Origin of the sequence: Paenibacillus sp. FSL R5-0908 (genome assembly GCF_038006245.1) — a bacterium.
Classification (GTDB): Bacteria; Bacillota; Bacilli; order Paenibacillales; family Paenibacillaceae; genus Paenibacillus_AQ; species Paenibacillus_AQ odorifer.
Genome location: NZ_JBBOUV010000001.1, coordinates 576713 through 633883, shown reverse-complemented (window position 1 = coordinate 633883; position 57171 = coordinate 576713). Strand labels below are relative to the sequence as shown.

At 47.1% G+C, this 57171-nt stretch carries 58 protein-coding genes and 7 pseudogenes; 13 read left to right on the top strand and 52 right to left on the bottom strand.

What is annotated here, in order from left to right; translation table 11 throughout:
- Positions 1-26 precede the first annotated feature (26 nt).
- From MKZ09_RS02935 to MKZ09_RS02855, 17 genes are all read right to left on the bottom strand, one after another.
- A complete protein-coding gene (locus tag MKZ09_RS02935) occupies positions 27-599 on the bottom strand; it encodes a hypothetical protein (protein ID WP_076162343.1) in 573 nt (190 codons plus the stop codon).
- A gap of 108 nt (positions 600-707) precedes the next feature.
- Complete coding sequence (locus MKZ09_RS02930) at positions 708-1070, bottom strand: hypothetical protein (RefSeq protein ID WP_076162345.1); 363 nt, start codon at positions 1068-1070, stop codon at positions 708-710.
- A 78-nt stretch (positions 1071-1148) separates the two neighbouring features.
- Entirely contained in the window at positions 1149-3857 is a 2709-nt protein-coding gene (locus MKZ09_RS02925; protein WP_076162347.1) for a hypothetical protein, read from the bottom strand.
- 24 nt (positions 3858-3881) lie between these two features.
- Positions 3882-4472, bottom strand: coding sequence for a hypothetical protein (locus tag MKZ09_RS02920; RefSeq protein WP_076162349.1), 591 nt, complete (start codon positions 4470-4472; stop codon positions 3882-3884).
- 15 nt (positions 4473-4487) lie between these two features.
- Positions 4488-5588: a WxL protein peptidoglycan domain-containing protein gene (locus MKZ09_RS02915; RefSeq protein WP_076208665.1), complete on the bottom strand. Its 1101-nt coding sequence runs from the start codon at positions 5586-5588 to the stop codon at positions 4488-4490.
- Positions 5589-5612: 24 nt separating this feature from the next.
- The gene (locus MKZ09_RS02910) at positions 5613-6236 is read right to left on the bottom strand and encodes a hypothetical protein (RefSeq protein ID WP_076162353.1); all 624 of its coding nucleotides are present in this window, start codon (positions 6234-6236) and stop codon (positions 5613-5615) included.
- An 11-nt stretch (positions 6237-6247) separates the two neighbouring features.
- The gene (gene cpaB, locus MKZ09_RS02905; RefSeq protein ID WP_076162355.1) at positions 6248-6931 is read right to left on the bottom strand and encodes a Flp pilus assembly protein CpaB; all 684 of its coding nucleotides are present in this window, start codon (positions 6929-6931) and stop codon (positions 6248-6250) included.
- Between the two features lie 21 nt (positions 6932-6952).
- Positions 6953-7372, bottom strand: coding sequence for a hypothetical protein (locus MKZ09_RS02900; protein ID WP_076162357.1), 420 nt, complete (start codon positions 7370-7372; stop codon positions 6953-6955).
- 1 nt (position 7373) lies between these two features.
- On the bottom strand, positions 7374-7748 hold the full coding sequence (locus MKZ09_RS02895) for a DUF4320 family protein (RefSeq protein WP_076162359.1): 375 nt from the start codon (positions 7746-7748) through the stop codon (positions 7374-7376).
- A gap of 61 nt (positions 7749-7809) precedes the next feature.
- On the bottom strand, positions 7810-8049 hold the full coding sequence (locus tag MKZ09_RS02890; protein ID WP_076162361.1) for a hypothetical protein: 240 nt from the start codon (positions 8047-8049) through the stop codon (positions 7810-7812).
- 26 nt (positions 8050-8075) lie between these two features.
- Entirely contained in the window at positions 8076-8954 is an 879-nt protein-coding gene (locus MKZ09_RS02885; protein ID WP_076162363.1) for a hypothetical protein, read from the bottom strand.
- Positions 8955-8966: 12 nt separating this feature from the next.
- Positions 8967-9842 (bottom strand): hypothetical protein, encoded by an 876-nt coding sequence (locus MKZ09_RS02880; protein ID WP_076162365.1) that lies wholly within the window; start codon positions 9840-9842, stop codon positions 8967-8969.
- Positions 9839-11911 (bottom strand): CpaF family protein, encoded by a 2073-nt coding sequence (locus MKZ09_RS02875; RefSeq protein WP_076162367.1) that lies wholly within the window; start codon positions 11909-11911, stop codon positions 9839-9841. The genes MKZ09_RS02880 and MKZ09_RS02875 overlap by 4 nt, the downstream gene beginning before the upstream one ends.
- Positions 11908-12162: a hypothetical protein gene (locus tag MKZ09_RS02870; RefSeq protein WP_081389395.1), complete on the bottom strand. Its 255-nt coding sequence runs from the start codon at positions 12160-12162 to the stop codon at positions 11908-11910. The genes MKZ09_RS02875 and MKZ09_RS02870 overlap by 4 nt, the downstream gene beginning before the upstream one ends.
- A gap of 14 nt (positions 12163-12176) precedes the next feature.
- Positions 12177-12386, bottom strand: a complete 210-nt coding sequence (locus tag MKZ09_RS02865) for a hypothetical protein (protein ID WP_076162371.1) — start codon at positions 12384-12386, stop codon at positions 12177-12179.
- Between the two features lie 2 nt (positions 12387-12388).
- Positions 12389-12796, bottom strand: a complete 408-nt coding sequence (locus MKZ09_RS02860; RefSeq protein ID WP_076162373.1) for a hypothetical protein — start codon at positions 12794-12796, stop codon at positions 12389-12391.
- Positions 12797-13433: 637 nt separating this feature from the next.
- The gene (locus MKZ09_RS02855) at positions 13434-14111 is read right to left on the bottom strand and encodes a hypothetical protein (protein WP_076162375.1); all 678 of its coding nucleotides are present in this window, start codon (positions 14109-14111) and stop codon (positions 13434-13436) included.
- Positions 14112-14284: 173 nt separating this feature from the next.
- Here MKZ09_RS02855 and tnpA point away from each other — a divergent pair, with 173 nt between their 5' ends.
- The 3 genes and pseudogenes from tnpA (at position 14285) to tnpC (ending at position 16578) form a co-directional block, all read left to right on the top strand.
- Positions 14285-14596 (top strand): IS66 family insertion sequence element accessory protein TnpA, encoded by a 312-nt coding sequence (gene tnpA / locus MKZ09_RS02850; RefSeq protein ID WP_076162377.1) that lies wholly within the window; start codon positions 14285-14287, stop codon positions 14594-14596.
- Complete coding sequence (tnpB, locus tag MKZ09_RS02845) at positions 14590-14937, top strand: IS66 family insertion sequence element accessory protein TnpB (RefSeq protein ID WP_076162379.1); 348 nt, start codon at positions 14590-14592, stop codon at positions 14935-14937. Before tnpA ends, tnpB (MKZ09_RS02845) begins: the two co-directional genes overlap by 7 nt.
- Positions 14938-15000: 63 nt before the next feature.
- Positions 15001-16578 (top strand): annotated as a pseudogene (gene tnpC / locus MKZ09_RS02840) (IS66 family transposase).
- Between the two features lie 452 nt (positions 16579-17030).
- On the opposite strand, the gene MKZ09_RS02835 reads toward tnpC, so the two are convergent.
- The 5 genes from MKZ09_RS02835 to MKZ09_RS02815 all read right to left on the bottom strand — a co-directional run bounded on the left by MKZ09_RS02835 (position 17031) and on the right by MKZ09_RS02815 (position 21407).
- A complete protein-coding gene (locus tag MKZ09_RS02835; RefSeq protein ID WP_076162481.1) occupies positions 17031-17918 on the bottom strand; it encodes an SDR family oxidoreductase in 888 nt (295 codons plus the stop codon).
- A gap of 218 nt (positions 17919-18136) precedes the next feature.
- Complete coding sequence (locus MKZ09_RS02830; protein WP_076162479.1) at positions 18137-18742, bottom strand: NADPH-dependent F420 reductase; 606 nt, start codon at positions 18740-18742, stop codon at positions 18137-18139.
- A 303-nt stretch (positions 18743-19045) separates the two neighbouring features.
- Positions 19046-19387, bottom strand: coding sequence for an antibiotic biosynthesis monooxygenase (locus tag MKZ09_RS02825; RefSeq protein WP_076162477.1), 342 nt, complete (start codon positions 19385-19387; stop codon positions 19046-19048).
- A 106-nt stretch (positions 19388-19493) separates the two neighbouring features.
- A complete protein-coding gene (locus MKZ09_RS02820; protein WP_076162475.1) occupies positions 19494-20846 on the bottom strand; it encodes an IS4 family transposase in 1353 nt (450 codons plus the stop codon).
- 213 nt (positions 20847-21059) lie between these two features.
- Positions 21060-21407, bottom strand: coding sequence for a winged helix-turn-helix transcriptional regulator (locus tag MKZ09_RS02815; protein WP_076161939.1), 348 nt, complete (start codon positions 21405-21407; stop codon positions 21060-21062).
- A gap of 337 nt (positions 21408-21744) precedes the next feature.
- Between MKZ09_RS02815 and tnpB (MKZ09_RS34340) the strand changes: the two genes are divergently transcribed.
- Together tnpB (MKZ09_RS34340) and MKZ09_RS02810 are read left to right on the top strand one after the other, a co-directional pair.
- The gene (tnpB, locus tag MKZ09_RS34340; RefSeq protein WP_081389359.1) at positions 21745-21921 is read left to right on the top strand and encodes an IS66 family insertion sequence element accessory protein TnpB; all 177 of its coding nucleotides are present in this window, start codon (positions 21745-21747) and stop codon (positions 21919-21921) included.
- Positions 21890-22268 (top strand): annotated as a pseudogene (locus MKZ09_RS02810) (transposase domain-containing protein); the annotation flags it as partial. The gene tnpB (MKZ09_RS34340) and the pseudogene MKZ09_RS02810, both read left to right, overlap by 32 nt.
- 208 nt (positions 22269-22476) lie before the next feature.
- On the opposite strand, the gene csaA reads toward MKZ09_RS02810, so the two are convergent.
- The 7 genes from csaA to MKZ09_RS02775 all read right to left on the bottom strand — a co-directional run bounded on the left by csaA (position 22477) and on the right by MKZ09_RS02775 (position 27376).
- Complete coding sequence (csaA, locus tag MKZ09_RS02805) at positions 22477-22809, bottom strand: chaperone CsaA (protein WP_076161921.1); 333 nt, start codon at positions 22807-22809, stop codon at positions 22477-22479.
- Between the two features lie 95 nt (positions 22810-22904).
- Complete coding sequence (locus MKZ09_RS02800; protein WP_076161919.1) at positions 22905-23228, bottom strand: putative quinol monooxygenase; 324 nt, start codon at positions 23226-23228, stop codon at positions 22905-22907.
- Positions 23229-23244: 16 nt separating this feature from the next.
- A complete protein-coding gene (locus tag MKZ09_RS02795; RefSeq protein WP_076161917.1) occupies positions 23245-24306 on the bottom strand; it encodes an FAD-dependent monooxygenase in 1062 nt (353 codons plus the stop codon).
- Between the two features lie 14 nt (positions 24307-24320).
- A complete protein-coding gene (locus tag MKZ09_RS02790) occupies positions 24321-25172 on the bottom strand; it encodes an SDR family NAD(P)-dependent oxidoreductase (RefSeq protein WP_076161915.1) in 852 nt (283 codons plus the stop codon).
- A 428-nt stretch (positions 25173-25600) separates the two neighbouring features.
- On the bottom strand, positions 25601-26176 hold the full coding sequence (locus MKZ09_RS02785) for a TetR/AcrR family transcriptional regulator (protein WP_076161913.1): 576 nt from the start codon (positions 26174-26176) through the stop codon (positions 25601-25603).
- Positions 26177-26466: 290 nt separating this feature from the next.
- Complete coding sequence (locus MKZ09_RS02780; protein ID WP_081389352.1) at positions 26467-26619, bottom strand: topoisomerase DNA-binding C4 zinc finger domain-containing protein; 153 nt, start codon at positions 26617-26619, stop codon at positions 26467-26469.
- On the bottom strand, positions 26594-27376 hold the full coding sequence (locus tag MKZ09_RS02775; protein ID WP_076161911.1) for an SDR family NAD(P)-dependent oxidoreductase: 783 nt from the start codon (positions 27374-27376) through the stop codon (positions 26594-26596). Before MKZ09_RS02775 ends, MKZ09_RS02780 begins: the two co-directional genes overlap by 26 nt.
- A gap of 228 nt (positions 27377-27604) precedes the next feature.
- On the opposite strand from MKZ09_RS02775, the gene MKZ09_RS02770 reads away from it, so the two are divergent.
- Positions 27605-28216: a TetR/AcrR family transcriptional regulator gene (locus MKZ09_RS02770; RefSeq protein WP_076161909.1), complete on the top strand. Its 612-nt coding sequence runs from the start codon at positions 27605-27607 to the stop codon at positions 28214-28216.
- Positions 28217-28417: 201 nt separating this feature from the next.
- On the opposite strand, the gene MKZ09_RS02765 is transcribed toward MKZ09_RS02770, so the two are convergent.
- The 4 genes from MKZ09_RS02765 to MKZ09_RS02750 all read right to left on the bottom strand — a co-directional run bounded on the left by MKZ09_RS02765 (position 28418) and on the right by MKZ09_RS02750 (position 32007).
- Complete coding sequence (locus tag MKZ09_RS02765; protein WP_076161935.1) at positions 28418-29092, bottom strand: SDR family NAD(P)-dependent oxidoreductase; 675 nt, start codon at positions 29090-29092, stop codon at positions 28418-28420.
- Between the two features lie 26 nt (positions 29093-29118).
- Positions 29119-29781 (bottom strand): NADPH-dependent F420 reductase, encoded by a 663-nt coding sequence (locus MKZ09_RS02760; protein WP_218639668.1) that lies wholly within the window; start codon positions 29779-29781, stop codon positions 29119-29121.
- A complete protein-coding gene (locus tag MKZ09_RS02755) occupies positions 29768-30745 on the bottom strand; it encodes an SDR family NAD(P)-dependent oxidoreductase (protein WP_076161907.1) in 978 nt (325 codons plus the stop codon). The genes MKZ09_RS02760 and MKZ09_RS02755 overlap by 14 nt, the downstream gene beginning before the upstream one ends.
- A gap of 815 nt (positions 30746-31560) precedes the next feature.
- Positions 31561-32007: a MarR family winged helix-turn-helix transcriptional regulator gene (locus MKZ09_RS02750; protein WP_256708027.1), complete on the bottom strand. Its 447-nt coding sequence runs from the start codon at positions 32005-32007 to the stop codon at positions 31561-31563.
- A gap of 269 nt (positions 32008-32276) precedes the next feature.
- Between MKZ09_RS02750 and MKZ09_RS02745 the strand changes: the two genes are divergently transcribed.
- The gene (locus MKZ09_RS02745) at positions 32277-33182 is read left to right on the top strand and encodes an alpha/beta fold hydrolase (RefSeq protein ID WP_143766279.1); all 906 of its coding nucleotides are present in this window, start codon (positions 32277-32279) and stop codon (positions 33180-33182) included.
- Between the two features lie 377 nt (positions 33183-33559).
- On the opposite strand, the gene MKZ09_RS02740 is transcribed toward MKZ09_RS02745, so the two are convergent.
- Positions 33560-33943 (bottom strand): hypothetical protein, encoded by a 384-nt coding sequence (locus MKZ09_RS02740; RefSeq protein ID WP_076161905.1) that lies wholly within the window; start codon positions 33941-33943, stop codon positions 33560-33562.
- A 17-nt stretch (positions 33944-33960) separates the two neighbouring features.
- Between MKZ09_RS02740 and MKZ09_RS34335 the strand changes: the two are divergent.
- Positions 33961-34170 (top strand): annotated as a pseudogene (locus MKZ09_RS34335) (type I restriction enzyme subunit R domain-containing protein); the annotation flags it as partial.
- Positions 34171-35229: 1059 nt separating this feature from the next.
- Here the strand turns inward: MKZ09_RS34335 and MKZ09_RS34330 are convergent.
- The 8 genes and pseudogenes from MKZ09_RS34330 to MKZ09_RS02700 form a co-directional block, all read right to left on the bottom strand.
- Entirely contained in the window at positions 35230-35721 is a 492-nt protein-coding gene (locus MKZ09_RS34330; RefSeq protein ID WP_076161901.1) for a M13-type metalloendopeptidase, read from the bottom strand.
- A 7-nt stretch (positions 35722-35728) separates the two neighbouring features.
- Positions 35729-36535, bottom strand: a complete 807-nt coding sequence (locus tag MKZ09_RS02730; RefSeq protein ID WP_081389354.1) for a CPBP family intramembrane glutamic endopeptidase — start codon at positions 36533-36535, stop codon at positions 35729-35731.
- Positions 36536-36934: 399 nt separating this feature from the next.
- Positions 36935-37477 (bottom strand): annotated as a pseudogene (locus tag MKZ09_RS02725) (transposase); the annotation flags it as partial.
- A 60-nt stretch (positions 37478-37537) separates the two neighbouring features.
- A pseudogene (locus tag MKZ09_RS02720) lies at positions 37538-37705 on the bottom strand (YbjQ family protein); the annotation flags it as partial.
- A gap of 78 nt (positions 37706-37783) precedes the next feature.
- A pseudogene (locus MKZ09_RS02715) lies at positions 37784-38186 on the bottom strand (VOC family protein).
- Between the two features lie 292 nt (positions 38187-38478).
- Positions 38479-39732, bottom strand: a complete 1254-nt coding sequence (locus MKZ09_RS02710) for a TraB/GumN family protein (protein WP_076161895.1) — start codon at positions 39730-39732, stop codon at positions 38479-38481.
- 78 nt (positions 39733-39810) lie between these two features.
- On the bottom strand, positions 39811-40581 hold the full coding sequence (locus tag MKZ09_RS02705; RefSeq protein ID WP_076161893.1) for a MerR family transcriptional regulator: 771 nt from the start codon (positions 40579-40581) through the stop codon (positions 39811-39813).
- A gap of 382 nt (positions 40582-40963) precedes the next feature.
- A pseudogene (locus MKZ09_RS02700) lies at positions 40964-41397 on the bottom strand (type I glyceraldehyde-3-phosphate dehydrogenase); the annotation flags it as partial.
- Between the two features lie 322 nt (positions 41398-41719).
- Here MKZ09_RS02700 and MKZ09_RS02695 point away from each other — a divergent pair.
- From MKZ09_RS02695 to MKZ09_RS02675, 5 genes are all read left to right on the top strand, one after another.
- Positions 41720-42316, top strand: a complete 597-nt coding sequence (locus tag MKZ09_RS02695) for a hypothetical protein (protein WP_076161891.1) — start codon at positions 41720-41722, stop codon at positions 42314-42316.
- A 113-nt stretch (positions 42317-42429) separates the two neighbouring features.
- A complete protein-coding gene (locus MKZ09_RS02690; protein ID WP_076161889.1) occupies positions 42430-42807 on the top strand; it encodes a hypothetical protein in 378 nt (125 codons plus the stop codon).
- On the top strand, positions 42800-43258 hold the full coding sequence (locus MKZ09_RS02685; RefSeq protein WP_076161887.1) for a JAB domain-containing protein: 459 nt from the start codon (positions 42800-42802) through the stop codon (positions 43256-43258). The genes MKZ09_RS02690 and MKZ09_RS02685 overlap by 8 nt, the downstream gene beginning before the upstream one ends.
- A 130-nt stretch (positions 43259-43388) precedes the next feature.
- A complete protein-coding gene (locus MKZ09_RS02680; protein ID WP_076161885.1) occupies positions 43389-43610 on the top strand; it encodes a hypothetical protein in 222 nt (73 codons plus the stop codon).
- 19 nt (positions 43611-43629) lie between these two features.
- The gene (locus MKZ09_RS02675; RefSeq protein ID WP_081389355.1) at positions 43630-45348 is read left to right on the top strand and encodes a recombinase family protein; all 1719 of its coding nucleotides are present in this window, start codon (positions 43630-43632) and stop codon (positions 45346-45348) included.
- Between the two features lie 110 nt (positions 45349-45458).
- Here the strand turns inward: MKZ09_RS02675 and MKZ09_RS02670 are convergent, their stop codons facing one another.
- From MKZ09_RS02670 to ltrA, 10 genes are all read right to left on the bottom strand, one after another.
- A complete protein-coding gene (locus tag MKZ09_RS02670) occupies positions 45459-46685 on the bottom strand; it encodes an SIR2 family NAD-dependent protein deacylase (protein ID WP_179089652.1) in 1227 nt (408 codons plus the stop codon).
- Positions 46648-47964: a hypothetical protein gene (locus MKZ09_RS02665; protein WP_076161883.1), complete on the bottom strand. Its 1317-nt coding sequence runs from the start codon at positions 47962-47964 to the stop codon at positions 46648-46650. The genes MKZ09_RS02670 and MKZ09_RS02665 overlap by 38 nt, the downstream gene beginning before the upstream one ends.
- A 544-nt stretch (positions 47965-48508) precedes the next feature.
- Positions 48509-49930 (bottom strand): hypothetical protein, encoded by a 1422-nt coding sequence (locus MKZ09_RS02660; protein ID WP_076161881.1) that lies wholly within the window; start codon positions 49928-49930, stop codon positions 48509-48511.
- 97 nt (positions 49931-50027) lie between these two features.
- The gene (locus MKZ09_RS02655) at positions 50028-51197 is read right to left on the bottom strand and encodes an MFS transporter (protein ID WP_076161880.1); all 1170 of its coding nucleotides are present in this window, start codon (positions 51195-51197) and stop codon (positions 50028-50030) included.
- Between the two features lie 158 nt (positions 51198-51355).
- Complete coding sequence (locus MKZ09_RS02650; RefSeq protein ID WP_076161878.1) at positions 51356-51634, bottom strand: ArsR/SmtB family transcription factor; 279 nt, start codon at positions 51632-51634, stop codon at positions 51356-51358.
- 276 nt (positions 51635-51910) lie between these two features.
- The gene (locus MKZ09_RS02645; protein WP_179089653.1) at positions 51911-52081 is read right to left on the bottom strand and encodes a hypothetical protein; all 171 of its coding nucleotides are present in this window, start codon (positions 52079-52081) and stop codon (positions 51911-51913) included.
- A 169-nt stretch (positions 52082-52250) separates the two neighbouring features.
- On the bottom strand, positions 52251-54410 hold the full coding sequence (locus tag MKZ09_RS02640; protein WP_076161876.1) for an FtsK/SpoIIIE domain-containing protein: 2160 nt from the start codon (positions 54408-54410) through the stop codon (positions 52251-52253).
- A 7-nt stretch (positions 54411-54417) separates the two neighbouring features.
- Positions 54418-54669, bottom strand: coding sequence for a hypothetical protein (locus MKZ09_RS02635; RefSeq protein WP_076161874.1), 252 nt, complete (start codon positions 54667-54669; stop codon positions 54418-54420).
- Position 54670: 1 nt separating this feature from the next.
- Positions 54671-54934, bottom strand: a complete 264-nt coding sequence (locus MKZ09_RS02630; RefSeq protein WP_076161872.1) for a hypothetical protein — start codon at positions 54932-54934, stop codon at positions 54671-54673.
- A gap of 41 nt (positions 54935-54975) precedes the next feature.
- A complete protein-coding gene (gene ltrA / locus MKZ09_RS02625; protein ID WP_179089686.1) occupies positions 54976-56784 on the bottom strand; it encodes a group II intron reverse transcriptase/maturase in 1809 nt (602 codons plus the stop codon).
- Positions 56785-57171 lie beyond the last annotated feature (387 nt).

The following is a 57171-nucleotide window of genomic DNA, read 5'->3' as shown; positions in this document are numbered from 1 at the left end:
AACAAACAAAAAAGCGAAACGTTCCTTTACCCCTCCACCCTATTACTTACGTATTCCAATGTCTCTTCCAATACCTTATTCCGATTCAGGGAGGTATCAATATAAGGTATGCCATACTTAAGGCAATCATCATGTAAAGCATAATTCATTTTAGCCCAATGACCTGCATGCTGTTCTAAGTCTGAATGGGATAAACCATAAGACCAATCGGTCGCTTTATCATTTGTGCGGCAGAGGTCGATAATCCCCTGCTGATCAAGAGAACCATGACCTAAGCAGACAACGACATGTTCATCACAATGGATATAATCTCTAACGTACTTAGGGTGTAATTGTCCGCTCTCCAGGATACATTTATTTGTCTTTGATCCGGATAGGAAGAGTTCCAGAAGAAACCTCTGGAAATAATCACTATGCTCAAATTTTTTCTGTTCCTTTATATTATTCCTGAAGTATCCTTCCCTTCCTTCACCTCGAATCATAGCCCACTTTAAATCATCACTATGACTCAAATTGTATTCAGGCAGCTTGGCTTTCAACATGCCCGCTAATGTTGTTTTACCTGCTCGACCCACTCCTAAAATAAGAACACTCTTCATTAACGCTCCTCCTTCATTTAACATAAATAGCCCTATCAACCGGCAAAGTCACCTGTCAATAGGACTATTAAATATGATTTGATTAATCAGTAGAAATGATCAACATCTTCATTTTACATTAATCCAAAATTGCAATTCTGTATCGCTGATCGCTCGAACTTCAGGATATGTTACTTTGTGGCCCTTAGCCTCCAATTCTTTTTTGACATCATCCATTACACTGGCAGGTGCTTCACCACCCATATTTGTCTTACAAATAACACAATCTGTTTTTTTCTCCGTTTTAATCCCATCATATTGTTTGCCCTTATGACTATGAACGATCATCATGAAAGGGTCGCCGTACATATCCTTCAGGTTTAGATTTTCAATCAAAGTTTTTTTCAATAATTCCCTAGCCTCTTTATAGAATGCCAATTCTTTGAGATACTCTTTCTGATCCTTAGATTGTCCCGAAAATAAATTAAACATAATATCATCCTCCAAATTTTAAATTAGAGATCAATAAAAATAGACCTCCATTAATGGAAGCCTATATTGATCTTCACACTAGATTCCTGAAGCCAGTGTAAACGTGAACTGCGACCGGTAGGTTCCGACACGCAGCCCGGTTTGAGCTCCGGCTTGGTAGGCACTTCCGCTGCCTGCTGACACTACCTCCACCTTATCCGGTACCCGAAGCATGTAGCTCATCGGCAGCTGGTATTGTCCCATGCCCTGAAACGCTTCCGCTTTGGCTAGAATGACGGGTTCAGCAGTAAAAACATACGATCCATTCAGACTGAGCTTCATATCTTGACCTACCAGCGTGGTCGTATCTGTAACATCTACACTCAGAACCGTTGTAGGCATCTTCACGACTAGGCTGTTGGTTCCGAGGCTGTTATCGACCACAGGATCACTGACAAAATCCGTAATCTTGAGCGAGTAGTTCCAGCCCACGCCGGTGCCGCGAGAATCTTCAATCACAGAATTCGTGACACTATTCAGCACCTGATACTGATTGGTTGTACCAATCGTCACCGTATCAAGCAGTAACCCGTTGAATTGTGAACTGAAGCCGCCGCCCAGGACCGTAAAGGAAATATCCTCTGAACCAATCGGACTGCCCCAGCCAGGATCTATGGTTGGTTGCGGGGTGAGCGTAGGGGCCACTGTCGGCACGGGTGTCGCCGTAGGGGTGACCGTTGGTGTTGGTGCAACCGTTGGGGCTATTGTCGGCGCAGGAGTGAATGTAGGGGCCACTGTTGGGATGGGAGTCGGCCCATTAATAGAGGCCTGACCTGTCGCCAATTCATCCCCTGCCAGGTTTAGGATTCTGGTATCCACCACATGACTGCCTTGGGGCAGCGTGACCAGTCCTGTATACTCCGTCCACGACCCGTTATCATTGCGGACTTGGACTTTCACACTGGTATGGGTAGTTCCACTTTCAACCGTATACGTTCCGTTGCCTTTGTCTATTACCTTCGGATATCCGGCTGCAATAACGATAGGATCATTGGTCACATCCAGAGACATGATTGGGCTATAGGTAGCGCCTGCTCCTGATCGTGCTTTAAAACTAATTGCGCCTGACTGAATTAATACTACGGGAGCTGTGTAATTCTTCCATGTGGTTCCACCATCAACCGAGTACTCACGAGTTTGAATATCGGTTGAAGTCCCGTAATCAACAGTAACGACATGACGAGCAAATTTGTCTACCGCTACGGTATTTGTTGGCATATCCAGTACAATTGGAGCAACATAGTCTGGTGGATATACCGTTGGAAATCCGCCACTAACAGGATAACTATCAGCGCCATTAAGCATTTCTAAAACTCCGTCCTCTGTAATACCATACACATAGGCTGCACCGTTTCGATTCGTAACCGAATAAAATTTAAGAAACTTTTTCGGCAACGTGAAGAAGTTAGACGCCTTGTTCCACCCTGTTACCGTATGATCGGCTGCTAATGCATAGGTGTAGTTATCTGCTGAGGCTGCCAAATCGGTTATGTTCACGATCTGGTTGAGTGGTCCGGTTATTCTCACAGGAGTAGCTAATGAACCTCCAGCAATACCAGACCTATCTAAATAATTCAACCCCACTGCATATACCTTCCCATTCTTAAGGTACCAATAAGTACCACTATAATCGGAAGTTACCTTTGTAACCCCGGTATCAATAACTTTCATGGGTGAAAAAGCGGAGGTATAGAATTCTGATAGAGATGTCCCCCAATAGCTCAGATCACCGTTTTGAATGGACACATATCCTTGCAGTAAATAATAATTTGAACCTTGACTTGTGGTGGACATGTATCTGTGTACATTCGATAGGTTGATGTTACTGGGTAATGGAATTAAGGTATTGTTAGTCAACTCATTCGATGTGTCCATAGGGGATCGATAGGTGAACCAGTTTGAAAGCGTATAGGATGATCCATTTATTGTGAAAATGCGAGAAGATACATTAGCATTAATATTGGAGTATCCAGATCCTCCTGGACGCGTGGATATCACAGCATGATTCTGTCCATTCAAAAACTTCATATCAAAGTGGTTTGCTGAACTAAACGCTGGGAAGATGGAGGTTACATCGACAGCCTTAGAGGTCGGGGTCGTGAACGATGTTTTTCCAAAGGCTTCACCGACAAGGTACACCGCGTTATCTTTCACGATTAGAATCGATCTGTCGGAAAGATAGAACAACTTCTTCACGCCTGACAACTCTGCTCCGCTCGGATCAAGCACTTCAGTAGGAATGGTTTTATCAGCCGCACCACCAATGGCTAACTGGCCCCCGGTACCCTTCCCCCAGGACCATACGGTTCCATCCGTTTTCAGAGCAAAATAACTGTAGTTAGTCGCCATGGACCACGAATAGCCATTTTCGAGGACCTGAAAATCCGAAACTTGTTCTAATAGCTTTACAGCGCTTTTGCCTTTCAACTGAGAGTACATCGTGGTTCCTTGCAAATACACTTTACCTGCTTCAGTATCATAGTTTTCAAAATACATTCGGACTTTATCGGCTGTGATCGACTGCACTGGATAAATGTAGTTCTGCAGTACCTTAGTCCCATTAGAAAGGTTGAACACCGTACCATAGGTGGTATCGTTATGGTCGTAGGTAATGCTTTCTATGGTAGTAAAGGCAGCCCCCTCTGCATTGTTTCCATTCCCCGATAGCAGTATAGGAAATAGAAGCACCAATGATAGAGCTAAATAGATAGAACGTAATCCTTTATGCTTCGCTTTACTCTGATTCATAAAACAGATCCTCCTCCTTGTTCGTTATAATCCGGCTGTTGCCGTGTAGGTAAAGGTAGACGTATAGGTTCCCTGCAGTAAGCCCACATGCTGCCCGTTGCTACCCGTAATCAGTTTGGGAACGTTCAGGGTATAGGCAATTCCGAACTGATGTGTACCGGCACCTTCCGATGGGATCACCCCCACAATCCGGCTGTCTCCTGAAGATAGTACCTGATGATTGGCCAGTTCTCCTTTGGCTGCAGCAAAATCGATAGGTGTACCTGCAATTGCAGTCTTGTACTGCGTGGTAAACGATACGGACGAGGCCGGAATAACAAAGTCAACATTCTGGCCACTCACCATCTTGGTCAGTTTGAAATCCGTGGCCCGAAGGACCACACTCCATCCCGCTGCCGTACCGCGTGCATCCAGGACATACAGATTACTGTCCGCTGCTGACGTTTGGTTCTGCTTCAGATCAAGCGTAATATCCTTAAATGCCGGTTTCGTCTGGGTGATTTGAAGTCCCGCACCGGTGACTACCACTTCGGATTCATCTATATCTGCAGCAAAGGCAGACATCGGCATGCTTAAAACCATCAGCATGAACAGACCTACTAATACTTTCTTCATATTGCTCCTCCTCAATCATTTATCTTGGCTAACAGGCGCTGAAACAGACAGGTTTGCTTCTTCCTTCTGTTCCTTTTTCCGCTTCCATAGCAGAAGCAGCAGCCAGAACAACAACACAACAAACAACAGAATCACCACAATCGTGATTACCACGACCCACAGATGCAGCTCTAGCCAATCCCAGAACGTCTGTGTGACTTCAATCTTGCCTGCCTCCGTCAATGCGGCCTGGGAAGTCTTGGACTGCTCAGGTGTGACTTTGAAGATAAATGTTCGGCTGATCGTCTTGCCCGAGAAGGAGGCGGTATAGTTCACCTCATAGACATCCGGCAGCAGCAGCCGGTCATTGACGATATAGACCATATCCGCAGTACTCCCCGCGTAAATCGAGTCCGCTGCGTATTCCTGCTCATACCTGATCTCCCCCTGCCCATCACGGACCGTGATCTTGCCGGTGGGCTTCTCCAGGATCGTTCCGCGATCACTTAGCTTCATCGTCAGCCGGGAATGTCCCGTGCTGACATAATCATGCTTGAACTCATCAATACTCATCTCATGCTTGGCCTGATCGGCCTTGTATTCCAGAACGATCTGTACCCCGCTGCGGTTGACCACATCGATGGCCACCGAAGCCTGCTGCCCCTCTGAACCTGCAGCCGGTTCTTCTGCCTTGATCAGTTCTTCGGCAGCGATCACTCCCACGTACTGACCGGGGCGAAGATCCACCGGTACGTGCAAGACGTAATTGAAGCTACGCACTTCTTGCGGTTTCAGCGTGATGGCCTTCACGCCTTGCGGCTCCAGCCAGGACCCGACCAGAGTCAGGCGCTGCTCCTTTTCCGAGAAGCTTCGGCCCCCATTTTGTGCCGGAAGGGCATCAGCCGGATACAGCTTGAGCTGCACCGGCGTATCCTTGGCATTGCGGACCACAAAGGTATACTCACGCGTGTCCCCCGGCTTCACCTGGTCCTTATAATAGCCCCGGCCTTCTTCCACGGCTTTGACCGGAGACAGCACAAAGGAACTGTCGGCATGAACAGCCGCAGACAGCCACAGACAGCCGATGAATCCGAGCAACCATACACTCATGATTTTACGAACGTTTACTTTTTTCATGGACAACCTCAATTCTTCATTCTCTTATAGCCCGTTAACCAGGGTAAAGGTCAGACTCGCTTGATACTCACCGGCAAGCAGTCCCACCTGATCACCGGGAGAGACCTGATCAGTATTCTTTACTTCGGCCACCTCAATCAAGGCAGGAAGATCTACCTGTAGCAGCAACTCAGCGCTGAAGCTCCCCCGCCCGGAGCCTTCAGCAGCCTCCATCACCACCTGGGGCGATCCGGAAGCAAATACACCTGAGCCGGTGGTAACCCCTGCAGCTTCTTGCTCCGCAATCAGACCAGCTACCTGATAGGATGCATAGCCTGCTGGAATTCTCGCCTGGAGATTTCCACCCTGTACATCATGCCGGACCGTAAACTCATCCAGTGAAACTGCATATTGCCAACCAGAGTCGCCTTGCTGCTCCACCGTAAGGTTCAGCGACTGGTTAAACTGAAGATGTCCGGAAGCACTCAGCGTAAGCTGCGCCGGTTGACCGGCGAGACGTAGGTTGCCTAGAGGATTGCCATAAACGGCATAGGTGGCTGACATGACCGTGCTTCCTTCTCCGGTTTCAGGCTGGGCTTTTGCGGCATCAGTTACAGGGGAGTTCACAAGCAGCAGCATCATCCCCATCCACAGGCTGATTCTCTTCATACAATCCCTCCTCACCGAAGAAGTGTGCCTGCTGGCAGCAGGTAGACCTTCCCTGTTTCTTGCGCCTCCATCAGCAGTGCGGCCTGCTGCGGTGTCACCTCAAGTACAATTACGGCGGGAATCAGGCTTCCACCGTCTGCAGGATCAGGAACCTTCCCTTCCGCATTTAGCCGTTTCACAACCTTCAGACGGGACAACTCCGGCAGAATCATTTTTTTCGACTGCCCCGTTGCCGTATCGGAGACGAATGCATAGGCATCCACGAGGATACCAGGCTTGACCTCATCTCCGGAGGACATGACCAGATCCGTCTTCACCCCAATCTGCCGCATGCCTTCCTGTAAGGAGACTGCAGCCCCCATGCCAGAGGCCGCTGCCGTTGTCACCAGCGACTTGCGAATCGGAGCGCCAGCCATGAATCCATACTTGGAGGCATAGGCATCGCTGAAATCCAGCTCATCTGCGGTTTCTAGCGCATCCTCCGGTACTTCACTGACCACGACTTCGCGGAATTTCAATTGGTCTTTAGTAATTGGCATATACGGATCAATATTGGCTACAGCAACAATGATCTTCTTCGTCTGCACCTGCTGGGCAATGTTCCGGCTACTCATCTGAAACGCAACCAGCGCAAGGATCAGTCCGAGCAGGACGATCAATGCGCTGCGGGTATACTTATTCCATAGCTTTTTCAAAGGCTTATACTGCCTCCCTCTTTATTTATAGATACTTTCATAGGGAATATTGCGATGAACAGTTACTGGATACGACACCCCTGGAAGCGCAAAAGAAACATGCGTGCGAAACACCACATCGATCCAGGGAACATCCCCGGAATCATACGTCAGATGCAGTTCAAAGCTGCTGCTCTTCATCACCGGGTTCTCCATCGCAGCATTCAGGCCTAGACTCTGGATAAAGGCTTCTCGGGTTGCGGAGCGTAGCGTACTCTGTTCCAGCAGCACAAGCCCCTGCTGGGCATCCGTCACAATGCCGGAACGGATAATTCCTGCGTCAATCGCATTCTCTATCGTTCTCCCTGTCGAGTCATATACACTGTCCACCACCAGCAGATCCATCACCAGCACCACAAGAATCAGACCAAATAAAATGGCCCCTAAGACTTTGATCCACATCCTACTCCCCCGTCCTGTAGAATACATGTGCCAGTCCGGGGAGATGGACGGTGATCGGTACGGTATAGTTCACACCCACTGCCTTCAGGGCAAATACGTCATACTCCCGAGTGACGGTGATTTCCAGGCGATCCCCGCGCTGTACCGGCTTCGGGGTGGCGACAAGCGAGACCTTAGCCGGATTCATCCCCATACTTTGAAGTAACCCATCCAGCCGAGTCCGGGTCGCCTGGTCTGCCCCATTCTCCACCTTCATCACCTGCAGCACTTCATTGGCTGCTGTACGCAAGTTGGAACGAATCATTACATACTGCACAATGGTCACGACAATCAGTGCAATCATGAGGACGATCATCATCAGAAAGAAGAAGGACATGATACCATCTCCTCTCTCGCTCCGGATAAACTGTTTCCATCTGCGGCGCATGGCGCGTTCCTTAGTCAAGCGAGTTCATCTTGCCGAAGATTTTATCCACGACAAAGGTGTTAATCTGTGCCTTGAACAGCAGATACACTGCGATGAACAGCAGCAGCGTGATCAGAATACCAATCACCCATTGCATCGCATCTCCGCGTTCTTCTGTTCGGAACCGGTTCAGCCTTACCGCCAGAACTCCTGGAGCGTTCACCACTACCTGCTTTGTACCTTCAACCATTCTCTTCATCAGCTTCTTCATTCGTCAATCATCCTCTCAGTTCATGTTTATAGGGAATTAAACGCGCCGAACATTTTGATCAGCATCATAAAAAAGAACACCACCACATGGATAATGACCATTCCGTAGAACAGGTTCATCTTTCCCGGATTGCCCCTGGTGCGTTCCCGCAGGGCAAGCTTGCTTAAATTCCGCAAATCGTTTTTAACACCATTCAGATCGTCCTCAGCTTCATGAAATCCTTTCTCCGCCACGACATTGACCACCGACACAAAATCATACACCACAGGCACATGGACCTCTTTGGCAAACATTTGCAAGGCATCCTTCTGCGACATCGTCCCCATATTGGCAACAAGGCGCTTGAGCAGCGCAGATAACGTAGGACCACAGCGGGCACTCACTTCCTGAAAAATCACGTTTAACGGCTTGCCTACTTCCAGCGCAGTGATCATTTTGCTAATTAAAAACGGCAAATCCGCAATCAGCTGATTTTGCCGTTTTTGATATGCCTGGGAAATCTGCCGCATTTGGAGCCAAAAGAATAGAAACGATAGAATCGGTCCGGCAATGGCAAAAAAGACTTGCTGCACCATACCCGCCAGCACAAGGGCAAACCCGCCTGGCAAGAGGGCTTGAATGATCGCCCTGGCGAGATAGATCTCATAACTTACCGGGTACCCCAGCATGCCGTACATTTCGCGCTGCTTACTACTTTGCCTCTTTCCTTGTCTGGCAGAGAGCCTGTCGGCTAGGGATCGGACCATGGCATTCTGCTGCAGCCGCAATCGCTGCGCATCGGACTGGTTGACTAGAGCCGCCAGATTCATGAGCTGCTGCTGCCGCCGGAAGCCGGGAATGACGATCCGCAGAACAGGAATGACAATACATAGTGCGGCGAGCCCAAACAGTATGGATGTAATCATGTTTCACCTCCCTTACAAATCATCCAGATTCAGGCGCAGCAGCGAATCCTTCTTCCACAGTCCAATCATGACACTGACAATCATGCTTGCCAGCAGCAGCTTGCCGAATCCGGTCTGCAAGGTGGTTGCTGCCTTGAACTCCAGTACCAGCTGACTTTCGAGATAACCGAACAGGAACGGGAAGAGCAAGCTGATCCCGAACACCACGAACGGCTCCATCCGTTTTTTCTCATTCTCAATATCGATCTCCTGCAGCAGATGCATGTCTGAAGCGATGTCCGCGATGCTCTCCCGAATCCCTTCGACCGAACGGGCGTGGAATCCATCTTTGTTCCCGGCGAGTACTTTTTCGCAGAAATCATCGAACTTTTTGAATTGAACCGCTTGTTTCATCTGCTCCAGCACCGTGGGGACATCGATCCCGATCCGCAGCGAAGCGTACATCTGTTCAAAGTACGGAACCGTCACACCGCTCATGACCGGCAAGGACATCTCCAGTGACTTCTGGAGGGACTTACAATCCCGGAACTTGGAGGACAGCAGCCGCAGATTCCCCGGCAAGTTCAAGAGCACCTCTTTCCTGCGTCTGAACTTCACCGCCGAAATGATCATCTTCGGTACAATCACGCCCATTGCGACTCCCACGCCGACAAACCAGATGTTCGCGGTCCAGTAGGCCACCCCTGCACCTATGACAAGGGCGAGACCCAGGAGTTGCACATAGTTACGCCATTCCAGGTGAATGCCTGCCGCCTTCGCTTCCGCTTGGGTCTGCTCAAATCCAAAGGCAATCCGCAGCTGTCTGGAACGACTCCTTGCCGCAGGCAGCAACGAGAACAGGCCAAAGGAGACCAGAAGACCCGCTGAGAGCAGCAGAATGATCATCATATGGCCTTCAACTCCTTCGCTTCGCACCAGCGCCGGAGGTCTTCCTGCGCGGGGTCTTTCAAATAAATCTTCTCCATCAGCGACTCGGACTGGATCTTGCCGACCCGCACATGCCGTTTCCGGCTGTAATCGTATTTGAAGATCGGATTGAGCACCGGTTCCTCGGTTCCCCGGTAGCCAATCAGCTCCGACAGCTCGGTTACAACCCGCGCTCCATTCGGCAATTTCTTCTGAAAGACAATAAGGTCAATCGATCCGGAGATCTGACTGGCCGCAGCCATCGTATTCCCGTTAAGCTGGAGGAACCGGGTTGCCGCCTCTTTCGCGCTGTTGGCGTGAATGGTCGTCCAGACGGTATGTCCGGTGTTCATGCCGATCAGACTTTGCTGCGCTGCCGGTTCATCCCGGATCTCCCCGATGCACATCACCTCTGGCTTGAGCCGCAGACAGGCTTTGATCAGCTTGGCGATACCGTAGCTCTTCTTCTCATCCTCGACCTCCTTCACTAGCAGGGAAGGCAGATTCGGATAATCCAGATACTGCCGCTTGCTGGCCAGCATCATTTCCTCGGAATCCTCAATCGAGATGATGCGGGTGATCGGCTCCATACACATCGGCAGGCGAATGAGCTGTGTGGTCTTGCCGCTGTTGGTTCCCCCGCCAATGACGAGATTGGCACCCTTCGGAACAATGAAATGCAGAAATTCGGCCATCTCCGGCGAGATGTTTCCATACTGGATACACTGCTCATCGGTGTACACATCCGGCGGGAACTTGCGGATACTGATCAGCGGTGCATTAGCGCTAACCCCCTGGTACTCTTTCGTATCCGCAACTACACAAATCCGGAACCCCCGATAATTCGCATCCACAATTGGATCGGTGCTGGAGATCGGTTTACCGATCGGCATGAGCATTTTGTTGATCACTTCGTACAAGTGAGACACGCTCTGAAACTTGATATCTGGCCGGTGTATGTCTTGCCCGCCCTGCTCAATGATCACTTGCTCCGGACCGTTGATCTCAATCGAACTGACCGTGGGATCATCCAGAATACCCTGCAGCACCCCAAGCTCAGTGATTTCCTTCTGCACCCATTCCACCACTTCATTCAAGGGGATCGATAGGGCATAGTCATTCTGTTCCCGGATCAAATCCGAGATGTAGTAACGGATCTTCTGCCGTGAGGGTTCATGGGTCAGGGACTGTACATATTCGTCCAGGTGATCCTCCTGCAGCCGGTAACGGACAAAGTTCAGCAGCCCCTCCAGCTTCTTGGCATCCCCCTCCGACCATTCACTGTTGACTGGCTGAATGGAAATCTGAACATCCAGATATTCCAGTGGTTCAATAATTCCTACCGTTTCGTTGTCACGTCCAGCAGCTTGTGCTTCCCTTATGGGGATCTTGTTCGGATCAAGTGTCTTCCAACGCTTGATCAGCTCAGCGAATTTGGTATACACAGGCGCTTCATCAATTTTGACATTGGTATCCGCCGAGAACAGAAAAAGTCGCTCCCGCTCCACACTGAACACTTCGATCAGTCGGCGGTAATGCGTATAATTGCCGACAAAATCAATGGCATCTGCGCTGTAGAGTATGGCTGCATCTGAAGTCCGGAGTGCGAAGTGAGTTGTTGGCTGGATCAGCGAACCCTGTGTGAGCAGAATGAGCACATCATAGGAAGCTTCCAGCTGTTGCCGCAGCATTACTGCTGCCGAGATCAGCGTTTGATTGGAAGATAATTTACGAATTACAGGTGCTTCCGGCTGCGAGCGCGGATTGACCAGCATGTAGTCCACGCCACTCCGCTGGACCATGTACTCCTGGATTGGCTTCAAAGCTTGACGGTCCAGATCGAGCAGGAACTGATCCATGGTGCGCTCTTTGTGGAGTTCGGCGATTTGCTGATCGAAGGTGTAGGCAATGCGCGGCAAACCGACACAAGGCAACTCCGCGACCACCACGCGCTGATCTTTGGGATAGGTGCGGATCAGTTTCATCACGCCCTGAACCGCATCCCCGCCGCCCAGATTGGCGAAGGCGATCACCTGCGCTTTGCCGGTCATGATCTCCCCTCCGTCTCACCCCGGTGACAATTGCCCCGGTACACCCAGCCTTGACTTGTTTTTTCTAAGGTGGCGTAGGTGGCTTTGCCTCCAACATGGCTATTCGGCTCCCCAATCTGGATGATCTTCGCCGTCCAGCAGGCCGGAGGCAGTACATTCAGAAAGTGATCGGCCATCTCTTCATCTACCACATCACCGATCTGGAGGTAGTCCTCCAAATCTCCTTCCCAGTTTGCATAAGTCTTTATCATTTCATGTTCACTCCTTATTGTGCCTGGTACGTATCTACGATGTTCCATTTGCCATTCGAGAACACTTCCACTGTGACCTGATTGTTGTAGGCCATACCATCCGCAACGGTCAATCGGGACAACCAGACCCGTTCATTGCCGGTATCCTTTTTCAGATTATCCGTGTGTGATTGTTGCAGCGTAGGTAAAGCCTTCAGCTCAGCCAGGCTGTGCTTTTTATCCAATGTTATTCCCTCCCTATCGTCTTCTTGAGTGCTCGCCAAGCCGTAAGCAAAGTGCTCACTGCCTGTTCCGGACCGTGCCAAAACAAGTTTTCTCTCAGGCTGCTTATTTGGGTGTTAAAGGCTTCCCAGTCGCTCCCCACGATCAGGGGCTGTGACTCCTGCGGATGAGGCTCCTCCTGCGTAACCACAGATGAAGAGATGGCTTTCTGAATCGCCTCTTCCAGCGTCCCTTCCTGGAGCCTGAGCTTGACCTCCCGCAACACACCTACATCCTGCCAATCCAGCTGCCTGCGCTTGCCATCCCGATTGAAGGTGTACCCTTGCTCCTCTAATAAGATGACCCAACGCCGCAATGTGCTGACCGGCGTATTCAACATTTCTCCTGCTTCTTTGAATCCAACTTCCTGCATCCCACTCTCCTCCCTCAACGCAAAGGCCGCCCCTGCGATTGCTAGGGCGGCCTCTTTTTGATTTCTTGCATGATATAAGATTAACTCAATTATTCAAGTAGAACGTTTGATAAAAGTACGTAAAAAGTATCGGATTTAGGATTGACGCAGGCAAGTCAACATATTCGTAGGATTTGATCAGATTACTCATGCGCTTCTATGCCAGTTTCTTAAGTGCTAATCGTCTTAAATATTCAATTCGCTGTGCATGTTCATAGACATTCTTCTCCAACGATTAATCAGCTGCTGCCATCAATCGGCAGCGCGAGTCGAGAACAGTTCCTTCAGTTTGAATCCTTGACTTTTTGGGTAACCATCCGCGTCCAGGATTCTTGGCAGGAGGGCTACCTTAGGCATCACTTTAGCCCCCCTCGAGATACCACATTATTCTGTAGCACAAATTAACTCGCAATAGCCTATTAATGGAGTCTTCAAACTGCACGTAATCAACCCCAATCCATGGTCGGCAAGCTGCTATCACAGGTTCCTGCGAGCTTTCCCCCCAAAAAAACTTCCCCCAACTAGTGATACGGTTCAGCTTAACGGATCTGTCGGCGAAAAATACGCTGTGACTGTATAGGAATATATTTTATAAGCATTATTCTTTGGTTGGTACTTTTGTGCCAGCCCTTTTCCCGTACATCAATTGAAAATACCATGTATTTAGCTCTTCCTCAATAATACGGCTTGTACTATTATAAACATAGCTCATTTTTGTTACGCTGCCATCTTCATTATGAAATTCGCTATCATTTCTCATTACAAGGATTTTGTCGAGTTCCTTAATATAATATTGCATCACAGGAAGATTTGTTGTTTTCCCGGTTAAATACCATTGGAAATGCACTACCTTGTGTGCTATTTCATTTTTAATTGTAAATATTTCCAAGTAAACATTGTCATAAATACGATTCTTCAGTTTCTTGGAGTTCCAAATGAAGTCTATATTTGCATAGGAAGTATTTAAAGCACTATAATCATAATCTGCCATCTTTATGATTGTTCTCATAATTTGCTCTTCGTTTTCATCGTGTTCATACAACCCAAGATTCCGAACTGCTTTGCAAGCATGAGTATAAAACTCCTCTAATGTTCTTCGCCGTTCTACGTTGTAGCCAACTACCGAGATTATTAATGCAAGCACTCCACTCGATAGTATCCCCACGGCTATATTGGACCAAAAACTTACTCCTTTATATTCCAAAAATAAGGCTAGTGAAAGCGCAAGAGCGCAGATTATCACCATGTAAATAATTGTTAGTTTATGAATCTTCACATTCCCCGTCCTCCTAGTCTTGATTACCCTATGTTTGAGATAATACCGATAAGAGCTTCACTTGTCTGTAACTGATGATTTAGTCATGCTGTAAGCGTCAAACCTAGCCCACCTGTAAACCCAACGCCAGCCATGAGATCATAGGCATATCTTAAATCAAGGAGATCTGCCAGATGACCAATGCCGAACAACGCCAGTATGAGTGGACAGAACGCATCAGGGACTATCGGGCCAGTGGCCTTACCATGTCTGCCTGGTGCGAAGCACAGGGTTTGACCATACATCAATTGAAATATTGGCTCCGCAAAATCGATTCCAGCCAACCTCACTCTTTCGCCCCTTCCTTTATTCCGGTGACCGTTTCTCCGCTATCCTCGCCTTCCTCCTTGACTCTTCGTATCGGTCGGACCTCTCTTGAAGTGCAGGCAGGTTTTTCTCCTGAACTGCTTCGTCAAGTGGTTCAAGCCCTGGAGCACTTATGTTGACGCTACCCGAAAAGGTTTATTTAGCGGGCGGCAGCACGGATCTACGCAAATCCATCGACTGCGTGGCCGCCCTGGTTCAGAAGCGATTTCAGCTCGATCCGTTCGCGCCCTGTCTGTTTGTGTTTTGCAATCGCCAGCGTGACAAACTCAAAATGCTATATTGGGAACATAATGGCTTCTGGCTGCTGTACCGCCGCCTGGAACGCGGAACCTTTCAGTGGCCGAGGTCTGGCGACCCGTCGGTTGTCGTTTCTTTTCGCGAACTTCGCTGGCTCCTGGATGGACTTTCCCTTCAACAGCGGCAGGCTCACAAACAGGTCACCGCTCAGACCGTCGTTTAAAGGATTTTTCATTTTTGTAGGCCTGGTAGCAGGAAAATAAACAGTTTTGTCGAAATTTAGGGTATGGAAAATCGAGCGAATTCCCCATCCACAACGGAAGAGTATACAACCAAAATCGCCAAGCAGGATGCACAGATTGCCGAACTGACCGCTAAACTCCAGTGGTACGAGGAACAGTTCCGTCTGGCTCAGCAGAAGCGCTTCGGCACCTCCAGCGAAAAGACCCATCCGGATCAGCTCGAGATGAACCTGTTCAATGAAGCCGAAGTGCTCGCGACTCCGGCTTCCGAAGAGCCTCAGACCGAGACGATTACCTACAGCCGGAAGAAATGGACGGATAGCCACGAGGCCAAACTGGAGTAACTCCCCGTCGATACCCTTCACTACGAGCTGCCCGAAGAAGAGCAGGTGTGTAGCGTGCTGCGGCGGGGAGCTTCATGCCATGAGCACAGAAACACGAAACGAAATCACCGTGATTCCGGCACAAGTCAGAGTCTTGCGTCACATTCGGCAGGTCTATGCCTGCCGCCGGTGTGAACGTGAAGAGATTCAGACGCCCATCGTTACGGCCCTCATGCCGAAATCGGTCTATCCCGGCAGTCTGGCTTCGCCTTCGATTCTGGCACATGTCATGAGCCAAAAATATGTGGAGAGCCAGCCGCTGTATCGTCAGGAGCAGCAGTTTGCCCGGATGAATCTGACGCTCCCGCGCCAAACGTTAGCGAACTGGATGATGTACGGGGCGGATCAGTGGCTGACGCCGCTGTTTGAGCGAATGAAGGAGCACTTGCTAGGGCAGGAGATTCTACATGTGGACGAAACGACGCTGCAGGTGCTGCGAGAGCCTGGAAAGTCCGCCGAGTCGCAGTCGTACCTGTGGTTGTACCGGACCGGACGCAGTGGACCGCCCATCGTGTTGTACGAATACCGTCCGACGCGTGGCGGGGAGCATCCCCGAAATTCCTGGCTGGATTCAGCGGGTACCTGCACGTGGATGGGTATGCAGGCTACCACAAGGTGGCCCAAGTGACCTTGGTCGGGTGCTGGGCTCATGCGCGCCGTAAGTTTGACGAAGCCCTGAAGGCGTTGCCCGCCTCGGAAGCCCGAGTGGGAACGGCGGCCCAGCAGGGGCTCACGTTCTGCAATCAGTTGTTTGCGATTGAACGAGAACTAAAGGAAGAGACACCGGAAGAACGAGAGAACGTCCGAATGGAGCGTAGCCGCCCGATTCTGGAGGCTTTTTCGGCATGGCTGCGTCAACAAAAATCTCGCGTCCTGCCCAAGAGTGCACTGGGCCAAGCGATTACCTATTGCCTGAATCAGTGGGAGAAGTTGACGGCCTTCCTGAAGGACGGGCGGTTGGAGATCGACAATAACCGCAGCGAACGGACGATGAAGCCGTTTGTAATTGGACGCAAAAACTGGCTGTTTGCGAACACCCCACGGAGAGCCAAGGCCAGTGCCGTGATTTACAGCGTGATAGAAACGGCAAAAGAGAACGGGCTGAATCCGTTCCAATACTTGAAGTACTTGTTTGAGCAGCTCCCGCAGCTTCCCGATCTGATAGATCCGAAAGTGCTGGACCCGTTCTTACCTTGGTCCTCCGTATTGCCGCCGATCTGTCGGGAATTGAAATCCTAACCTCATCCTATAAATTGAGCCCTCATCTTGGTGTCAAGGTGTGGGCTGTTTGACGCTTACCCTTGTGTGGATGTGTGTTGTGGTGACTTCACTCCACACGAATCCGGCCATGGGCCTTTTGTTATACTTCATACTATATTCTGTCATAGCAAACAACCGCTAACCCACATATTTATGAATTAGCGGCTAAAAATTTCATCTGTTCACAAAAGCTTCAACAGATTTTCAAGTATCTTTTATTCAATAGTTTAGACCACCGCGTTTAGGGATTTATGGAAGGTTCGGAGTACGTTGCGACGATTCCTGGTGAGGCGCTCCTTATAACTCTGACCAATACATCGCCTTTGGCGAGCTTGTAGTCAAAAGTCGTGATGCCTTTGCGGCCCAAAGTATATCTTCCTTGCAAATAACTCTAAACTTTTCATAGAGTTACGTTAGTAACACTCCAGATTTCAATCTTCAATCTTAGAAAACGGCGATTTGATTTTAAAGAATTCTTTATACGTCATTGGTTTTCGGCCAATCAGACGTTCAAGATCCCCAGACGTCTCCGAGAATTCTCCAGTGTTGACTCCTCGCACCCAACCTAACACGAAATCAGTCATAAGAACAGGCAAGCCATTCGCTACCATAGTGTCAATATATTCTTTTTCGCTAATTGCCTCATAAGGAATATTTATCTCATTAATCTCCGAGAGGGCCTCAGCGATGTCTGCAAAAGAGCCTCCCTCGCTACCACTTAAAGTATATGACTTATTTTCGTGCCCGTTTTGAGTGAGAACGGCTACGTTTGCTGCAGCCAAATCGTCCAGAGATGCAGCTGCTACTTTACCGGAACCCTCTGGTACTCGCACGCCGACTTCAAGCGCATCTCCGAAATACGAATGCATGACTTCAAGATACGGTGGATTCCGCAGAATGGTATAGTCTAATCCGGATGCTTTAAGCGTTTGTTCAGCAAATAAGTCTGACATCGATACTTCGGGCACAATAAGATTTGAATTTGCTCTTCGTATGATCGACGTGAAAATCACGTGTTTCACACCAGCCTGCTTCGCAGCTGCGATCACATTGAAATGTTGCATATTGCGGTCGGTAAATGCTTGCGCGGAAATAAGCATAACTTTTTCAACACCATTAAAAGCCCGCAGAAGTGAGTTATAATCAAAATAGTCGCCCTGGTGAGCTTCTATACCTTCTTTAACAAACTTTTTCATTTTTTCAGATTCCGGATCACGGACCAATACAGCGACCTGATTTGACGGAACTTTTTTAAGAAGAAGCTCTAGTGTCCTACTGCCAAGATTACCTGTTGCTCCAGTAATAAGTATTTTACCCATATTAACAACCTCTTTGTACTTTTATTATTGCTTTAATTTTAAACTAGAAACCAATCATAACTATCCGAATCGTTCACCAGTTTTTTGACCACATGATTGACTGAGAGCCCTTACGTTAGAGACGCATGAATATCGGAATCAGTCAAAATTACAAAACATCTCAATCAATAAGATCTGGTTCACACAGCTACTGGCACTTGCAGCGTAGAATAGCGTTATCAAACACTGTATCGCTCCAACAGATTTAAATTCAATCCAGCAAGAGGACCTCCTATTTGCTGCAGCAGACCGCCCTGGCTTAAGGAGCCAAGATCAATACAGGCAAAACCAATGTTCTCCCAAATTTCTTGCAAGACTTGTTTGGTTTGGATGTCGTCACCGGACATGAATAGGACAGTCTTTGGCTTCTCTTTCGTGTAATTCTTAATCCATTCCATCGGAACACTGTTAAAAGCTTTGATTACCCGAGCACCCGGAGCATGTTGGGCTACGATTTCACTCGAATTCTTTCCTGATAATTCACCAACTAAAGGTTCCATATTTTCAAAGCGGTTGGTAGCATCAATAAGAACACGGCCTGCCCAGTCAGGAACCATGGACAAAGCAGTAGGCATTTGCGGCCACATTACGCTCAAAATTACAAAGTCTTGCTCAGCTGCTTCTAAAGGTGTTCCAGATTTTGCTCCAGTACCGAGCGCGCTTACCAGGTCTGTGAGCGTTTCGGGACCACGGCTATTACTGAGCATAACTTCATGACCGTGAAGCAAGAGATGCTTCGCCAGCGTTTGAGCAACTATTCCAGCACCAATAAAGCCAAATTTCATTAGGCACCTCCACTGAAAATATTTGTTTAACATTCACATCTTGTTCTGCAATGAGGTTAATTAGGTATGAAATAGTGCAATTGAAACAATTTTAGTTACATTATTATCAAAAAAAGGTTACTAACTTACTTCGCCCTTTTTATTATAGCATCCACAATATCTTTTATAGTAAAGCTAGCGCGAACCTCTTCCATTGATTAAGTTTTGCATAAAATCTGGTGACGGTTGTTTCATAATGAAACATTTACAGCTTACATGTCACAATTAAATTTGGAAGCTACAGCAGGGTTGCAAGTGTAATCCTTACCGTCTTACATTCGTCAGTGCACTCCCCCATTCACCTACTGGTTCGAGCCAGCTTACGATTCTATCATCAATAAGATTGGTAAGTTCACCTTCATACTCAGTACGATAAGGTTTAGTAAGTTCGTGTTGAACCCAACTTTCTCTTGTTCCCTGCCAGATCTCATAGATGACAAGGTCATCAGAATGATCAAGATCATCGGAGACGATCGCATTGACAAAGGTAGGTTCACTCTTGAAGTTGCTAATCATTGCAAACAGATTATCACGGAAAGCTTCTTTCTTACCCGACTTAATTTTAAAACGTATATTGAGAATGATTTGACTGTTGTTTGTTGACATCTTTAGAACACTCCTCTTATTATTTTTTTTATTTTCTTCATGGTTACAAGTCTCATTATGTACGATGTATCACTTTTAAAATAGTACGTACTTTTTAGTTATATACTCAACTTTCGCAGCTCAAATCTCCAAACAAACCCTTGATATAGCTGGGTAAACCGGAGATCCATTCCTGTAGTTGACAAAGAACAGCTGTTTTGTTCTTCTTGGTTTTCGCCTGGGACATTTCGAGAAATAAACTCATGAGCTGTTGAAGCGCAGTCTGGTAGTCCAGATCGCGGACCTCGTCGGCAAAGAGAAAGAAGAGTCCTCCGAGTGTGCGTTCGTCACTCGATTGACGCCGTTCGTATTCCATTGCTAAATATCTGCTGAATACAATTGTCGTATGGCTAATTAGCCCGTCAAAGGAACGGCCCTGAAATTCAGTTCCCAGTTTCAAATAGCTTTTGGTGACTTTGAAAAAGGTCTCTATGCTCCAGCGCATGCCATAGATTCGTACGATTTCAGCAGCATCCAGCGTCACATCGGTGCTTAAAATGGCCAGCCACTCCCGTTTTTTATTCCGGTTGCGGACAAACACAAGCTTCACAGGTAGACCGCAGGCGGTGTGCACGATGACCGAGCCTTTAATGTCTTTGGCATTCGATGTGGGAAGGCTTTGAAACACCTCGCGGAGTGTCATTCGCTTACCTTGAACCAGGTAGCGTTGCTTCATTCCTTTCACCATACCAATGACAGGAAGCCCTTTGGCGGTGAGCTCACGGAGCAGTGGAGCTTGCGTAAACCAGCTATCCATAAGCACGTAGTCGGCGGTGAATCCTGCTCGTAAGGCTCGTTCCAACAAGGCTACGACAGCATCAGGCTTCCGGGAAAAGGCCTCCATCCGGCGTTTGTAGCCGTTACTTCGTTTAGAGAGATTCGAAGCCATTTCACACAACCGATTAGTGATTTTAGCAGAAGAGAGCATGACAAAATCAAGTGGAGCAAAACTAAAGCCGTCCGACCAACCTAGGGTTAACATGGTGTAGCCTTTGATGAATTTACCTGTAGAATGGTCAAAAACTCGTGCCAACAACTCTGCTTTTTTGCTCCGGTTCCGGCTCAAAACGGAATCGTCGATAATGAACACACGTACTCGGTGCGACGAAATGAGCGATTCGAAATGGCGTACAATGCGAAGACTGAGGGCCTGCAAAAAGCGCCGCCAAGCAAAAGAAGCTTGATTCAAAAAACGGTAGATCACGTCTTTGCCGGGAAGGTTTGCTGCACGGTCACTTTCCAGAAGGCGAAACCAATTCTTCCCTTCGAAGACCAAAGAGAAAACGATTTGGAAAATGGCTAGACTTGAAAGACCAAAAGATTTAGAAATACCCGCTTGTCGCAAGGTTTTTCCGATCTGAAGACGGGTGAAAAGTTTGGAAAAACGTGACTGTTCACACAGGGAATGTTGTTGTAACATAGAGTTACGCACCTTTCTTGTTGGCATGGTTGGTCGCACTTCCATGATACCAAACAAGTGAGGTGTTTTTTGTCAATACGAGTAAAATTACTGAATTCTTCTTACGCGCTCAAGGGGTTAACCCATTTTTCTAGGTGCGAAAGTTGAGTTATATAGTAACCAAGAAGTGATAATTGTGATGAAGTAAAGAATAAATTGATTTTAAAATTAACTCTATTCTACGTTTAATCTCAGATATTCATCCTTGTTCAATGTCTTCTTTGCATAATCCTGACCCCAATCACAAAGTGCGCGCAAAGTGGGTTCAAGTGACATACCCATTTCTGATATTGCATATTCCACTTTTGGTGGTACCTGATTGTACATTTTTCTTACAATCAAATTATTACTCTCCAACTCCCGCAACGACTGAACTAACATTTTCTGAGAAATTGATGGGATGAGCCTTTTCAATTCACCGGTCCGTTTAGGACCTTTTATTAAGTAATACAGAATAAGAGGTCTCCACTTTCCGCCAATGACATCTAAGGTAATTTCCAGATCGCAATAAACAGTTTTCATTTTGAGAAACACCATCCCTTATTTATTTCCATCCGTTAAGCTTTGACATTTTTAAGATTCATGAAGAAAAAAGCTATCTATTACTTCATAATGCCAAAAAAGTTCTCTTGATTCTCCTGAAGCCTATGCTTCCAGGATACGTCTTGCCCATGGGATAAACCTGATCTCTGCGTTGCAAAGCAAGTATTCTCTGCGTAGCCGGGTTCTAACCACATTAATGAAGATTTAATGCTCTTAACGAAAAACCAAGACAATCTTCTTCGAATTAAAAATCGCCTCAACACAGGAAAAAAAAACACCCAGTACCTATAAGGTGTTAAAAGTTTCCTGCCTTAATATGAAACCTTTTCTGGTGGTACGATACCGTAGTTTGGAACGCGGAACGTTCCAGTGGCCGGGCCCTGGCGACTCACCGGTTGCCCTCTCCTTTCGCGAACTTCGCTGGCTCTTGGATGGGCTTTCCCTTCACCAGCGGCAGGCCCATAAGCAGATCTCGGCTCAGACCGTCGTTTAAAGACTTTTTATATTTTAGTAGACTTGGGGAGCAGGAAAATGCCGAACTGACCGCTAAACTCCAGTGGTATGAAGAACAGTTCCGTCTGGCTCAGCAGAAGCGCTTCGGCACCTCCAGCGAAAAGACCCATCCGGATCAGCTCGAGATGAACCTGTTCAATGAAGCCGAAGTGCTCGCGACTCCGGCTTCCGAAGAGCCTCAGACCGAGACGATTACCTACAGCCGGAAGAAATGGACGGATAGCCGCGAGGCCAAACTGGAGTAACTCCCCGTCGATACCCTTCACTACGAGCTGCCCGAAGAAGAGCAGGTGTGTAGCGTGCTGCGGCGGGGAGCTTCATTCAATACATCACACCGACTTCTCTCGGCTACTGAACACTACTATCCCGCTTCCACGTTCAATTCGAACGTTTCCAGATACTCGGTTCTCTCTTCTGTCTCATTATCCGTATGGGCTACGCTGTTAAAATTCAACTCAGCAGCACGTTACCCGTTCTCCCCAAGCATTTATATGTCGATGGATGAGAATGGCAGGATGCCGCACCTGCCCTATTTTCACGAAATAGGAGTACCATTAGGCATTTCAGTATCCGGCCTTAATAGAATAACATCTCCTTTTTCCGGGACTCCTCCCAAAACTAATACCTCCGATTTGAATCCCGCAATGCGCCGAGGAGGAAAATTGATGATTCCTATAATTTGCCTCCCTACGATTTCCTCAACCTTGTAACGCTTCGTTATTTGTGCACTTGAGGATTTCATCCCGATCTCCGGTCCAAAATCAATCTTAAGCTTTATCGCAGGGACCTTTGCTTCTTCAAAAAACTCCGCTTCCTTAATTGTTCCGACACGAATATCTAGTGCTGCAAAATCATCGATCGTTGCCAACGTCTTGCCTCCTTCACTAAAGTCTTTAACCGCTCACGAAAATATCTCTCACGCTTTCCGGACAGAAATCAATGAGTTCCACTCGGTGTTGCATTTTACTGCGCTGGGCGGAACGGCTGCAGGAGTCGAATCCCTTCCTCAATGGATCCCTCCATCAGTTCTAAGAGCTGGGGCACCAGTTCCTGCATCCGGGGGGCGCTCAGGTGCCGGTCGAGGGCATCCCGGTTCACCCAGCGCTCGTAGATGATGAATGTGCCAGGCCGGCCTTCTACCTCGTGAGCCTCGTAGTCAATGTTGCCCAGGTCGTTGCGTGACGGGGTGACAGCAGCAGTCATGAATGCCTTCATCTCGGCTTCTCTCCCTGCCTTAGCTCTCGCCTCCCAGAGTACAGTAACGTAACGGTTCTTTGTATCGTTCATGCTAATTCCTCCTAATTTATAAATACTTCTTATCTTGACGTACCACATCTAAACGAAGGGTTTGGTATTCACCTAAAGCTTTTGTTATCGAATGCGGATACCGTGTAATGGAGTCCATAATGGCAACCGTATCATCAAGTGAGTCATTAAAGCCTGCGCCAGTCATTGGTGACATGGTATGAGCTGCATCGCCGATCATGGCTATTCTTCCTTTTGACAATATATTAGGGATGTATTCGTTAACAGGTGCCCCGATTAAACTGCGCTTCTTAATAGCGATTTGCAAAATCGCATCATCTTCCTTGTTCCAGTTTGCTTGGCTGGTTTGTGACAGTTCCTCCAGCAGCGAATCCGGAATAGCTTCACCGTATAAGGAATGCTGGGCAATCCCGTCCTTTAATACACCTAATTCAGACAGCAATTGATTATGCGAATGATCAAACCAGCAGAAGCCAATCCATCGCCGGCCAGGATTGGTTCCCCCTTTTATACCTGGCATCACCGCAGTTGTCAATGTACCGGCAGCACTATTGTTGAAATAAGCACTCGAAAGCTGCCGTTTTTTCCAGTCTTTCTTTGGCAGCAGTTCTTCGTCCACCTTCCCTACCCACACCAGATGGCCAGTATAATCTGCAAATGGTCTATCAGGGCTTAGATAGCGGCGGACAATACTGCGATATCCATCTGCGCCAATCAAAAAGTCACCTTTAAACGTCTGCCCCTCTTCACTGGTAGCCCAAGCAGATGATTCATTTTGCCCAACACTAACAATTCGTGTATTGTGCCGTAGGGTAATACCGGATTCTTTAGCAACCGCACCGCGCAAACGTTCCTGAATGGCTGACCAGGCTTCAACATTGTTGTTACCATTGGATGCCAAGTGTCTTAATTCTTGTTCAATTTTACTATTGCTATAAGGCTTCGTTTGTAAACGAATAAAAGCACCATTTCTCAATGATGAATCTGCACGTTCAAGAATGGTAACTGTGTAACCAGAACGAGATAACGCAAGCCCCATCATTAGACCGCCCAAAGATCCGCCTACAATAATGGCATGTTCTAACTTGTTTTGTGGCATATTTCATTCCCCCGTTACTGCAGTTTCATCTGGCTGCGAAGCATCCGGTCGAGGACTTTGTCCGGGAGAATACGGACCAGCCGGGTCAGCAGTGCCGAATCACGGCCAGCCGTATAGCGGGTGCGTGGCTTTCTTGCGTGGATTGCGCGTGAAATCACTGCTGCCACCTTCTCAGGGCGGATACCGTCCTTTGCCCATGTTTCAGCCTGAGCCTTCACGGCGTCAAACAGACGATCATGGCGCCGGTGCTGGTCCGGGGTCATCAGCCTGGCCAGCCGCTCCGCTGTTGTAATTCCTTGCTCCGACAGACCCGTGCTGACACCACCCGGAGTGATCATGATAACCTTGATTCCAAACGAGGACATCTCCCTGCGAAGGCTGTCATTGATCGCTTCCATCGCATACTTCGCAGCCGAGTATATTCCGAATCCAGGCATGGATACCTTACCGCCAACGGAGCCGATATTGACCACGCGTCCGCCGCTGTTCAATAAGGCCGGGGTGAGCGCCTGAATAACCGCGACCTGTCCGATCACGCTGACTTCAATCTGACGGCGCAATTCATCAAGCGGAACCATTTCGAGAGGCGCATTAACAGCGATGCCGGCATTGTTAATCACTGCCCGCAAAGGGCGGCCAAGCGGATCTTGCTCCACCCGTTCGGCCAGCGCCTTAATTGTGCCGATATGGGTAACATCGACGATCACCGGCTCGATATTGTTGCGTTTGATTTTGTCGGCGTCTTCCTGACGGCGAACACCCGCCAATACGTGAAATCCTTCAGCGGCCAGCTGCTCCGCGGTAGCCCTACCGATGCCGCTGGACGTACCTGTGACCATGACCAGTTCTTGAGTTTTGAATGACATAGTAACCCTCCTAGGTTTGATAAGATATGGATTACGGTATAGCACTGATATACGAATATTATAGCGCCGCTATACAAAGTTGTCTATAGCGGTGCTATATATTTTTTCCAAAGTGTTTTCCTGCGGCCCGAACATCGTTTTGGGGGGCGTTGCGTGATGCACTCGGCGCTCACGAAGTACCATGGCGGGAGGGGTTGAGATTTATCGTTGCGTTTAACTTATGGAAATGGGGGTCAGCCTCTTCAGCGCCAAGTCTGCCACAGTTCTCCAAATACTTGGCACAAAACTAAGAGAACTAATGCTCGCATCCTCCAAACATAAAAAAGATCGCCATCCTCCTGGAGGTCCAGGTTGGATAGGCGATCTTTCTTTTACGTCTTATAAATTAGGGCTTTGCCTGAAGTCTCCAGTCTCTGTCATCGAATCCCTCATTTTGAATCGGCGTCCGGCCTTTGGATCAAAATGATCTGCATTACGCTTTCCCGAATGAGATCAACGACGTCGGGTTGGGGTGGGGGTGCCTTACGAATCTGGGCCGTCACATACAGCCAAGAGGCCGTATTGGCGGAAGCCCAGACCAGATCTGCCGCAGCCTGGGCTGACACAGCCAGTTTGCCTTCGACGGCGACTCTCTGAATATTTTGCACTAGTGCTTGGTGCGAATGATCTGCCGCCTCGATATGGGCGCCCTCGAGCAACCGCCCCATCATCGCCGCATAAATCCGAGGACGGGTTGCCGCGAAGCGGACATAGTCATCCCATCCTTGACGAAGAGCCATCTCTGGAATGGTGGACTCCACTGCGGCCATCTTACTTTCAAATAACTGTTTGAACGCTTCCACTATAACTGCACTCAGGAGTCCATCGGCATTGCCGAAATGGTGGTAGAGTGTAGGAGCCGTAACCTGCGCGATCGCAGTTACGGCTCGCGTCGAAAATTGGGCTCCGCCCTCCTCTTCGAGTACCTTAAGAGCAGCCGCCAATATTTTATCATATGTGTTCATAAGTCCATTATAGCAGTGCTATATGTGTATGTCCATAACGAAGGTAATACGCCTGTGACCATTATCCCTGTAGCCAAAAAAGGTACTGAACATTTTTCTTTCAGATTAACTTCCTCATTGTACAGAAGAGATGAAGCTACTGTCGTGGATATTTTAGGTTGGGCAGAGCCAATCCTATTAGTGAAATCGCAATAAAATTGTTCGCCCTACTTATGATACGGTTCACCGCGCTGTCTGAAGCGGCAAGTTTTGCATTTTAGTTATAGCGAAGACAAATTTCTTTATTACGCTTATATAGCCTTGGTCTTTCTGCAGTTCGGATAATTACTGCAGCCCAAGAATGCTGAACCTTCCTTATTCTTACGTTGAAACATTGGAGCCCCGCATGCGCAGGTTACATCTTTGACTGTTCTGTTCTTAAAGTCTGGTTCCTCCGGTAGCATCAATAAACTGCCCCGTGATCCATCGCGCTTCCTCAGAGGATAGAAACACAACGATATCTGCAACGTCCTTAGTAGTACCAATTCTTCCGAAAGCGGACATTGAAGATGCTCCAGCATAAATCTCAGGGTCGGTGAGCCATTCCTTGTTCATATCCGTGTACGTAACACCCGGTCTTACTGCATTAACCGTAATCCCCTTTGATGCAAAAAGTGGAGCCAAAGCCAAAGTAAGTGTCTCAATAGCCCCCTTGGAAGCCGCATAAATAGAACGCTCTGGACCAGCAACACGAGTAAAGCCAGTTGAAATGTTAATAATCCGTCCATCATTCCGTATAAACGCGCTGGCTGCTTGAGTAAGGAAATAGGGAGCTTTAAAGTTCACATTAATGACAGCATCGAACGTTTCTACTGACGTTTCTTCAAAGGGAATTTCCGGTGCAATCCCTGCATTATTGATCAGAATGTCCAACTGCACAGAACCCATTTCTGAACGAACAGCCTCTTCAAAAGCGGACCAAAGCTTGTTAACACCGGTAATACCCGTGTTTAATTCTGCTTCCAGAGCTACCGCTTTTGCGCCCAAAGCTTTAATATCCTCAACAACCTTCAAAGCCGCATCTCTATTTGTGGCGTAATGAACGCCTATGAATTCCGCTCCGCCTGCAGCTAATTTTTTGGCTATTTCAGCCCCCATCCCACGGCTTGCTCCTGTAATCAAAGCAACCTTACCACTGAATCTTCCTTCATTCGTCAACATATGATCTGCTCCTTTTATCTACAAAATATCGTAACGATCGTTACTATAAATAATGTTATCGGAATTGACGTAGATTGTCAATAACATAACGATCATTATTTTATATGGCATTAACCTAGCCCGATGGATTGGCAGCATTCTGTAACGTGTGTTATGATAAAAGATAGAAGATTGAACATGCAGCTGTATGAAATTTGACCTTCACGAAAAAGGCTAGGTGATTAACATATGGGACGTAACCGCGAATTTGATATAGATCAGGCACTGGACGCAGCACTTTGCGTGTTTTGGAAAAAAGGGTACGATGGCACGTCGTACACGGACCTGACGCAGGCTACGGGTGTCGAACGCCCGGCGCTCTATTCCGCGTTTGGCAATAAGGAGGCCTTGTTCCTCCGGGTTCTTGATCGCTATTACAATCACTACCATGATTTCTTTCCGGCGGCGCTGGAACTGCCGACCTCGCGGGAGGTGGTCTCACGGATCTTTCGCGGGGCGGCCGAATTGCAGACGCGTTACCCCGATCACAAGGGGTGTCTATATGTCCACGGTGACTTGGCTGGCTCGGATGATTCCGAACCGATTCGGCGTGTATTGATCGATGCACGTGCGGACGGTGAGACTTCACTCCGAGACCGTTTCGAACGGGCAAAGCAGGAGGGCGATCTGCCGGAGAATGTGAACTGTGCTTCGTTAGCTGCATTCGTGATGGCAGTGCTCCACGGCATGGCTGTTCAGGCCAAGGCTGGCTTCAGCCGCAACATGCTGGATGCTGTTGCCGAGCAGGCACTCTCCACCTGGCCTTCCGGCAGTTCTGCACTGTCCGGAAAGTCTTCCTAAACCTAGATACAGAGGAATATCATTATTAAGAAAATACAAGCCATGGCTATCATAAGCCAAAGTTTCTGCAATCATGGAAATACAAAAAGGCTCCCGATAAGTGGGGGCCTTTTTGATTTACTGGGATCCATGCTATTTGAAATTGATTCCCTTTCTGAATCAAACTGTTTAGCTCGCAGTCTGCAGCTACATTAAACTACTTTAATTTATAATTTGCATAATACCTTTAGGATAAGTTTCTTCTGCCGGTTCTCTTTGCTCATATAGATGATACCAGGCTTCCGCCACTTGATCTGGATCAAATCCTGTACCTCTCTTGATCAGAGGACTGATGGATAAATGTCCCACAAATACCCCATGGGGATGCAGACTTTGGTGTAGATTAAGGATATAGTTTCGCAATCCCGACATAACGATGCCCGAATTCCCAAACATGGGCGTAGGGCTCATAGCGGAGAGATCACTTGTAAACAGAAGTGCCCCTTCGCCTCGTTCCATCATATCTGGAATGATTAGTCTTGCAGTATTAATGGCTCCAATCACCACATTATTAAAAATAGGAAGAACGGCTTCCTTTGTCGTATCAAGAACAGGTGTCACAGAAACACTTCCGCTATATGGGCTAAACTCAACAACGTCAATTGTACCGTAGATGTCCTTAATTTGTTGAACAGCCCTTGTAAGCTCCATTTTGTTTGTAATATCAGCACCAAACCCTCTAGCTTCAATACCCAACTCACTTAGCTCCACAGCATATTGATCCAGCTTCTCTTGTGTTCTTGAAACCATAGCAATGCGGAATCCGTGCCTGCCAAAAGTTTTGGCCAATGAAAAACCAAGACCTGGTCCAGCGCCAATTATAACAATTGTCTTCAACAATCTATCCCACCCTCTTAGCGAACTCACTTCAAGATAATCCGTTTTGCCCTAGCGAGATTGGCGGCCAGCTCAGTGCGGGTTTGGTACGCGTGCGCTACCCAAGCGGGCTGGCCGGGACCGCTGCGCCATGACTCGCTCAGCGGACTGTTGTCGACCGTATCGAAACCGAACTGATCGTACAGCCGTGTCACGAGTTCGATAGCTTCAGGGAAGTTGCTCGAGACCGACAACACGTGGCGGTTAGGGTCGCCAGCGGGTCTACTCGAAATGAAGAGGCGGGGGGCCTGGATGTGGGTAAAGGCCTTCGCCACCTTCGAGGCAGGAAGCTGCTTCTGACGGAGCTCATGAACGGTCATCTCTCCAGAATCGATCATGGGAAAATGTCCATCACGCCAAGGCATGTAGTTGTTCGTGTCAAGCACGATCCTGCCAGCCAGCTGCTCCACTGGCATGTCATTGACCAGCTTGAGGGGGACAGCCACAACGACAAAATCACCAGCCTCTGCAGCTCCCGCCGCAGTTGCAGCGCGTGCTGACCGGCCAAGCTCATCAATGAGGCCCTTCAACGTCTCAGGTCCCCGCGAATTGGCAATGACGACTTCATACCCGTTCGCAATCGCCGCACGGCGATCTGGCTGCCGACCTCGCCCGCGCCAATGATGCCGATTACGGTCATAAATTCGCACCTTTGGCGCTTATCAATTCCTCACTTTTTTCCCAAAGCTGTTCGGCTTTGTTAAAGTCAAGCGCATACAATTTTACGCCGTCGGTAAACGGGTTTGGAGTGTCATCAATCGGTGCGACTGCACAATCCTCGAGGTAGCGTCCGCCGATTTCGTCTTTGTCAGCCACGACTGCAGCCCAAACCGACGTAGCAGCTGCCTGTGGAATTTCTTTAAACTCCGCTTCCGGAAGGCCGGCTTCAGCGCGGGCTCTAGCAACGTTCCTCAATAGACTCTCCATGTCTTCCTGCGAGAAATGGCTTGTGAGATCGGTAGGACTATTCCCGGGCATCACCGAGGCCGCCCGGATACCACGGTGACGATGCCGTTTATCGAATTCCACTGCATAGAGAGAAGTAGCCGTTTTCGATCGGCCATAGGCAACAAACGGGTCGTATTCCTGATGTTCAAAGTTCGGGTCGTCCAGGTCAATATCAGCGGCACGATGAGCTTGGGAAGACAGCACAATCAATCGCCCGTTATCGGCGAGCAGTGACTCGATCCGATTGATCAAAGCGAAATGTCCAAGATAATTTGTCCCAAACTGGACTTCGAAGCCGTCGGACGTCCGGCCGAAAGGGGTTGCCATGATACCAGCGTTAGCGATAATGACGTCGAACCGCTGGCCACTCGCCAACAGCTTATCCGCGCAGGCGCGCACGCTTTGCAGGGATGCAAGATCAAGTTCGATCAATTCTAGGCTGCCGCCTCCTTGCGCCACAGCGTTACGGGCCGGTGCAGTGGACGACTCCGCTTTGACAAGGTCTCTGACCGTACCGACGACGCTGGCGCCGTGAGCGATCAGTGATCGGGTAGTTTCGAGGCCAATGCCTGATGAAACTCCTGTAATGAGAAATCGTTTCCCCTTGAGATCTAAGCCGGATAGCACCTGATCGGCGGTTGATTTTGCATTAAATTTACTAGTCATATATTTGCTCCTTTACTTTCGTATTTGTTATGTATTTTGCTCTTCAGCGGCCTAGTATTAGCGTACCGATGCCCGAGCGCTTTACTGCATAGATTCCGGTATCGCCGGCAATCTTAATCATCTCACTGGCGTTTAAATAATATCATAATGGTCATTACGTAATTTTATATTATACATTTGTATTCCTATTGTCAATATCATAACGATAATTATGTTAAATAACCGGGGAACCGTTTTTTTTGCGCGGCCACTATTCCTTCGTGCCCCTATTCCCACGGTTACCGTAATCTTAGTGTGAACAGAAAAAAAGCCAATCAGAATTCTGACTGGCCAGATAACAGGAAGGAGGGTCGGGTCGCCTGCAGCCGCACATGTGCTCGTGGTCCACCTCGGCCAATCCCCGTGAAAAATCAGAAGTGGCTTCTGATTTTTATAAATTTATTTTCGCCCTACTTATGATACGGTTCACCGCGCTGTCTGAAGCGGCAAGTTAGAAAAGGACCATCCTTAATGGGATAGCCCTTTTCTATGAAAACCTAATCTCTTATAAATTATAATAATTTGGATTTTCGTCCAATACTCAAACAATTAACTGGCCCCTTCTGCCGAAACGGCGGAAGGGGCTTTTGCTGTGAATCGGCAAAAGCCCCCTTCGAGGTACATTATCGTCATTTGAAAGGCTTTGGATACTCCTAAGAATACCAGCGAACCCTCAAACCCTAGTCATCCCTATTCCCTGCTTTTTGTAGCGACTTTCCTAAACAAGTGTTGTCAATCCAAACCAAGTCCTGAATTAAAAGTTTTAAACGCTAGAGCTACTCCCCTAAGTCTCGTGCAAGCCACCCTGAGTTATCGAGGCGATTGGGATCACTTCCAATCAACTCCGCCAGGTATTTCTCTAATTCCTCGAGTTGGGCGCTTCCAATCTGTTGAGCCCATTTATTACGCAACTCATCAAAGATCTCTTCAGCTTCTCGCAGCATTTCTAACCCGCGTGCGGTGACACGAAGGCATTTGCGTCGAGCGTCAAGTGGATCAACTTCGCGAACGACGTAAGCACGCTTTTGAAGTATGTCAATGGTTTTCGCAGCAGCTTGTTTTGAGACCATTAAGCGCCGGCCTAGCTCCGAAGCGCTGTCGGCACCTGAAGAAATGGCCCGAATTGCCACGTCGTGAACGGGGCGAACATCCGCATAGCCGCGAGCAGCAAGCTCAGTTTGCGCGGCCTCCACCAGTGAACGATAGCCGCCAATTAAAAGCATTGTTAGTGTAGCACCTGAATTAGACATAGTAATATTATATTAACACAGCTAACACTGACCGTCAAAAGTACTATACTCCAAATCGCTTCGCTCAATTTCTTTCCTGTCTGTTAAAACCGGATTTGTTCCTTCGTGGACTCCCAGAAGCAGAAACTTTGAAGCTGGTGGTTCAGTTACTCATGACGATACTACTTGACAAAGACAACCACGTTGTCTATTATACAAATGGACAATGTGGTTGTCTAATTGTATTTAAGGAGGATTTTTGAATGACTATAAATAAAACAGGTGCTACACTGCCCGGTATCTCCCATCACTACGCAGAAGTTAACGGAACGAAGCTTCACTACGTATCAGCAGGGACTACTGGCACTCCAATCCTACTGGTTCATGGTTTTCCTGAGACTTGGTGGACTTTTCGAAAACTAATTCCACTTTTAGCCGACAATCACCGTGTCTTTGCTGTAGACCTCCGCGGTTTCGGTGACTCCGACAATGCGCCTGGTCAATACGACAGCAAGACCTCTGCTGAAGACTTGCATCTTCTTATCAAAGAACTCAATGTTGGCCCAGTTCACCTCACAGGCCAAGACATAAGCGGGGCAACCATCCTCCGCCTCGCGGCTACCCATCCGGAGGATGTACTCAGCTTCACCGCGATTGAGATGGGCCTACCTGGATTCGGCTTAGAAATGCTGGCCGATGTCACACATGGTGGTACCTGGTACATCGGCGTTCTTGCTGCTCCGAAAATCCCCGAGATGCTGCTCTCCGGACGCGAACGTGAGTTCCTTGGACAATTCATATTCCCAACCTTGAGCGCGACACCAAGGGCAATCACCGAAGCCGACATCGACGAGTTCGTACGCACCTACTCCCGTCCCAACGGTTGGCGAGGAGCGATTGGCCTCTACCAGTCTATGCTTCAGGAGGGCGAAGACATTGCAGCTCTCGCCTCCGCCCACAAATTGAGTATGCCCGTGCTAGCAATCGGAGCCGGAGGAGGTGAGTTTACATTTGCAACAATGAGCCAGGTAGCGTCGGGCGAAGTCCAGTCGGTTTCTCTTGATGGCGTCGGCCACTATGCAGCACTTGAGGCACCCGAGAAGGTAGCAGTTGCTCTTCTCGATTTCTTTGATAGCATGGATACTGCATCACTCGAGTCAGAAAAATGATTGTACTCCTGAATTGATTTCGTCAAGCAAAATCATCTGAAAAAATCGTGCATCCCCCCATCATCGTCAGGGATATTTTCATCGTTTCTTCATGAGTGCATGCAAATAAACCCGCAGAAACCCGTTTACGCACCGTACCGACCGGAGTGTGACCTACCCTGCTCCTAACGTCGTCATGCTGCAAATACAGGCTCTTGCGAGTTTTTCTTCAAAAACTTGCCGCTACTTATGATACGGTTCACCGCGCTGTCTGTAACGGCAAATTTTACGAAGGACGGCCTGATCTCTTTGTCGAAAGAGGTATCAATGCCAGAAAAAGAGCAGGCTATCTTTTCGATAACCTGCTCTTTTTCTTAATTTTTGACCCGGCGCCTTAGCTAGTTCAGCATATCTAAAATTTTATTAAGAACTGCTTCTTTGTTAGACCAATGGATATAATGTTTAGAATTAGCTAGGGTTTCCTGATGGCTGTCGTTGGACCAATGCAACAGCTGTTGTTGCACCCTACTCCAGTCACCGCCGGTATCCGATGATAGAATGTGCAAAGGAATATCCTTTAAATAACCTCCATCAATGACTAATTGAGCATTTTCGTTTATATTTTTTATCCAGTTTAAATTACTATCATCTCCGATGTGATTATAATACATGGCGATGTCTATATCTTTAATTTTACTCGGAAGCCAATTATACCGTATGTTTTCACCTGCGAAAAAAACTATTCGGGACCATATGCGAAAAGTATCCGGATATAAGAACATCGCTTATCCTTCACGATGTGGACGACATAGAAACGCGCCGAAACAACCGAGATGAGTTTAAGCTCGGCAATATCGACCTGCTTATTCTCAATAATATGCTTCTGACGGGCTTTGATGCCAAACGATTGAAGAAGCTTTACTTGAATCGCGTGGTCAGAGATCACAATCTGCTTCAAACGTTAACACGGGTGAACCGTCCCTACAAAGACTTCCGGTATGGCTTTGTGGTGGATTTCGCTGATATCAGGCGCGAGTTTGACAACACCAACGCCGCCTACTTCAAGGAATTCGAAGAGGAAATCGGAGAAGAATGGCAACAGTACAGCACGCTATTCAAACCTGCAGAAGAAATCGAAGCAGAAATCGGGCTGATTCACGAGAAGCTATTCTATTACGATATACAGAATGCCGAGAGGTTCAGCGAGCAGATCAGCGAAATTGATGACCGCACCGAAATTCTCGAACTAAAACGGGCTTTGGAAAACGCCAAGGTGCTGGGCAACCTAATCCGTACTTACGGTCATGATGATCTAGCCGACAAGCTCGACTTCAAAAAGCTGAACAATTTGCTGACGGAAGTAAACAATCGCCTTGCCCTGATCAACCAACGCGAAGCGTTAGAAAATGCCGAAGATCACTCGAACATTCTCAATATGGCACTTGAGGAAATCGTGTTCTCCTTCCGCAAGGTGAGCGAGCAAGAACTGCCCCTTGGCTTGGTGGAGGATTACAAAGAGCAAGTCCGTAAAACTCGTGAGGCGATGCAGCAAAACTTCGATCACAAAGACCCTGTCTATGTTACCCTCTATGAGGAATTGGAACGGCTGTTTAAAAAGAAAAAACTGACCGAAACGCCTACACCTGAGGAACTGGAAAATGACATTAAAATCCTGCGAACGATTTTCGAGCGTATCTGCGAACAAAACCGACGCGACAGAATGTTGGCTGACAAATACAAAGGCGACCAGAAGTTTGCTCGTGTGCATAAACGTCTAATTGAGCTGGACTACCCCGATTGGAGTAACCGAATGGTCGCCATCAATCAGGCGCTGCTCGGCATAAAACAGAAAACCGACGAAAACCTTCCCCTTCCATACCGCGAGAGAAACTATAGTTTTTTACATAATAACCTAAATTTCCTAATGTTTCTACACCCCAATCAGGAAATTCTTTGCTTGGCCAAAATTCTTATATCCAATGGAGGTGCCGTTGGCAACGATCAATATAAGGATTTTGGTATGACTCGATGTCAGAGTTACGTCTCTTTTATTTGCTCATACAATATTTTACCAAAGCGTAATTCTATCATTAGGGGCAATGTACATAGCATCGCCTTTCTTCACACCAAATGTGGAGTAAAAATCATTGGTATTAGCAACCACGACATTTATCCTAAATTTGACCGGCGGATTAGGATCGATGGCTAGAAGGAATTGTTCAACTTCAGGAAGCGCCTTCTGTCTCCAAACGGTTGCCCATGAGGTATAGAACTCTTGTTTTACCGCTTCAAGCGCAACCTGCAGTCCGGCAATGTCTACATTATTATCTTGTAATGTCCGTTGTCCATTGAATTTTTGGCCCAGATACTCTAATTTGCTGTATTGGTCAACAACGGCCTTAGCTTTGGCTTCGAATTTCTTATAGTCTTCTTTCGTCCACCAGTTGACCCGATTTCCAATCCCATCAAATTTGGCGCTATTTGAATCAAAAGTGCACCTAGTCAGGACTGCTGGCCGGCGTGTTGGCTGCGAGACGAGGAGCGCGCTCGTCGACCGCACGAATGAATCAGCCGACTGGTCGCGACACGCTTTGGGCGCTATCGCGTCGCTTTTCACGGCGGAGGATGATCGGAACCGTGATCGCTGCAGCGATCACCAACAACGGAGCTAGTATACCAGCGATGGGTAATGCCGATGCGCCATTCGCTGAGAAGACGCTAAAGTCCCAGAGCCCGTGCAGGAACATGGAGGCCACGAGCGATCCGGTAGACCGCCGGGCGAGATAGAAGATCGAACCGAGGCCGAAAGCGATCATTACCTGGTACAGGGCAACAGCCCCGATGCCCCAGAACATGTTCGGCAGGTGGAAGACTGCGAACATCGCTGTTGAGAGCAGCCAGACCCCGGTTTCGCCGAATCGGCTGCGCAGAGCAACTATCAACTGACCTCGGTTGATCATCTCCTCATTGAAGCCGACCATGATACTGCCGAAGATGAGATACAGCCACATGAGGGGCGTGACACGGGTGAAATCGCCGGTCAGCATGTTCACGATCGCGATGACTATCATGATGATCGGGAGAGTCATTGTCCATCGAGAAAGACGCCGCCTTTCAACCAGGCTGGGGCGCCACCATCCGTAGATCGTGACCATTGTGATGGTTAGCACGGCACCGCCGGACAGCGGTGCTATGTACCAGATAAGAAGAGTCCGCTCACTCTCACCCACTCGCGTGTAGTCGATGCCGTTGAGCACGAAGATCGCGTAGAAGACTGCGCTGTAGAGGAAATATGTGAGAACAGCCCATCCTACGCGGGGACGAACCCGAAGGGCAGGATCCAAAGATTCTTGCAGCCTATTGATTGACATCATAAACACTCCCACTATAAATTAATATTTTCTTTCTTGCTCTTGTTTCTTAAGATTTCAACATCGACTACTTCAAGAGTTAGAGATATCATGTTGTTTGACAACGGTTTTGAAAAAAAAGCGTAGGGGGAAACAAAGGTTGGGTATTAATTCACAATCCATGGTTACGCTGCTATGATCGCACCTTGGATATCCACACCATTCCCTCGACGGTTTACCCTTCCATGTCAGGTGGGGTCTTAACCCTTCCTTTGTTCTACCTCTCAAGGGAGGAACGTCGCTTCTTGCTCCTTTACTCGGTCATTGCCATTGCCCTATCGATGATGTTTCTGCGACTGATCCGTGCTGCTGTTGTCGTTGTTGCCTACCTTAAGCGTTTATTCAGCAAATATATAGTTTGATTTAAGCAGCTATCTGTAAGTGGCACTGACGAATCGGTCCTAATACAGCTGTTGCATTGTAACGAATTTTCTTTATCCCCAATGTGTAGAGCACTCAAATAAGTTTCCTATATAAGGTGACAAGGGATTGTTTCTTTTTCAGCGGATTATGGCTCCGCTTGGTGAAATATTGATGCAATGCTTTGAACGCTGCGTTATTGGCTATCATAGGCATCACCTCTCGGAATAATAGCGCTCGCAGTCTGGATCGTCCACATTTTGTGATCGTTGATTTACCTTTCTTCTTACCAGAACTATTCTTTTTGAGTTTAAAGCCTGCAAGCCTGTTGATCTGCTGGCTATGCTCATAACCTTGCAGATCACCAACTTCAGCCAGAAGTCCAGCTAATGTGACGATTGCAACGCCAGGGATGGTTAGCATTTCTTCAGTACCTGGAATGATTTCTAGGAGTTGCTCTACCTGCGTCATCATATCTTGGAGTTGGCGATTGAACATGTCATACTGCTCAAGCAATGCCTTGAGCTCCAATTTAGCCCCCATTAGCATACCTTGACGGACTACTTCGTAATTGACATCAACACCGATAATGGCATTGGCTCCCATTTAAGAAGCATCCTGTGTCATTTCTTTAAAGGCTTCGTCTCTTGCCTCTCTTAGCTTGGTTTCATAGGCTTTCGAACGCACACCGACAAGATCAGTAAATGAAGCAAGAATATCTCTTCCAACATTAGCAGCCATAATAACTTCACCAGTTGCAATGCTGACATACTGCTTAACCGATCTCGATGTACTACGAGGCTTTCAGGCGCGAACTCCCTCCATTACTCTTAGCGTAGGGAACGCTGTCCGTTAAGGCCTGCCGCTGAACCGCTCGAGCGCTTCCTCGGTAACCGGAGCGAAGAGGTTGACGAGGTTGCCGTCGGGGTCGCGAAACAGTGCAGAGCGGTTCCCCCATGGCATTGTGGTCGGTTCCTGTACCCACTCGTCGACAAGCGACTTCAAGCGAGTGTACTCGGCATCGACGTCGTGGACGCGAAACTCGATGATGACAGTGTGGTTGTCGGCCGCGCGCGGAAGCGGCGCCGAACAGTTGCACCGTCTGGGAGTGGCCGATCGCCAGAGTACACGATGGCAGATCGAACTCAGCGAAGACAGGCGCGGGGCGCTTCCCCAAAACACCTGTGACTTTCTCATTGAACACGACGAGTCGATCCAAGTCGTCAGTAATTATGCGTACAGAAGCGAAATTCACAAGACATCATCCTTTCAAAAATGCAACGATACGATACCGTATTATCGCTTATGTGATGATTAGTTACTCGAATGCTATTATTACCAATCTATAGCTTCTTATAGGTGAACTTACAAATATAATATAGAAAATAAAGTCGTGACAACGCATTACTGATTACTGGCATGTCCCCCCTGTTTATGTTTAATATCCAGAATTTCTTTAATTTCATTTACTATCTAAAATTAAAACCGATATTATTAAATTATCCTAATACGCTTTGAATACGGCGAGGACTTTACCGGAGTAAGTACTACTGTTTTGTTACTTTGAAGCCTTCCTTTTCCATCAATGGAACTACCCCTTGGTCGCCCAGCAAATGCAGCATTCCAACTACAATCATATAGGTTTCTTTTTTATCACCGTTCAGATAGCCTTTAATCTTCTTGGCCATTTCTTCGTTGCGGTCATTTATTAGACCTTGGAAGTATTCAGCATCCCAGCCAGTAGTGGTGAACTCATTCAAGGCTTTTTCATCGCCTTCAATCCACATTTTATTAAGATAATCTATCCCTACATCCGGAGAAGGAGGTGTCACAGATTTGGGATCCAGGTTCTGGAGCAACAGCCTTTCCTGCAAGTCTTCAGAGAAGTTGTTGTTCATCTTCAATTGCGATTCCATAGTTTCTAGTGATACTATCGGTTTTTTCGCTGTATTAGCCATTTCAATCAGATAATTATCAATGCCTTTTTCTGGTGTATAGCCATCTTTTGCAACTTGAAGGTTCATGATCTGTTGAGTGACAAACCACGGTTTGAAAATATCGAAGCTATTTTCGGGCATTTCATTTGCTTTCAGGAACGATGTAACTTTTTTATACGTTTCTGCGGAGATATGATCCTTCAGTGTGGTTCCGTCTTTATAAACGCCCAGGTCCAATACCTGTTTTTGTAATTCTTCGGAACTGACTGTCGACACATCGACCTCTACGCCCAAGTAGTTGGCAGCTTTTAACGCATTCTCAATCTCCGGACGCAGTGGATACATACCTTCGGGTACATGATGGATTGAACCCAGCAAATATAACGTGTTTCCTTTATTTTCTACTTTCCACAGAAAGCCGCGGCTTTCGGAATGCTGCTTGGTAGTAAGGGTAACCTGGCGCAGCGATTGGTTCCAGGCCACTTGATAGCCTGTAGTTTCAGCAACAAAGCGAAGTGGCACATAGGTTACATTCCGGATTTGCTTTGGCGCTGCATCGAGCTTGACTGCTTTGCCGTTTGCAGTGGCGTTTGTGCTGCCAATCTTCAAGAGTAAGGAAAGGCTTCCTTTGGAACCGCTGACGGTATGTGTCGCTTGATCCCATTTCACGTTAACGCCCAGCTTCTCCAGAAGGGGACGCAACGGGACAAGGGTCACTCCTTTTTCTACAATCGGTGCAGATTGGCTAAACTGGATCTGCTCACCGTTTAGCCATACGGACGAGGCCTTCTCTGCTGCATGAGCGGAAGAAAGTCCAGAGGTAAGTAAGCCTAGGGATAGTATTGCAGCGCTAAGTTTTTTCATTTAAATACAGCTCCTTCTAGTTGTAATAGTTAAAAGCGGCTTGATTCCGACTTTAAGGGATCTAGGAATTGTGTTGACCTATTCTTTTTCTTTCTCTCCCCATTGACGAATCAACATATGACGAACCGCTTCAATCAAGTAGTTCTTAAAGTCTTGTTCCAGGTTCGGGAAGAGATGCGGATCCATCTCCTCCAGCACTTTTCCGGTCTCGCTATTCCACAGCTCCTGTCCCAGCAATCGCTCGATCATCAGAAACAGAGTAAGCGCATGCTCATGAACAAGCAGATGTTCCGGCGGCAGTCCTTGTTTGGACATCACGAGCAGTTCGTTAAGTTCTAACGTCATTTCACGTTCTATCCGGAGCCGTTCTTCCAAACTTAATTCACTCATAAACACCGATTGTACGACTGTATCCGGCACACGCTCGGAGAACCACTGCTTCCGCTCCGCCTCGTGCTGAATGGAGTTAATCATCAGCATAATCAGCCCAGGATCCAACGTATCGTTATCCTTAACAACTGCTTTTACCTGTTCAATCGTTCCCACAACACGCTGGATATGCTGCTGCTTCTCCAGCAACAGCTCATATTGCCTCTCCAGAGAAGTCTTAAAATCCTTGCTGTCCTGCTCCAAATACTTTCCAATTTCATCCAAGGAATAATCTAAATATTTCAAGGTCAATATTTGATTGAGTCGGAGCAGATCCTCATCAGAATAAGTACGGTATCCACCCTCCGTGTATCCGCTTGGTTTGAGCAGCCCCTTGCGATCATAAAAGCGCAGCGTAGGTTTCGGTGTTGAGGTTAGTTTGGCGAATGAACCAACGGTATAATACTTCTTATTTATCATTCTCAACCCCTTTCTAGTATGAGTATAAACGTTAAAGTTACTTTAACCTCAAGCTTTTTTTTGATTCTAATCAAAGAAGGCGGACTTTATTCTTGTCAACATACTGGACAAGAACTTGGTCCCTTAGCCTCTTTTCGCATTTTTTACATATTAAAAGAACCAAACCGCTAAGTATAGTTTGGCTCTTTTAATTTTAAGATTACTCGGTATATAGATATATTGATTCACTCGCTATATTTATGAGAATCTTGCATTCTGGCCTATGAGGTTTTATATACAGCTTCTTTTGACGAACTTTGCGAAATTCAATATTTAAATCACTCTAGTACTTTGGCCGCATCAAATTTCAGGATTCGGATGTTTCAATATAGTCCACTTAACATTACAACTCCGCGAGATATTTGGCGGTGCGAATCATTTGGCTGGTAAAGGAGTTTTGTTATCGTACCATGCTGCTATTTTCACTAGGGTATCTGTTCCTAGTTCCGTTACCTTTGTTTGCGTAGCGTCAAATAAGCTACCGTAAGTCATGCCGATAATATCGGACGAAACAAGTTCTTCCTCTGTATATCCGTATTGCTCCGATTGGGACTGCTCCATTTTCTTGTTGACCTGCTCCGCAGTTACGGAACCGCCCACGACTGCTGTCAATTCTGTCAGGGAGTTGGCCATAACCGGCACTCTTTGGGATATACCATCCAGTTTGCCATCCAAGAAAGGAATTACGAGCCCTATTGCTTTTGCTGCCCCGGTTGACGTTGGGATGATGTTGCCGGCCGCAGAGCACACCCGGCGCAAGTCTACAGCTTTGGAAGGATGAGGGCCTGATCGACCATGAGAGCAACAAGTTCACCCGGAAAAAGGTTATCTCTGCCTCTTCCAGTTCTCGAGTCCATGTCATCAGGATAGTTGAATCCGCTGATTCTGATCCAGTCTGACCCTTCTACCCTTTTTGGATAGGAATACTGGGTGGGGCAAGAGTTGATGTAAGCCAAGCAAATTTGTTCAATCCACCCTTTCACCCTTTGAAAAGGTAAGAATCATAAAAACATTCACATTCCAATTTCATTACGGGTCTTCATTCAAATTTCGGAGGGTGAAGAGGGTGGACACTCAAAACAAAGGAGATGTCAATACAATGACACTGCGTAGAAACGATGCCCCAAACGTATATTTGCCCGAAAAAGTCTTCTTCGCCTATGTAGATTCGGCCTATGTAGATACAAGGGTAAGAACCCCTTTCGGCGTGTTCGATCAACTTGTAATCAAGTTCGAAATTCAACATCAGTCCAAGACAAAAAGAGTACAGGAAAAATACATTCTTCCTTACTCTACGACGAATAAAGCTGGCCGGGCCATTCAAGCATTGCTGGGTATTGTGCCTAGAGAGTTTGACCCTATTGATATCATCGACAAAGAATGCCTTATCCGCATTGAGCATCGTCCTCTGAGAAATGGAGGGTTGTGGGCTGGGGTCGCGGCAGTGGTACCATTTGTAGACCCTTCTGATCCTGACGAGGACGAAATCATTGAATTGTTGGGCGACTTTTACGGTGAAATCAGCAATGAATCGGACGAATATTTGCACCCGAACCCAGACGAGGCCGACGACATCGAGCCGGATTTTTTTGATGATGGCTCCAATGGCTACAAATTCGAAGATGATGATGAACCGCCCCTCAATGAGGACCACGGAAGGTACTGGCCACCCATACAGTACGACTACGAAATGTAATAATGGCAAGGCTCAGAAAATCATGTATCTCCTCTGTCTAACTGCATTGCAAAGATTTTTAAAAACATATCATGATCTTGAACCCATATCTATCACTAGAAAGGGGCAAGATCATGATCATCATTCAATCGCAAGAAGACCTGGCTGAGTTGAACCACGAATCGTTTTCTCAGACGCTGAAACGCTTTGTGTCTAACCTTTTGGAGGCGCTGCAAGCAGAGACTGAACCGGGTGAGGAACTAGAGCATCTGCTCTCCCACCCGCTCATTTTGTGTGAACCAGGGGACAACGTGCTGTCGCTGTTGAACGGACATCCCATGAGTTTAGAGTACGTGGAACGCTTTGATTTCTCAGACGCTATTACCTTTAGGGCTGGAGTTCTGCTTGACAACGACTGGCTGGCTCAGTACATTATCCCAGCAGTTGTGCTCGACGAGCACTCACTAAACTGGCTTACAGAACGCTGCGAGGGAGGACCAGTTCATGAGTAAAAATAATGTTGCCAAGCGAATTGAATTTGTCTCCCTTCGCATGGTCCGTGAGAAAACATCATTGCTCTACCCGCAGCGTATTATTCGTAAACCAGACGATGCCGCTAAATTGTTCCGCCAGTTCATGGAGGATTGCGACAGGGAAGTATTTTGCGTCATGACACTGGACACTAAAAATCAGCCGAACGCCTTCCAGATCATTTCAGTGGGTACCCTGAATGCCTCTCTGGTACATCCGCGCGAAGTATTCAAAGTTTGTATGCTCACCAACGCCGCTTCCCTGATGTGTTTTCACAATCACCCTTCCGGCAACCCTGTTCCGAGTCCACAAGATATTGAGATTACCGAGCGCCTTCGCGACAGCGGAACCCTACTCGGTATTGACCTACTGGATCACATTATCATCGGCGATGGCAGTTTCGTCAGCATGAAGGAACGGGGGCTGATGTGATGCTGAGAACATATGGAGGATTGTCCAAATGAGAAAAGCGATCCTGGCTCTCATCAACGCTGCCGCGCTGCTTGTTTTCGAGATCATTGAGCACCGCAAGAAAAAATAATCATCCCTGAAGGGGTTACCTATGTATCACGAACAGTCCGACTCCTACGATCTATTCATCTGCCTGTTGTCTGGAATGGTTTCCAGCCATCTTCGCCTACAACCATCTAGGCAAGCAGCGCTGGCCGACCGCAAAACAAGGCTGGTCATTCAATATCTTCTGGAGATGCAAACTATCAAGCAGGATGAATATGAAATGACCTGTGAACTGCTCCAGACTACCCAATTCCGAAGAATCGCATGACGAAAGGAAGAGATACACTATGACCCTCACCACCAGAAAAAGGACAAGGGTACCCGTCAACCTACTAAATCATGTGGAGTTTCCGCCAATCATCATTGAGGGGGTAGCCTTCTACATTCGCGTAAGCACCAGCGAACAGGCCGAGCTTGGCTTCAGCATAGAGGCGCAGCTTGAGGAACTGCGAAGGCGCGCAAAAGCGGAGCATAAGGTGGTGTTCAAGGAATATGTGGATGCCGGTATTTCCGGTAAATCCATGGAAAAACGTCCCGCTCTTCAGGAAATGCTTCAAGACATCGCAAGCGGAAAAATTCGCGAGGTCTGGGTGTGGCGCTTGGATAGGCTCTCCAGGAAGCTTGCCGACATCACTTTTCTCACGGAAACCTTTAAACGCCACAACGTGTTATTTTGCAGTGTAACCGAAAAGGAGTTCGATATGTCCACCGCTTCTGGCAGAATGACGATGCACATGATGGGTTCCATTGCAGAGTACCAGCGGAGCATCATTGTAGAGAACGTCAAGATGGGGATGAAGCAGCGGGCGCGGGAAGGCAAATGGAACGGCGGACAGGTGCTGGGCTACGATGGCGTGGAGATTGCCTCTGGCAAACAGAGCGAGGTCGTACTCAAACCAAACTCCATGGAAGCCGAAGTTGTGCGCAAAATCTTTCATCTGTACGCGGAGGGCCAGGGCCTGCGGAGCATTGCCAATCAGATGAACCATGAGGGCCACCGGACTAAGCCGGGGAATTTCTTTAGCAGTGTAGCGATTAAGACAATCATCAACAATCCGGTCTACATCGGGAAGATCCGCTATAATGTGCGAGAGGACTGGAGCGAGAAGCGGCGCAAGGGCATCAACCCCAACCCGATGATCGAGGACGGGATTCACGAACCCATCATTGCTACTGAACTTTGGGACGTGGTACAGGCACTTTTCCAGAAAAAGTCCTTTTCCGCCCCCCGTACCTTTGACGGTACGTATCCACTGGTTGGCCTCATGCGCTGTCCGCAATGTGGGGCGACGCTTGGAGCGCACCGTGTCTGCGATACTCTAAAGGACGGAAGGAAAGTGGTGAGACGCTACTATGTCTGCACCGCCTTCCGCAATGGCGGACGCAGAGTATGCAGTTCCAATTCCGTCAAAGCGGACGACGTCGAGCAGTACGTATTTAATCGGCTGGCCGAGGTGGTCCAAAGGCCTAAAATTGTTGAAGATGTTGTTCGGAAGCTGAACAAAGATCGGACCGTTAACGTTAACGTGGTTCCTTTACAAAAGGAACAGGAAGCGATCGACAAGGAAATAGCCGCCATTGACGCTCAACGCAAGAAATACTTTAAGCTGTACGAAAGGGACGGAGTGGACGAGGGGCTGCTGATCGAGCGATTAAGCGAGTTTAAGGAACAGAACGAACGCCTCCTTGAGCGTAAAACCGACGTAGAGCAGCGGCTCATGGAATGTACCTCCGACCCGATTCCGGTGAAACAGGTACAGCAACTACTGGGCCAATTCCACTCGCTGCTGCACTCCTCTCCCCCGGAAACGCAGAAGACCCTCTTCCAGAGCGTCATCAGGCAGATTCACTTCGGCGTCCCGAAGGACATGCGAAGCATTGAACTGGAGTTTAACCCGCAGGTGAAACAGCATTTTTTTGAACTGGCCCCTTCTGCCGAAACGGCGGAAGGGGCTTTTGCTGTGAATCGGCAAAAGTCCCTATCGAGATACAAAATTATACTATAGTATTGAAAGAGATATAAAACTGATAATCTATCTTCAAATGGAAATGTACTGATTGAAAAAAAACACTAAAAACCTTTGTCATAACATAGGTTTTTAGTGTTCTAAATTAACTATTTGGCTAATTGTTGCAAAATAAATTTTAACTTTTGAACATAATCTTTTCTTACATCCCCGTCTTTGTCTAATTTAAATGATATTACTCTAAGGTTGCTGTCATCAGATAGCTTTCTAGCCCTAAAAACATCTATATTAGGCGCAATAATGAAATGGTTCCCACCTACGTTTTTTATAACTTCATTGTGTAGGTTTACAAAAAATTTGTCTTTAAAGGAGAACCCCATGTAAACTAAAACTTTACTTCCCATTATTGTTTTTAAAATGTCTTTATATTTTTCATTTGTATATAACGCCTTATAATTTTCTTCGGATACTACCATCGTACTTGGTCTTTCAAGATTTCCATGAACGTGAATAATTCGACTTTTTCTTTCACCAAATAATCTGTGAACGTTTTCGACCTCGGGCAATAAAATTGGTGGAACTCTCATTCCTTGGATAAAGTTCATCAAAATATTGTCATAATTGGTTGTTAAATAAAAATCGCTATTTAGATTTAACATATCTCTAATGTTATGCTCACTATCTGGTATATCCAAATTTGGAGAACCAAATTGCTCTGCAATATATTCTTGAATTAAGCTATCATTAGTTAAAGTTGCCGAGTTCTCCCTCAGGTAACTACAGGCTCCGAAGTAATCACCTTCGCTTATTAGTTCCTCGAATACTTCTCGGCTTTCAGATTTAATAAACTTATTCATCCGTATAAACATTTCACCCCAGGCAGGTAAACCAAAGGGTGTCGAAATTCCTGCCCCCAAAAAAGGAATCAATTTAGGTTTGTTAGCTCGCAACAATTCAAAGTTTGGAATGAAATCTTCTCCGATTATTTCCTTTAACATCTCTTCTTCCATTCGCCTTAACTCCCCTATAAAATCAGTGTTAAGCTCAAACATATGCTTTATTCTGTGATGAACATTTGATTTTTCCTTAATTGGTTCCTTACAATACACACATGTAAATGGCATACTATCTGCGATTTCATGCTCACCATACTTATTACAGTGATAATTAAACGATTCATTGAGGCACTCGTTCTCAAAGAGTAGATTAAAAAAGTCCTGCTCCGATATTTCAGCGGTAAAAACTAGATGTATATCCTCTAGAGTGAATTCCTGTATTCCAACAATATTTCTTAATCGAAATAACAAGTCTACTATTTCTTTATCTGATTTTTTAAATTTAGTATTTGCGGCAATTAAAAATCTGTCCAATGACATGGAACAAAAACTCCTTTCCATGTGGGTTATGGCTCTTAAATACTAATCTAAATCTTGTTTCTGTTGCATAGATTGTAGTTTGAATTACCTCAGTATTTCTTGGTCTTAAATATTTAAAATCGGTAAACCACGATATTGAGAAAACCTGTAAACTTGTTGCCTGAATAAAACTAATGTACAAGCTATGAAACATATCCGAAGCTGAAATTGGATTCCTCGCCCCAGCTGATTCTGTTGAACTTCTACTTGATTTTTTCGAAGTAAAATCAATTTTAGTTGGATATCCAGGTAGTTTTAAATCTTTTGCCCTTTTTCTTAATTCTGTTTTTTTTACATTTGTATTGATGAAAGTTCCAATTAATGAAGACTGTGTTCTATCAATAAAAGACTGCTTTTCATCAGGTACAGGGCTGTTCTTCGAATCATGAAACAATTCATCAGCCGCCTTAGATAAAGTCGCACTTGTACGAGTCCGGACAATTTCGCGAATATCCTTAAGCATTTCATCATCCAGATGTCTGCATAAGCTAAACAAACCAAGCCGGTCTGCCTCTACGTCAAACTTCATTGTAAATTCCAACTGATTAATGATAAGATTCTGTACACGATTGACTATACCTGGTACAGAGTGATCATAATCAAGTTCCCCCATTTTTTCTTTATCATATTTTTCGATTCCCTCTACATGTTGAGTTAGGACCATAATTGTTCCCTGGCTGTAATCAATATGCGCACCCGCTATATTATAGCCTACAGTTCCATTAGTAAGTAAAACGGCTTCAACAAACAATACCCTTGCAATTGTTACGAAACCATCCGTTTCTTCAAAGTCATGGCCAGCTATAAACTTTGCCCCTAATACTGTTATATCTAAAAGGTCCATTAAGTAAAAACCATTTTCATTCATTGCTGGATGCAACGCAGGTACTATATGTGGCTTATGATTTATATCCTCAATGATGGTCTTTAACTTTCTTTTATATCCTTGAACCTCAACTTTACTTGGAGATGAAAACTTGTATAAGTAAACGTGATTCAAGTCAGAATATAATATATTTTCAAATAAAATCTTATTTATTTCATTCTTGTTTGGAAAGTACAGGTCTTGTATCATTTCATACATTTTAGAAAGGGGCATTGTTTCACTGATTTCTGTAGCGAGAATTTGTTCTACTTTATTCTTAAAGTCCTCCATATCTATGAACCTGGCAAAACGGGTTCCGCTAAATACATAAAGTGAGTCCTTTGGAGGACTTGGCGCTCTCTTTTCGTCTCCCATTGTTTACGCCTCCCTTTATACCAAATACTACATTGGCCTAAAAATACCTTTATTTCTTATAAATATTTTATTAGATTTTATATAAATCATAGGCAGAGTCAAAAACAAGTTCGCTGCTATGAGCAACCGAAGTCTGAAACAAAGAGTGGACCTCAGCTTGACTCTAATATATAGAGAATTTGGAACAATAAATATATTGATTTACATCACCATGTAAATTCTCCCTACATATATTTTATAGCACAAATAAACCCGCAGAAGCCCGTTTACGCATCGTTCCGACCGGAGTGTGACCTACCTTGCTCCTATGGTCCGCATGCTGTAGATACAGGCTCCTGCGAGTTTTTTCACAAAAAACTTGCCCCTACTTATGATACGGTTCACCGTAACGGGGCTAACGGCGAAGTTCCTTTCGCCGCGACGCGGGGGTGCTCCTATACTATTAAAACATTTTCATAGACAATAAACTCTGGTTTGGTTACGCAGTTAAACGCCAAAAAGCCATCTGTGCAGGTGCACAAATGACTTCTGACCTGATTCCTGATCAGCAGATCAGAAATTTCGTACCAAATCCTTTACCCGAACGACTAGCGTTCTGAAGCTCTTGCTCACGGACCCCTTCAAGCAAAACGACGTTCTCCGGATAGAGCTTGCCAAGCAGCGCCCACAGCACGAGAGGGTTGCCATCAGCAGAAATAAAATGCGTACCCGACTCGTTTGTGACCAGTCCGTGCAGGCTCAGAATGTCATGGGTATAGTGGCTGTTCATATCCGATGGCGTCCCCGTCGTACGTTCTGAATCCGATCCCGGGTTCGCTATAGGGCGATACATAAACCTGTGACCTCTAAAGGCCTGACCGAGATCCACGGTGTACTCGGCAGATTTGATATGCAGTTTGTAATGCAACACGACCCGCTCCTGGTCACCGGACGGAACAATTAGGGCTTCATCTATGCTCTTCAGCTCCTGATCAGGCAGCTGCAATCCAGCGATCTGGCTGCCAACAGCTGTCTGACTCCGGGGTGCGGCATAGTAATCACTGTATTCGTAGTCAAAAGCTACAGGTGTAGACTTGTCTCCGTTACCGGTCATCACCATTTGTACAGGATACCATCGAAGCAAATAACGGGAAGCATTAAGCGGTTCGGAACATAGACTTGCCGGAAGTATGGCGCCGAGCCGGTATTGAAACCCGTATCCAACCGTCAACAGTTCCGGACTTAGCACGCTTTGCGCAAATTGTACAATCGCCTTGTGTGACATTCTTTTGCCCAGCAGCTTGGAGAAAAACTCCGCCCGGCCCCGCTCGACAAATCTCATGCCTTTGCCCCGGCTACTGTCAGCGGTTATCTTGATCGGCACTTCCTCCCAATTCTCGAAAGGCAGGAGCGCGTCCCTCAACAGGATGGCCTGATGCAGGTATTCGTTGAACAACTGCATCACGACAGGACTGCCTGCAGGCCCCATCAGCAGGTTTGCAACCCGATGTGTCCATAAATGGTTGTCACAGTGGCTTCTGAAATGCAAATGGTCAAGAGTGGAGCTTCCATAGGTTTCGAATGCCCATTTTTCGGCGTTGAACTCTCGGGCCCAACGGGATATGCTCTCTCCGATCCGTTGCGCCTGCCGGGTCAGCTCAATGCCGGACTTCGTCTCAAGAGCCAGCTGCTCGAGCGGCAGATCCGATTCCCTCCCGGCAATCGCCAGATTCGCTTGGAGATTGTACAGCAACGCCTCCGCATCAGCCGCCCTTCCAAGCTGAACAAGCACTGCCTCCAGTAAAGTGTCCAGTTCTCTTACGATATCCTTGGCACGGTACACGCCTACGGGAAGATTCCAGTCTACAGCTCCATTGTCATGCTGTACGATGGTGCTGACAGGTGGCTGGGCCGTCATGGCTTCAACATTCAGCTCATTTCCCAAAACAATACTGCTGTTTCCTATCCTCAAACGATAATTATTCATTTTCGCACCTCACCTTAATTCATGTTTTCTATCCTAATGGGGCTTGCAACAAACTAACGGTCAGGCATCCCCCCTCTCACGATCGTCATGGGGGAGTTTAATGACCAAATCCAGGCTTTCTTTTGCTTTTGAGCGAGAAGGAGTACAGAGCAGCGGTCAAACTAAGCAGAAGACTTATAGCTCCGACCCATCCCAGTTGCATGAGGGATGTCTGATTGACCACCCATCCGCCTAGGCCGGCACCCACTGCCATTCCAAGCTGAAGGATGGAACTATTAAGTCCCAGCGCAAGACCGGAAGACTCCCGAGAAAGGGAAATGAGGTAATACTGCTGTACAGGAGTCGTCATCCAGGCCGCCCCGAACCAGACAGCCAGAATGATCAGCGCACTCGCCATCGTAGCTGCTGCAAGAGGAAGTAGAGCTAACGAAGCTGCATGGAGAAGCAGGCTGACGAGCAGCGCCTTGCCAATTCCCCACTTATCCGCACCGTAGCCTCCAAGGCGTGACCCCACGACAGCGAATAGACCGCATACGAAAAGAGCCGTGCTGATCTGAGTCGTATCCATGCCCACGGCAGTCTGGAGAAAAGGAGCGATGTAAGTGAACATCAACTGATACCCGGCAATCCAGAAAAAGGTGATCGCAAGACCGCTGACCATTCGACGGTCCCTAAGCGCTAACAACTGATCCCGAATCGCAACCGGCTTCTGTTCTTTTATCTCCGGCATCCATGCGGCAATTCCGACAATGGTTAGCAGACTCAGTGCGGCAATCAGCATAAACACAGGCCGCCATCCCCAGAATTCACCGATTATTGTTCCGAGGGGAGTTCCCGCAACCAGGGCTGTACTGAATCCCATATAAATGATGCCCATGGCGCTGCCCTGCTTCTCGGGCTCCACCAGACTGGAGCTTGCCATTAGGGCGACCACTGTAAATACGCCTTGACTGGCGGCCAGAATCATTCTTGAGAGCATCAGGACGGTAAAATTCGGACTGAAGAAGGCAATCAAATTGCCGACGACGAAAAGAATAAAGGTTAGAATGAGAAGCCTTTTTCTCTTCATTTTGCCGGTAAGCGAAACAAGAATCGGGGTTCCTACCGCAAATACAATGGCATATAGAGTAACTAATTGGCCGGCTGTGCCTACGGATACGTTAAGATCTTCTGAGATCATTCCCAAAATCCCCATTACGACCATTTCAGCCGTTCCCATAACAAAACCTCCGAAAGCGAGCAAATAAACAAGTCCCATTTTATTCATTGACGACTCTCCTTTTAGGTGCCTTTACTGAATTAATACATTTAAATATATAAATGTATAGGATAAAAAAGATAACTGTCAAAAAGTGACAGCATGTTCGTTCATTTGAAGTCCCATAGTTTAATTATTCTATATTTACGGAAATAAAACTAAAAAGTTCAATCTTCCGCAATCACAACGTGACGCTTTAATGTTTCCTGATTGAGTTGATAAAAGTGATAGGTCCCTTCTTTGCGTGACAGCCTTAATACCCCGCAGTCGACAAGCTGTTTCAAATGGTGCGAAAGAGTGGAGCCTTTAAAATCCAGATGTTCCCCAAGCTCAGTACAGCATAATTCTTTATGCTTGCTTAAGAGTTTTACAATATTTAACCGGGTTGGTTCCCCGAGTGCTTTGAATATTTTTACTGCATCATAATGTGACTGCTCATTATTCATCGGTCGTCTTCCTTCCGTTAGTTTATATTTCTATATTTTTAGATATATTAAACAATGAAGTTTACTTTGTCAATAGGCGCTTTAAGCGCCATGAACTAAGGAACCCACGCCGCACAGAAGCAGCCCCCAGCAGACTCCTCGATTACATTGCAGACTTGGGGAATTTACAAAGGTTGCGTCCATAAAAATTTCGCCTTATTTATGATATGGTTCCCCGCAAATAATCTTCAACTAAACCGCCCGTTCAGCTAAATAAGGCCATGATAGCCTGAAAATTTATTTTCTTTTAATACCTACTCGTTCATTCTCCCTCCGCAGTTGCTTAATATATTTAATAGCCTCCCCCAACAAAAGAAAAGAGCCAATTCGTTTCTTGCCCTCTTTCACCCTGTAATAACTACTGCCGTCTTTCCACAATGAAAACTTTCCTAATTGTTCAATTAACATATCCACTCACTCCCTATTTTTGATTAAAGTCAGACTGAATTTTCTAGTTCCCGTTCTAGTTCCCGAATGATTTGGCTATTTCCCATAAACAAATAAGCCCATATCAATGCGGTTTTTCGGCTTTAAGGCTGGAACTAGAAACGGGAACTAGAAATCCATTGAACAACGCTTATTCCTTCTCATGGAATAAAAATCGTTCAATTTGCTCATCAGCCCAAGCTAGCGTATACCCTCCTTTGGTACTTGTCGGAGGGAGTAAAAAATCAATCTTCACCAGTTGGCTCAACAGTTGCAATACCTTTTCCTTGCGAATCCCAAGGGCTTGCTGAATATCGGTTGAACGGGTGGATCTCGTCTCACAAATCATCCGCTGAACCCGAAGCAGTAATTCTTCATCACTCTCTTTGGTATCTGCCAGCCAAGGCTTCAACCCCGTCTCCGTATCATACTCAAGTGCCACCTTTCCTTCTTTGCTGAGTTGTTCCACATAAGTAGCTGCCGTCACATAATCAACATTCAGCGCATGCTGCAGTAGTCTTCCAGATACACCATGATGCTCCCGCGCCAACCGAATGACCTGATCGTACACACTCTCATTTATTGGTGGCAATTCCTCTTCCTCCACATCTGTCCACTCCACTAATGGAGCCACGCTTAGTGGTGATGGTCCGACAGTTTCATCCTCACCACCTATTGGCTCATGGACTTCCTCATCGTCTATTTCACTAAGCAAAGAAGAATCCCCATCCACCCTTATTTCTGGATCTACTTTCCGTAGCCGCACTTCATTCAACCAATAGCGTTTCAACTCTTCAATGTACCTAGTCGTCTCATCATCATCCGCGCTAATCGCCGCCGATTGGAACCTCTTCTGTCCGCCACCGTTCAGCATGCAGATTCCATCCCCGCCACCGAGCAAATGCGGACCACCTGTATCCATGACGGTTTTGAAGTCATAGACACTCAGCAAATGAAAAGCGACCCGGGACGGCAGGTTCGATTTAATCACGCCTGTCACAACATCCACACTGGGGCGCTGGGTTCCCAAAATGAGATGGAGACCCGCAGCTCGTCCCATTTGGGTCAGGCGTTGCACGGTTTCTTCCACATCCGCACGGGCAATGACCATCAGGTCGGCGTATTCATCCATTACGGTCACGATATACGGCATCTGATCCTGGGGATGATTCCGGTTATACTGCAGCAAGTTCCGTACACCGGCTTCCGCAAAATGCTTATAGCGCTTTTCCATCTCCACCACTAGCTTCTTGAGCGTCAATGCGGCCCGTTTCGGGTCAGTGACTGGCGGGGAGATCAGATGCGGCAAGCCGGTATACATCGTAAACTCGACCATCTTCGGATCAATGAGCAGAAACTGGACTTGCTGGGGTGAACGCGTAGAAGCTAATGAAGTTAGCAGCCCATTAATAAAAACAGATTTCCCGGAGCCGGTAGCACCTGCCACAAGCAAATGCGGTAATTTGGCTAAGTCCACCAGTATCGGTTTGCCCTCCATATCCTTCCCGAACACCATAGGCAGTTGAGCTGTTTGAGCAAACACCTTCAGGTCCTGTACCATGTCACTCATATATACAAATGCCCGTTCCGCATGAGGCAATATAAAGGCTGCTGCGCTTGAAAACGGGGATGAGGTCACCGCGAAACTCCGGTCATGACCGATATGGTTCGCCAGATCATCTCTTTTCTTCACGAGGTCACTGAGCTGCAGCCGGGCCGGTAATCGAAAGGAAATGGTTTGTAGCGTTGGACCGGCATCGATGGACAGAATTTCTGGCGGTTCCTCCATTTTTAACCCCGCCAGTTGTACGGTATTGAAGATGAGCTCCGATGCCTGCTCTGCCGATAATGTAGAAGAAGAATGAGGCCGAGGATTCGGCGGGAATAGCGCATAGGGTCCTGATTGAACACTCTGTTCATTTGCAAGCACAAACGGCCTATGATTGGGTTCTCCCCGCTCAGATGCGGAAGGCATAGATTCCACACCCCCGGCATTCGGCAGCTTGCTCAGCGAAATATCTGCTGACGATGGACCCGGTCTCCTTTCCCCGTTTCGGATCATTTGCCGCAAATGGATAATCCCTGGCCACAAGCGTTTCCGATGCTTCCAAGCCACTCGCGCAATATAAGGTACACCCACAATGCCCAACCATAATGTGACGGCATACCGGAGCACCGTTTGTGCCAATTGGCTGAGTTCTGGCGCTGGCTCCAGAAACAATACGACTACACTTCCCAGCGCAGCCAGGACGGTCAGGCGATTCACGAACTGTCCAAAAGATTCTTTTGACGGTGGATCTGGAGTGCTCACTATGGACTCAACTTCCTTTCATCATCATTTGGATTAGATCTCTCAGCTGCTGATTAAAACGCGCCGCATTCTCTTTCACCAGAGGCCACCACGCATCCGATTCATCAAACACAAAGTGATACGCTTCACTCAGATTGCGCAGCAGCATGATCACCAAAAATACACCCAATGCTTTGACGAGCCAGGTCGGCAAAGCATTGCTGCCTTTCTTGTAAAACACCCAAAGCAATATCGCGATAATAACAACTGTTAAATTCATTTCAACCACTCCCCGCTACTAACAATTTGAAGTACTTGGATACCCCGATCCACCATCCGTTGTCTGCAGCATAGTAGCCACGCGGATTATCTTTAGCCGACAACCACTGGATGGGATCTCTTCCGGCAGGAAGATCCTGAGACAGCTTAATGATCGTATTCGCCGCAATCTGCGCGGACTCACCAGTCGAGAGCTGTGCACCTTTCCCCTTGCAATAGGAATAGGTAAGGTTTTGATGCGATCGCCGCCTTTTCCCCTCCCCCACACCGTGCATGCACCTTTCAGCGCACACGGCGTTCCATCTTTTTAGATCACTTCGTTTATAAGTTCCAAGTTACTCATCTTCCGATATTGGTTTATCATGTTGACCATCTGCTCGGTCATTCCGAGTCCGGTCATGAGTGCTATAATCGTTTCCTGCTTCTTGGCATGTATGAGCGTATGAACATCCTTATGGAGAATTCGCAAATTACTGAATCGGTCCGTCCCCCCCAGGCTAACCGGCAGATAATGATGACAATGAACTTCATCTGCGTATAAGAATGAGCCTGTTATTTCGCATCTTCCAAGCTTCATGCTGTACCGGCTTATTCGGTTATCCAAATACTCCACACTGCAGTTAGGGATATACGATGTCATCAGTCTTACGATTTCCACTTGAAGATGGGGTTTAAGCTTTTGGTGAATCTCTTCCCTGCCTTCTTGCGTAAACGGAGTTAACTCTTGTTTGAATTGATAAGAGTTAATGACCATTTGCACATCCTTTATGGGATATAGATACACTCCACCGACGTTGAATGTTCGATAGTTGACGTTGTACCATTTGGTATATGTCGGTGGTGGATTGGATGGGTGCTCATACTTCCCGACCTGCTTAAGTCGATTATAGGTGAACGTCCGAAGATCATAGGCAAGACGTGAGAACTCCAGGTTGACTAAAGTTGCCCGTTTAAAATAGTTATGAATTCCCAGTACGAAACTATTGTAGAGATTAGCATTGCGGGCTGTTGGCCGTCTCCGCATGAGACGAATATGTTTCTTAGCCATCATTTTGATTTGCGTTTTTTTCTTGCGGTTGATACCCGTATGCGCCACTCTTATATCACCCTTTTTCACCGCACGAATCGTAAACCCTAGAAACTCAGAAGGACGCTTACGCAGGTTAACGATTTTCGATTTGTCTGGTGAAAGTTCAAGTTTCAGGCGTTCTTTGAGGTAAAGTCTGACCGCTACATACCACTTTTGGGCCGTTCTCCAATCCCGACAAAAGATTTTGAAGTCATCCGCATAGCGCACCAGGTACCCCTCTTTAAGCCTCGTTTTCTTCAAAGCCTTATTTTTATTGGTACTTGTGGAGTACGGGTAGACCGTAGCAAATTCTTCCCATTGCCCAGCTATCCATTGATCCAGATCATGCAGAACAATATTCGAGAGAAGTGGAGATAAAATACCACCCTGTGGGGTGCCTTTTGAGGGTTTACCTTCACCCTCAATCTCAGCTTTTAGCATTTTGCTGATAATGCGTAGAACTTTCCTGTCTTGAATTCCCAAGTTCCATAATTGCTTAATGAGCAAGGTATGGTTGACATTGTCAAAGAAACCTTGAACATCAACATCTACGACATAGTGCAGCCCAATGCGGTTCACAAGATATTGTGATCTTGCTAATGCATGATGGGCTGATCTGAGCGGTCTAAAGCCGTAACTATGTCTGTAGAAATGAGCTTCTGCAATTGGCTCAAGGATCTGCTTGAAGCTCTGCTGAATGACTCTATCCAACATACATGGAATCCCTAACGGCCTTAGTTTACCGTTCGGTTTAGGAATGAAGACGCGCCTGACTTGCTTAGGACGATAATTCAATAATTTATCCCGTACTACGTTTACGAGTTCTTCGTCTGTCAACACCTTAAGGTCTGCAATGGTCTTTCTGTCCGTTCCTGCGGTTTGAGAACCTTTGTTGGACTTGATGGTCCGAAAGGCGAGAAGGATATTCTCCCGTGACGTAATCAAGTCGTAGAGAAAGCCGAAGCGCTCCTTCTTTCTTGCCCTTTCGTACAAATCCGTAAAGGTTCCTGTCATGTTGTAATAGTCCCAATACCGAAGCGCCTGCACAGTGGCATCTCTCCTTTCGTGGAGGATGTTCCCACTTTCTTACCTGATCGGTGCAGTTCACATTTGGAAAATAAACATTTCATCTAAAAAGACTCAGGGATATTCCTCCACGCCTATTACGGGCGTATCATCGGTCATTCCCTTACTCTCACAAGGATGAATGCATTTCGGCAAAGCCTTATAGCAACCGTCTAGGATGGCGATCCAACTAACGACGTCCCTTGCTTTCCTTGTTCCTTGCAACCTAGCTATCCATGTAAATCTTAGGTGCTGCCTTTGAACCTGTGGACTGGATATCGCCATCGTTCGATATAGCGAGTTTCCTATGCTGGATTTGTACTCTTCGCCATCCACTCTACCAGTTGGTAGACAACACGTTTCCGTATC

Excerpts from the sequence above, each read along its gene's own strand:
- MKZ09_RS02750 (WP_256708027.1), bottom strand. The coding sequence starts at position 32,007 with ATGCTTTTAATTGGCGGCTATCGTTCACTGGTGGAGGCCGCGCAAACT.
- MKZ09_RS02695 (WP_076161891.1), top strand. The coding sequence starts at position 41,720 with ATGACACTGCGTAGAAACGATGCCCCAAACGTATATTTGCCCGAAAAA.
- MKZ09_RS02670 (WP_179089652.1), bottom strand. The coding sequence starts at position 46,685 with ATGTCATTGGACAGATTTTTAATTGCCGCAAATACTAAATTTAAAAAA.
- MKZ09_RS02895 (WP_076162359.1), bottom strand. The coding sequence starts at position 7,748 with ATGTCCTTCTTCTTTCTGATGATGATCGTCCTCATGATTGCACTGATT.
- MKZ09_RS02650 (WP_076161878.1), bottom strand. The coding sequence starts at position 51,634 with ATGAATAATGAGCAGTCACATTATGATGCAGTAAAAATATTCAAAGCA.
- MKZ09_RS02860 (WP_076162373.1), bottom strand. The coding sequence starts at position 12,796 with ATGCAGGAAGTTGGATTCAAAGAAGCAGGAGAAATGTTGAATACGCCG.
- MKZ09_RS02890 (WP_076162361.1), bottom strand. The coding sequence starts at position 8,049 with ATGAAGAAGCTGATGAAGAGAATGGTTGAAGGTACAAAGCAGGTAGTG.
- tnpA (WP_076162377.1), top strand. The coding sequence starts at position 14,285 with ATGACCAATGCCGAACAACGCCAGTATGAGTGGACAGAACGCATCAGG.
- MKZ09_RS02875 (WP_076162367.1), bottom strand. The coding sequence starts at position 11,911 with ATGACCGGCAAAGCGCAGGTGATCGCCTTCGCCAATCTGGGCGGCGGG.
- MKZ09_RS02675 (WP_081389355.1), top strand. The coding sequence starts at position 43,630 with ATGACCCTCACCACCAGAAAAAGGACAAGGGTACCCGTCAACCTACTA.
- MKZ09_RS02925 (WP_076162347.1), bottom strand. The coding sequence starts at position 3,857 with ATGAATCAGAGTAAAGCGAAGCATAAAGGATTACGTTCTATCTATTTA.
- MKZ09_RS02645 (WP_179089653.1), bottom strand. The coding sequence starts at position 52,081 with ATGTTAATTGAACAATTAGGAAAGTTTTCATTGTGGAAAGACGGCAGT.
- tnpB (WP_081389359.1), top strand. The coding sequence starts at position 21,745 with ATGAAACCTTTTCTGGTGGTACGATACCGTAGTTTGGAACGCGGAACG.
- MKZ09_RS02820 (WP_076162475.1), bottom strand. The coding sequence starts at position 20,846 with ATGTTACAACAACATTCCCTGTGTGAACAGTCACGTTTTTCCAAACTT.
- MKZ09_RS02710 (WP_076161895.1), bottom strand. The coding sequence starts at position 39,732 with ATGAAAAAACTTAGCGCTGCAATACTATCCCTAGGCTTACTTACCTCT.
- MKZ09_RS02635 (WP_076161874.1), bottom strand. The coding sequence starts at position 54,669 with ATGAATTTAACAGTTGTTATTATCGCGATATTGCTTTGGGTGTTTTAC.
- MKZ09_RS02745 (WP_143766279.1), top strand. The coding sequence starts at position 32,277 with ATGACTATAAATAAAACAGGTGCTACACTGCCCGGTATCTCCCATCAC.
- MKZ09_RS02665 (WP_076161883.1), bottom strand. The coding sequence starts at position 47,964 with ATGGGAGACGAAAAGAGAGCGCCAAGTCCTCCAAAGGACTCACTTTAT.
- MKZ09_RS02660 (WP_076161881.1), bottom strand. The coding sequence starts at position 49,930 with ATGAATAATTATCGTTTGAGGATAGGAAACAGCAGTATTGTTTTGGGA.
- MKZ09_RS02920 (WP_076162349.1), bottom strand. The coding sequence starts at position 4,472 with ATGAAGAAAGTATTAGTAGGTCTGTTCATGCTGATGGTTTTAAGCATG.
- MKZ09_RS02900 (WP_076162357.1), bottom strand. The coding sequence starts at position 7,372 with ATGTGGATCAAAGTCTTAGGGGCCATTTTATTTGGTCTGATTCTTGTG.
- MKZ09_RS02690 (WP_076161889.1), top strand. The coding sequence starts at position 42,430 with ATGATCATCATTCAATCGCAAGAAGACCTGGCTGAGTTGAACCACGAA.
- MKZ09_RS02825 (WP_076162477.1), bottom strand. The coding sequence starts at position 19,387 with ATGTCAACAAACAACAGTCAAATCATTCTCAATATACGTTTTAAAATT.
- MKZ09_RS02790 (WP_076161915.1), bottom strand. The coding sequence starts at position 25,172 with ATGTCATTCAAAACTCAAGAACTGGTCATGGTCACAGGTACGTCCAGC.
- MKZ09_RS02730 (WP_081389354.1), bottom strand. The coding sequence starts at position 36,535 with ATGATGTCAATCAATAGGCTGCAAGAATCTTTGGATCCTGCCCTTCGG.
- MKZ09_RS02800 (WP_076161919.1), bottom strand. The coding sequence starts at position 23,228 with ATGAACGATACAAAGAACCGTTACGTTACTGTACTCTGGGAGGCGAGA.
- MKZ09_RS02655 (WP_076161880.1), bottom strand. The coding sequence starts at position 51,197 with ATGAATAAAATGGGACTTGTTTATTTGCTCGCTTTCGGAGGTTTTGTT.
- MKZ09_RS02740 (WP_076161905.1), bottom strand. The coding sequence starts at position 33,943 with ATGTTCTTATATCCGGATACTTTTCGCATATGGTCCCGAATAGTTTTT.
- MKZ09_RS02870 (WP_081389395.1), bottom strand. The coding sequence starts at position 12,162 with ATGATAAAGACTTATGCAAACTGGGAAGGAGATTTGGAGGACTACCTC.
- MKZ09_RS02775 (WP_076161911.1), bottom strand. The coding sequence starts at position 27,376 with ATGTTGACGAATGAAGGAAGATTCAGTGGTAAGGTTGCTTTGATTACA.
- MKZ09_RS02915 (WP_076208665.1), bottom strand. The coding sequence starts at position 5,588 with ATGAAAAAAGTAAACGTTCGTAAAATCATGAGTGTATGGTTGCTCGGA.
- MKZ09_RS02785 (WP_076161913.1), bottom strand. The coding sequence starts at position 26,176 with ATGAACACATATGATAAAATATTGGCGGCTGCTCTTAAGGTACTCGAA.
- MKZ09_RS02755 (WP_076161907.1), bottom strand. The coding sequence starts at position 30,745 with ATGACTAGTAAATTTAATGCAAAATCAACCGCCGATCAGGTGCTATCC.
- MKZ09_RS02835 (WP_076162481.1), bottom strand. The coding sequence starts at position 17,918 with ATGGGTAAAATACTTATTACTGGAGCAACAGGTAATCTTGGCAGTAGG.
- MKZ09_RS02910 (WP_076162353.1), bottom strand. The coding sequence starts at position 6,236 with ATGAAGAGAATCAGCCTGTGGATGGGGATGATGCTGCTGCTTGTGAAC.
- MKZ09_RS02815 (WP_076161939.1), bottom strand. The coding sequence starts at position 21,407 with ATGAAAACTGTTTATTGCGATCTGGAAATTACCTTAGATGTCATTGGC.
- MKZ09_RS02770 (WP_076161909.1), top strand. The coding sequence starts at position 27,605 with ATGGGACGTAACCGCGAATTTGATATAGATCAGGCACTGGACGCAGCA.
- MKZ09_RS02830 (WP_076162479.1), bottom strand. The coding sequence starts at position 18,742 with ATGAAATTTGGCTTTATTGGTGCTGGAATAGTTGCTCAAACGCTGGCG.
- MKZ09_RS02935 (WP_076162343.1), bottom strand. The coding sequence starts at position 599 with ATGAAGAGTGTTCTTATTTTAGGAGTGGGTCGAGCAGGTAAAACAACA.
- MKZ09_RS02930 (WP_076162345.1), bottom strand. The coding sequence starts at position 1,070 with ATGTTTAATTTATTTTCGGGACAATCTAAGGATCAGAAAGAGTATCTC.
- MKZ09_RS02680 (WP_076161885.1), top strand. The coding sequence starts at position 43,389 with ATGTATCACGAACAGTCCGACTCCTACGATCTATTCATCTGCCTGTTG.
- MKZ09_RS02780 (WP_081389352.1), bottom strand. The coding sequence starts at position 26,619 with ATGCTACCGGAGGAACCAGACTTTAAGAACAGAACAGTCAAAGATGTA.
- tnpB (WP_076162379.1), top strand. The coding sequence starts at position 14,590 with ATGTTGACGCTACCCGAAAAGGTTTATTTAGCGGGCGGCAGCACGGAT.
- MKZ09_RS02705 (WP_076161893.1), bottom strand. The coding sequence starts at position 40,581 with ATGATAAATAAGAAGTATTATACCGTTGGTTCATTCGCCAAACTAACC.
- MKZ09_RS02885 (WP_076162363.1), bottom strand. The coding sequence starts at position 8,954 with ATGATTACATCCATACTGTTTGGGCTCGCCGCACTATGTATTGTCATT.
- MKZ09_RS02795 (WP_076161917.1), bottom strand. The coding sequence starts at position 24,306 with ATGCCACAAAACAAGTTAGAACATGCCATTATTGTAGGCGGATCTTTG.
- MKZ09_RS02880 (WP_076162365.1), bottom strand. The coding sequence starts at position 9,842 with ATGATGATCATTCTGCTGCTCTCAGCGGGTCTTCTGGTCTCCTTTGGC.
- MKZ09_RS02685 (WP_076161887.1), top strand. The coding sequence starts at position 42,800 with ATGAGTAAAAATAATGTTGCCAAGCGAATTGAATTTGTCTCCCTTCGC.